50 protein-coding genes and 2 tRNA genes (1 of these 52 running past the window's edge) are annotated in these 57,671 nt (G+C 62.8%); 29 read left to right on the top strand and 23 right to left on the bottom strand.

Features of this window, described 5'->3' with window-relative positions:
- On the bottom strand, positions 1-858 hold the start of the coding sequence (locus AB1792_04925; protein ID MEW5701554.1) for a DUF3857 and transglutaminase domain-containing protein. It extends 999 nt beyond the left edge of the window; the window shows 858 of its 1,857 coding nt (coding positions 1-858); its start codon is at positions 856-858; its stop codon lies beyond the left edge, outside the window.
- A 693-nt stretch (positions 859-1,551) separates the two neighbouring features.
- Between AB1792_04925 and AB1792_04920 the strand changes: the two genes are divergently transcribed.
- Positions 1,552-2,988, top strand: a complete 1,437-nt coding sequence (locus tag AB1792_04920; GenBank protein MEW5701553.1) for an AAA family ATPase — start codon at positions 1,552-1,554, stop codon at positions 2,986-2,988.
- A gap of 51 nt (positions 2,989-3,039) precedes the next feature.
- Here the strand turns inward: AB1792_04920 and AB1792_04915 are convergent, their stop codons facing one another.
- The 5 genes from AB1792_04915 to AB1792_04895 form a co-directional block, all read right to left on the bottom strand.
- A complete protein-coding gene (locus tag AB1792_04915; GenBank protein MEW5701552.1) occupies positions 3,040-4,491 on the bottom strand; it encodes an FtsX-like permease family protein in 1,452 nt (483 codons plus the stop codon).
- Positions 4,488-5,180, bottom strand: coding sequence for an ABC transporter ATP-binding protein (locus AB1792_04910; protein MEW5701551.1), 693 nt, complete (start codon positions 5,178-5,180; stop codon positions 4,488-4,490). Before AB1792_04910 ends, AB1792_04915 begins: the two co-directional genes overlap by 4 nt.
- A gap of 307 nt (positions 5,181-5,487) precedes the next feature.
- Positions 5,488-7,137: a chaperonin GroEL gene (gene groL, locus AB1792_04905; protein ID MEW5701550.1), complete on the bottom strand. Its 1,650-nt coding sequence runs from the start codon at positions 7,135-7,137 to the stop codon at positions 5,488-5,490.
- 298 nt (positions 7,138-7,435) lie between these two features.
- A complete protein-coding gene (locus AB1792_04900) occupies positions 7,436-7,726 on the bottom strand; it encodes a co-chaperone GroES (GenBank protein MEW5701549.1) in 291 nt (96 codons plus the stop codon).
- A gap of 363 nt (positions 7,727-8,089) precedes the next feature.
- Positions 8,090-8,869, bottom strand: coding sequence for a type III pantothenate kinase (locus tag AB1792_04895; GenBank protein ID MEW5701548.1), 780 nt, complete (start codon positions 8,867-8,869; stop codon positions 8,090-8,092).
- 202 nt (positions 8,870-9,071) lie between these two features.
- Here AB1792_04895 and lepA point away from each other — a divergent pair, with 202 nt between their 5' ends.
- Positions 9,072-10,877: a translation elongation factor 4 gene (gene lepA / locus AB1792_04890; protein MEW5701547.1), complete on the top strand. Its 1,806-nt coding sequence runs from the start codon at positions 9,072-9,074 to the stop codon at positions 10,875-10,877.
- A 115-nt stretch (positions 10,878-10,992) separates the two neighbouring features.
- Here lepA and AB1792_04885 read toward each other — a convergent pair whose 3' ends face one another.
- Positions 10,993-12,516: an HD domain-containing phosphohydrolase gene (locus tag AB1792_04885; protein MEW5701546.1), complete on the bottom strand. Its 1,524-nt coding sequence runs from the start codon at positions 12,514-12,516 to the stop codon at positions 10,993-10,995.
- Positions 12,513-14,315: a HEAT repeat domain-containing protein gene (locus AB1792_04880; protein ID MEW5701545.1), complete on the bottom strand. Its 1,803-nt coding sequence runs from the start codon at positions 14,313-14,315 to the stop codon at positions 12,513-12,515. The genes AB1792_04885 and AB1792_04880 overlap by 4 nt, the downstream gene beginning before the upstream one ends.
- A 214-nt stretch (positions 14,316-14,529) precedes the next feature.
- Here AB1792_04880 and AB1792_04875 point away from each other — a divergent pair, with 214 nt between their 5' ends.
- The 15 genes from AB1792_04875 (at position 14,530) to AB1792_04805 (ending at position 28,908) form a co-directional block, all read left to right on the top strand.
- On the top strand, positions 14,530-14,703 hold the full coding sequence (locus AB1792_04875; GenBank protein ID MEW5701544.1) for a hypothetical protein: 174 nt from the start codon (positions 14,530-14,532) through the stop codon (positions 14,701-14,703).
- 9 nt (positions 14,704-14,712) lie between these two features.
- Positions 14,713-16,278 carry a capsule assembly Wzi family protein gene (locus tag AB1792_04870; GenBank protein ID MEW5701543.1) on the top strand — a complete coding sequence of 522 codons (1,566 nt, stop codon included), beginning with the start codon at positions 14,713-14,715 and terminating at the stop codon, positions 16,276-16,278.
- Between the two features lie 34 nt (positions 16,279-16,312).
- Entirely contained in the window at positions 16,313-17,212 is a 900-nt protein-coding gene (gene ispE / locus AB1792_04865) for a 4-(cytidine 5'-diphospho)-2-C-methyl-D-erythritol kinase (GenBank protein MEW5701542.1), read from the top strand.
- Between the two features lie 35 nt (positions 17,213-17,247).
- Positions 17,248-17,595: a septation regulator SpoVG gene (spoVG, locus tag AB1792_04860; GenBank protein ID MEW5701541.1), complete on the top strand. Its 348-nt coding sequence runs from the start codon at positions 17,248-17,250 to the stop codon at positions 17,593-17,595.
- A gap of 77 nt (positions 17,596-17,672) precedes the next feature.
- Positions 17,673-17,747, top strand: a tRNA-Gln gene (locus AB1792_04855).
- A gap of 86 nt (positions 17,748-17,833) precedes the next feature.
- Positions 17,834-18,874: a ribose-phosphate pyrophosphokinase gene (locus AB1792_04850; GenBank protein MEW5701540.1), complete on the top strand. Its 1,041-nt coding sequence runs from the start codon at positions 17,834-17,836 to the stop codon at positions 18,872-18,874.
- A gap of 28 nt (positions 18,875-18,902) precedes the next feature.
- Complete coding sequence (locus AB1792_04845; protein ID MEW5701539.1) at positions 18,903-19,619, top strand: 50S ribosomal protein L25; 717 nt, start codon at positions 18,903-18,905, stop codon at positions 19,617-19,619.
- Positions 19,620-19,794: 175 nt separating this feature from the next.
- On the top strand, positions 19,795-21,750 hold the full coding sequence (locus AB1792_04840) for a sulfatase (protein ID MEW5701538.1): 1,956 nt from the start codon (positions 19,795-19,797) through the stop codon (positions 21,748-21,750).
- 95 nt (positions 21,751-21,845) lie between these two features.
- Positions 21,846-22,964, top strand: coding sequence for a radical SAM protein (locus AB1792_04835; GenBank protein MEW5701537.1), 1,119 nt, complete (start codon positions 21,846-21,848; stop codon positions 22,962-22,964).
- 315 nt (positions 22,965-23,279) lie between these two features.
- Positions 23,280-24,029, top strand: a complete 750-nt coding sequence (gene lptB / locus AB1792_04830; protein ID MEW5701536.1) for an LPS export ABC transporter ATP-binding protein — start codon at positions 23,280-23,282, stop codon at positions 24,027-24,029.
- Between the two features lie 205 nt (positions 24,030-24,234).
- Complete coding sequence (locus AB1792_04825) at positions 24,235-25,158, top strand: hypothetical protein (protein ID MEW5701535.1); 924 nt, start codon at positions 24,235-24,237, stop codon at positions 25,156-25,158.
- Positions 25,155-26,183 (top strand): tRNA (adenosine(37)-N6)-threonylcarbamoyltransferase complex transferase subunit TsaD, encoded by a 1,029-nt coding sequence (gene tsaD, locus AB1792_04820; GenBank protein MEW5701534.1) that lies wholly within the window; start codon positions 25,155-25,157, stop codon positions 26,181-26,183. The genes AB1792_04825 and tsaD overlap by 4 nt, the downstream gene beginning before the upstream one ends.
- 7 nt (positions 26,184-26,190) lie before the next feature.
- Positions 26,191-27,078 carry a carboxylating nicotinate-nucleotide diphosphorylase gene (nadC, locus tag AB1792_04815; protein ID MEW5701533.1) on the top strand — a complete coding sequence of 296 codons (888 nt, stop codon included), beginning with the start codon at positions 26,191-26,193 and terminating at the stop codon, positions 27,076-27,078.
- 16 nt (positions 27,079-27,094) lie between these two features.
- Positions 27,095-28,072 carry a biotin--[acetyl-CoA-carboxylase] ligase gene (locus AB1792_04810; GenBank protein MEW5701532.1) on the top strand — a complete coding sequence of 326 codons (978 nt, stop codon included), beginning with the start codon at positions 27,095-27,097 and terminating at the stop codon, positions 28,070-28,072.
- Between the two features lie 110 nt (positions 28,073-28,182).
- A complete protein-coding gene (locus AB1792_04805) occupies positions 28,183-28,908 on the top strand; it encodes a sulfite exporter TauE/SafE family protein (protein MEW5701531.1) in 726 nt (241 codons plus the stop codon).
- Positions 28,909-29,163: 255 nt separating this feature from the next.
- On the opposite strand, the gene AB1792_04800 is transcribed toward AB1792_04805, so the two are convergent.
- The gene (locus AB1792_04800; protein MEW5701530.1) at positions 29,164-32,070 is read right to left on the bottom strand and encodes a S8 family serine peptidase; all 2,907 of its coding nucleotides are present in this window, start codon (positions 32,068-32,070) and stop codon (positions 29,164-29,166) included.
- 626 nt (positions 32,071-32,696) lie between these two features.
- Positions 32,697-33,836: a saccharopine dehydrogenase C-terminal domain-containing protein gene (locus tag AB1792_04795; GenBank protein MEW5701529.1), complete on the bottom strand. Its 1,140-nt coding sequence runs from the start codon at positions 33,834-33,836 to the stop codon at positions 32,697-32,699.
- A gap of 392 nt (positions 33,837-34,228) precedes the next feature.
- Between AB1792_04795 and AB1792_04790 the strand changes: the two genes are divergently transcribed.
- Both AB1792_04790 and AB1792_04785 read left to right on the top strand, forming a co-directional pair.
- Positions 34,229-36,265 (top strand): M6 family metalloprotease domain-containing protein, encoded by a 2,037-nt coding sequence (locus AB1792_04790; GenBank protein ID MEW5701528.1) that lies wholly within the window; start codon positions 34,229-34,231, stop codon positions 36,263-36,265.
- A 168-nt stretch (positions 36,266-36,433) separates the two neighbouring features.
- Positions 36,434-37,606: an aminotransferase class V-fold PLP-dependent enzyme gene (locus tag AB1792_04785; GenBank protein ID MEW5701527.1), complete on the top strand. Its 1,173-nt coding sequence runs from the start codon at positions 36,434-36,436 to the stop codon at positions 37,604-37,606.
- A 92-nt stretch (positions 37,607-37,698) separates the two neighbouring features.
- On the opposite strand, the gene AB1792_04780 is transcribed toward AB1792_04785, so the two are convergent.
- The 5 genes from AB1792_04780 to AB1792_04760 all read right to left on the bottom strand — a co-directional run bounded on the left by AB1792_04780 (position 37,699) and on the right by AB1792_04760 (position 42,810).
- A tRNA-Glu gene (locus AB1792_04780) sits at positions 37,699-37,770 on the bottom strand.
- Between the two features lie 287 nt (positions 37,771-38,057).
- The gene (locus AB1792_04775) at positions 38,058-38,927 is read right to left on the bottom strand and encodes an ABC transporter permease (GenBank protein MEW5701526.1); all 870 of its coding nucleotides are present in this window, start codon (positions 38,925-38,927) and stop codon (positions 38,058-38,060) included.
- Between the two features lie 69 nt (positions 38,928-38,996).
- A complete protein-coding gene (locus tag AB1792_04770) occupies positions 38,997-39,815 on the bottom strand; it encodes an ABC transporter permease (GenBank protein MEW5701525.1) in 819 nt (272 codons plus the stop codon).
- Positions 39,816-39,853: 38 nt separating this feature from the next.
- Positions 39,854-40,894: an ABC transporter ATP-binding protein gene (locus tag AB1792_04765; protein ID MEW5701524.1), complete on the bottom strand. Its 1,041-nt coding sequence runs from the start codon at positions 40,892-40,894 to the stop codon at positions 39,854-39,856.
- A 185-nt stretch (positions 40,895-41,079) separates the two neighbouring features.
- On the bottom strand, positions 41,080-42,810 hold the full coding sequence (locus tag AB1792_04760) for a hypothetical protein (GenBank protein ID MEW5701523.1): 1,731 nt from the start codon (positions 42,808-42,810) through the stop codon (positions 41,080-41,082).
- Positions 42,811-43,423: 613 nt separating this feature from the next.
- Between AB1792_04760 and AB1792_04755 the strand changes: the two genes are divergently transcribed.
- The 6 genes from AB1792_04755 to AB1792_04730 all read left to right on the top strand — a co-directional run bounded on the left by AB1792_04755 (position 43,424) and on the right by AB1792_04730 (position 47,008).
- Positions 43,424-44,095 (top strand): hypothetical protein, encoded by a 672-nt coding sequence (locus AB1792_04755; protein MEW5701522.1) that lies wholly within the window; start codon positions 43,424-43,426, stop codon positions 44,093-44,095.
- Positions 44,079-44,282, top strand: coding sequence for a hypothetical protein (locus tag AB1792_04750; protein MEW5701521.1), 204 nt, complete (start codon positions 44,079-44,081; stop codon positions 44,280-44,282). The genes AB1792_04755 and AB1792_04750 overlap by 17 nt, the downstream gene beginning before the upstream one ends.
- Before the next feature lie 43 nt (positions 44,283-44,325).
- On the top strand, positions 44,326-44,541 hold the full coding sequence (locus AB1792_04745; GenBank protein ID MEW5701520.1) for a hypothetical protein: 216 nt from the start codon (positions 44,326-44,328) through the stop codon (positions 44,539-44,541).
- 63 nt (positions 44,542-44,604) lie between these two features.
- Positions 44,605-44,823: a hypothetical protein gene (locus AB1792_04740; GenBank protein ID MEW5701519.1), complete on the top strand. Its 219-nt coding sequence runs from the start codon at positions 44,605-44,607 to the stop codon at positions 44,821-44,823.
- A gap of 327 nt (positions 44,824-45,150) precedes the next feature.
- Complete coding sequence (locus AB1792_04735) at positions 45,151-46,272, top strand: glycosyltransferase (GenBank protein ID MEW5701518.1); 1,122 nt, start codon at positions 45,151-45,153, stop codon at positions 46,270-46,272.
- Between the two features lie 118 nt (positions 46,273-46,390).
- Entirely contained in the window at positions 46,391-47,008 is a 618-nt protein-coding gene (locus AB1792_04730; GenBank protein MEW5701517.1) for a nucleotidyltransferase family protein, read from the top strand.
- A 90-nt stretch (positions 47,009-47,098) separates the two neighbouring features.
- On the opposite strand, the gene AB1792_04725 is transcribed toward AB1792_04730, so the two are convergent.
- From AB1792_04725 to AB1792_04695, 7 genes are all read right to left on the bottom strand, one after another.
- On the bottom strand, positions 47,099-47,941 hold the full coding sequence (locus AB1792_04725) for an SDR family NAD(P)-dependent oxidoreductase (protein ID MEW5701516.1): 843 nt from the start codon (positions 47,939-47,941) through the stop codon (positions 47,099-47,101).
- A 27-nt stretch (positions 47,942-47,968) separates the two neighbouring features.
- Entirely contained in the window at positions 47,969-48,787 is an 819-nt protein-coding gene (locus AB1792_04720; GenBank protein ID MEW5701515.1) for a sugar phosphate nucleotidyltransferase, read from the bottom strand.
- The gene (locus AB1792_04715; GenBank protein MEW5701514.1) at positions 48,768-48,944 is read right to left on the bottom strand and encodes a hypothetical protein; all 177 of its coding nucleotides are present in this window, start codon (positions 48,942-48,944) and stop codon (positions 48,768-48,770) included. Before AB1792_04715 ends, AB1792_04720 begins: the two co-directional genes overlap by 20 nt.
- Before the next feature lie 290 nt (positions 48,945-49,234).
- On the bottom strand, positions 49,235-50,122 hold the full coding sequence (locus AB1792_04710; protein ID MEW5701513.1) for an SDR family oxidoreductase: 888 nt from the start codon (positions 50,120-50,122) through the stop codon (positions 49,235-49,237).
- Between the two features lie 93 nt (positions 50,123-50,215).
- The gene (locus tag AB1792_04705; GenBank protein MEW5701512.1) at positions 50,216-51,217 is read right to left on the bottom strand and encodes a dTDP-glucose 4,6-dehydratase; all 1,002 of its coding nucleotides are present in this window, start codon (positions 51,215-51,217) and stop codon (positions 50,216-50,218) included.
- Positions 51,218-51,439: 222 nt separating this feature from the next.
- Entirely contained in the window at positions 51,440-51,916 is a 477-nt protein-coding gene (locus AB1792_04700) for a dTDP-4-dehydrorhamnose 3,5-epimerase family protein (GenBank protein MEW5701511.1), read from the bottom strand.
- Positions 51,913-52,788, bottom strand: coding sequence for a sugar phosphate nucleotidyltransferase (locus AB1792_04695; GenBank protein MEW5701510.1), 876 nt, complete (start codon positions 52,786-52,788; stop codon positions 51,913-51,915). The genes AB1792_04700 and AB1792_04695 overlap by 4 nt, the downstream gene beginning before the upstream one ends.
- Positions 52,789-52,973: 185 nt before the next feature.
- Between AB1792_04695 and AB1792_04690 the strand changes: the two genes are divergently transcribed.
- The 4 genes from AB1792_04690 (at position 52,974) to AB1792_04675 (ending at position 57,380) form a co-directional block, all read left to right on the top strand.
- A complete protein-coding gene (locus AB1792_04690; GenBank protein ID MEW5701509.1) occupies positions 52,974-53,627 on the top strand; it encodes a thioredoxin family protein in 654 nt (217 codons plus the stop codon).
- Between the two features lie 378 nt (positions 53,628-54,005).
- Positions 54,006-54,506: a TlpA family protein disulfide reductase gene (locus AB1792_04685; GenBank protein MEW5701508.1), complete on the top strand. Its 501-nt coding sequence runs from the start codon at positions 54,006-54,008 to the stop codon at positions 54,504-54,506.
- A 114-nt stretch (positions 54,507-54,620) separates the two neighbouring features.
- Positions 54,621-56,033, top strand: a complete 1,413-nt coding sequence (locus AB1792_04680) for an O-antigen ligase family protein (protein ID MEW5701507.1) — start codon at positions 54,621-54,623, stop codon at positions 56,031-56,033.
- A 27-nt stretch (positions 56,034-56,060) separates the two neighbouring features.
- Positions 56,061-57,380, top strand: coding sequence for a hypothetical protein (locus AB1792_04675; GenBank protein MEW5701506.1), 1,320 nt, complete (start codon positions 56,061-56,063; stop codon positions 57,378-57,380).
- Positions 57,381-57,441: 61 nt separating this feature from the next.
- Here AB1792_04675 and AB1792_04670 read toward each other — a convergent pair.
- Positions 57,442-57,671, bottom strand: a 230-nt coding sequence (locus AB1792_04670) for a hypothetical protein (GenBank protein MEW5701505.1), incomplete at its 5' end; no start/stop codon positions are given.

Raw genomic sequence — 57,671 nt, 5'->3', positions numbered from 1 at the left:
GAGCGCGATCGAATCACGAACAAACTGGTAGATGCGGCGGGCCAGCTGGCGACGCGCCCATGCGGCGCCTTCGCCCCCAATGCTCGGGAGTTTGCCCCACGGTCGCCAACTGGACGCAGGATGGAGCAGGGAGACATAGACGCGTCGCACCTGTCCGGCAAGATCCGACCAACTGTCCACGAATTCCTTCGTGTAGTTCCCTTCCCGGTACCGCACGATTTGGAAGTCCAAGAGAACACGGTGATCGAGCAATGACGCAATGAGCGGCTCCGGCACGAGAGGCGGCAGGTTGCGCGATCGCCAGGTGAACTGCCGCACCGTCTGATTCCGATGCAGAATCGAGGCGAACATCGTCGAATCCGGGCCCTGGACGAATTCGGCGTTGTTCAACACCGCCGCGTACTCGAACCCCTCCGGCAGACGGACCACCAATTCCGAATACTCGGTCGGAACCTCATTCTGAAATACCCACGGGCGGAGATAGTAGAAGTTCCGCGAGAAGATCTTGTACTTGTATTCAACGACACATCCCGGCGTGACCTCCGGAAAAGCGAACACCACCTTCTGCCATTCGCCGGTCTGCGTCCGGTAGAACGCCGACGGGTCGACGGGGACACGCCGCCCATCTTTCGTCAGCGTATGGGCTTCGACCAGCTCCAGCTTCTCGGAGGAATGGAAGGGAATCTCGACGTTGGCGAATCGGTAGGCGTCGGCGCGAAAAATCTGAATCCGTCGGTGGCGTTCAAACGTAAACTTGTAGCCGGGGCCAACGACGATCAGGCCCCCGTCGAAGACCACCGCCGCGCCCGCCGAGGGGTCGTCGGCCAGACGGTCACGTCGCTGCTCTGTGGGGATCATCTGGCCCCACGGTGCACCAGCGGCATTCTGTGCCTGCAACCGAGCGGGCAACAGAAGGACCACCCCGACCGTTAGCACTGCAACGGTCAGCCAGAGACTGCGAATTCGGCCTGACTGGGCTCCCACGGTTACACCGTTAACCGTAAGCCGTCTATTCTGTTGTCTTTCCTCAGCGGGCGGTGAGGTCCCGCTTTCTACCAGGTGAGAGGCGCGAAGCCTATTCTCCCAGAGTAAAATACGCAATCACCCGTCGCGTGCAAGTGAAATCACACAGAGGTCAAGCAAGCCTGACGGCGAGGCGAGGACGACAAAAACCAAGGCAAGCCATTGTCAGGTAATCAGATAACGCTGATTGCCGTCGCCGACTGCCGTGCACAAGCCCTCATGCCAAAGGCCGGAGGGCTTGTGTGTGCGACCCCATCGACCAGGCAGAGCACCTTCGCAACTTGCGGCTGCGATTCAAGGTGGATGTCTGACGCGCCCGTCGCTTGGCCGTGGACCGGTCTGATTTCGAGGCAGGAGTCTTCGAGACAGATCAGGCGGAGCTTTTCGACTTGGCAGCACAGTCGCCGATACCACACTTTTGGTTGCGCATTAGATTGTCGTGTCGCACCGACAAGGAGCAATGTGGACGATCCATTCCTCTTCAGTCAGTTGAAACTCAGTGACGGTCTAGTCCGTGATTTGCGACGGATGAACCCTTGGTGGGAGGGCAATCCATTACCCCCGTTGCCGACCACTCGCCGCCATTTGGTCGAGGCAATCCACCGGCGGGTCAGGATTCAACTGGCTCCCATCGTTGTCGTACGTGGCCCTCGCCAGATTGGAAAAACCGTCGCCCAGCAACAGGTCGTGCAAGACCTGCTGGATCAGGGGGTGCACCCCAGTCGGCTACTACGGATGCAGTGCGATGAATTACCGGAGCTGTCGCGCCTGACAGAACCGATTCCGCGCGTTGTCGACTGGTACGAGAGTGCCATACTCGGAAGAACGCTGAACCGGGCGGCCCGCGACGCGGAGCCGGCATTCCTCTTTTTTGATGAGGTACAGAATATCAAGAGCTGGGCACCACAGTTGAAGGCGTTGGTCGATGCATCGTCAGCACATGTTGTCGTTACGGGGAGTTCGGCATTGCGGATCGAACGGGGGCGCGATAGCCTTGCCGGGCGCATTTCAACAATCGAAGTTGGGGTCTTGTCGCTGACAGAGATAGGGAACTTCCACGGCATCGATTCAGGACCGCCGTTTCTTGCTGACAACGGACTCGAGTCGCTCACGCGGCAAGACTTCTGGAGTGACTTGGCCGGCTACGGAAGACGGCTGCAACCGGATCGTGACCGGTCATTCGCCTGGTTCTCTGAGCGCGGTGGGTACCCCATTGCCCATAAGGAGGCGGGCGTCCCTTGGAACCAGATCGCAGACCAGCTCAATGAAACCGTGATCCAGAAGGTCATTCGACACGACTTGCGGGTCGGAGAACGCGGGCGGAGACGTGACGAGCAATTGCTGGAGGAAGTATACCGTCTCGCCTGCCGGTACGCCGGTCAAGCGCCGGGCCTGACCGTCATGGCCAGAGAGGTGGGCCGCGCTTTGCACACCACTGTGGGGACACAGCGGGTGAATCACTATCTGAAGTTCCTCGCCGAGACACTGCTCCTGTGGCTCATCGATCCACTGGAGATTCGACTGAAGAAGAAGCGTGGCAACTCGAAGATCTGTCTGGCCGACCACGGCTTGCGTGCGAGTTCGCTGCAGGAGTCGATCCCCCTTGATCCGGACAGACTCCTCCAAGAACCGCAGCTTACGGTACTGGCGGGTCACATCGCGGAGAGCGCCACTGGAGCGACACTGCTGGCGATCTCCGGTCTTGACCTCGCCTACCAGCCGGAGCGCGGCGGGGAGCCAGAAGTCGACTTCATACTCACAATCGGCACGAAACGAATTCCCCTCGAGGTCAAGTATCAGAGACGGATTGACCCCATGCGTGACACAGAAGGACTGCGCGCGTTCGTTGAAAAGCGTGAGAACAACGCGCCATTTGGTATCCTAGTCACACAGATCGATGGAGTCTCCGTCACAGATCCACGAATCGTGACGCTGCCCCTTTCTTCGCTGATGCTGCTGAGATAGCTCCGCTCCAGAAGCTCTCCTCGATTCGTCGAATCCGCCGTCTCAGCGGTGTCACTCATTCCGCAGCGCCTCAACCGGGTCGACATGCGCGGCGCGAGCGGCGGGATAGAGTCCGGCGAGCAGACTGGTGACCATGCCGACGGCGAGGGCGGCGAGGATCAGCCATGGCGGCAGGGCGAACAAATCGATCCCTTCGATTCCCTCACGCGCCATGAACGCCTGTCCCACGGCGGAGGCGACGCGGCTGATGACCCATCCCAAGAGGATGCCGAAGACGGCACCCACGAATCCGATGACAACCGATTCGACGAGGAACAGCACGCTGATGTCGCGTTCATCGGCACCCAGCGATTTGAGGATGCCGATCTCTTTGCGGCGTTCCAGAATCGACATGACCAACGTGTTGACGATGCCGAGCGACGCCGTGACCAGCGCGATGATGCCGATGACGCTGAGCGCCAGGTCGAAGTAGAAGAAGAACTTCTGAATCTCCTTGAATTCCTCGGCGAGACTGAAGGGGCGGAATCCCATCGCCCGGATCGAATCGGCCAGCATCTTCTGGTCGGCGGCGGGATCCAGATCGAGCGTCAGGTGCGGGTAGGTCTTGCCGTCGGCTCCATTGTCGCCTCCCAGCAATTGACCCGATTGCAGCGCCCCGACCAGCGCGGCCGGGTCATCCAGTGAAACACCACCGGAGAATCGCCGTGCCGCGGCTGCGGGGATCATGACCGGCGCCATGCCGCCGCCGGCGGCGATCACGCCGCAAATGACCAGCGTGTCACTCACCAAGGCGCGGGCGTTCAACCACCCGTCGACAAACTGCCGCATGGCGTTGTTGACTTCGGCCCGCACCTGCCGGCGCACGTACTCACGGACGAACAGCGAGTCGATCCAGATTTCATGCCAGCGGCGTCTGAGGTACTCCGGCTTCGGCGGGAAGACCCGCGCCAGACCGCTGTCGATGCTGGCCAGACGCACGTTCAACACCAAGGGTTTGCCCAACGCCGAGTCGGGATACTTGATGCCACATTGCCTGAGAAAGTACGCGGCCACGATGGCCTCGCGGGCGCTGTCACCAGCAAACACGGAGCCGGCGCGAAGGTGGGAAAACCACTTCGTGTGCAGCGCCTCCTGCGACAGCGCCTGCACCTTGGCGGTCATCTGCGAATCGCCGAGAATCACATTGGCCGTGAAGGCATCATAGGGGAAGACCAGCCGCACACCCGGCATCCCACCGAGTCTCCTCAATACCGCGTTGTCGAGGACCGCACGCGCCGTGGTGTCGGTCGCAGCCGTCTTTCTCACGGGGAAAACCCGCATGGTGTGGAACAGCCCGAGATTCTCGAACTCCGCGCGCACATACCGCTGGTTCCCGGCGCCGAAGGAGAGCATCGCGACGAACGCCCCGATGGCGATCACCACCCCGGCGATGGTCAGGGTGGCGCGCAGCCGCATGCGCAGCAGATTCCCCGCGGACAAGGCGATCATGTCGCGGAGGATCATGCCGCGCCTCCGGCGTCCGTCACAATCTGCCCATAGCGCATGCGGATCGTCCGCCGGGCACAAGCGGCGATCGAGGGATCATGCGTGACCAGAATGATCGTCTGCCCCCCGCGATTCAACTCCGCCAACAACTCGATCACCTGCCGCGCATTATCCTGATCGAGGTTCCCGGTCGGCTCATCGACACAGAGCACCGACGGGCGTTTGACCAACGCGCGCGCAATCGCCACCCGTTGCTGCTCGCCACCCGACAAATCGGCGGGGCGATGGGTCATCCGTTCGGCCAGGCCGAGCCGTTCCAGAATCGCCGTGGCCTGTTGGCGGCGATCACGGGGTAGAGTTTGATTGAAGTAGAGCGCCAGCTCGACATTCTCCACCGCCGTCCGGTGCGCGATCAGGTTGAACGACTGAAAGACCATCCCCACCTTGTGGGCACGGTAGGCCGAGCGCTGACGGCGCGACAGGGTAGCGAAGGGCACTCCCTCGAAATCGATCCCGCCTGAGGTCGGCGAATCCAGACCCGCCAACAGATTGAGCAGGGTCGACTTTCCCGATCCGGAGGCCCCGACCACAGCCAAGAAATCGCCGCGCGGGATGTCGAGCGTCACCCGGTCGACCGCGCGAATCTCCTGCGGCCCGCGTCTGTAGTAGCGGCAGAGTTCGCGTGTGCGGATGAGGGGATGGCCCATTGAGGGCTGCTTCTCGAAAGAGTACTGTATCTTCAAGTGCTCAACAGAACGAATTGAGATGATCGTGTCCAGAGAAAAGCAGGTTCCTCGCCACGCTCGGAACGACAGAAATTCTCCAGGCTCGTCCGCGCTTCTGTCACCCCGAGCGCAGCGAGGGGTCTGCTGTTCATGGACGGGAGCGCCCGTTGAGGCGATGCCATCCCGCGATCCTCATTCATGTCTACGGAAAACCCCCGCGCCGGTTGCCCGACGCGGGGGTGGTTGTTGCAGGGGGCTGAAAGCCCCCTGTCCTCAAGACTCGGGAGGCTTAGAAGTCGTCGTAGCCGCCGCCACCCATGCCGCCAGGCATGCCGCCGGGACCGCCGGGCATCGGTGATTTCTTCTCCGGCTTGTCGGTGATCATCGCCTCGGTGGTCAGAAGCAATGAGGCGATCGACGCCGCATTCTCCAGCGCGATGCGGGTCACCTTGGTCGGATCGATCACGCCCGCCTTCATCAGGTCTTCATAGACGTCGGTCAGGGCATTGTAGCCGAACGCGGCGCTTTCGTACTTCACCCGGTTGACCACGATGGAACCCTCGGCGCCGGCATTCTCGGCGATCATGCGCATCGGCTCTTCGAGCGCCTTGCGGATGATGTTGACACCGATCATCTCATCGTCATCGGCGCCCTTGACATTGTCGAGCGCCTTGAGGCAACGGATGTAGGCGACACCGCCGCCGGGGACGATCCCCTCTTCGGCCGCCGCACGGGTGGCATGCAGCGCATCCTCGACCCGCGCCTTCTTCTCCTTCATCTCGACTTCGGTGGCCGCGCCGACGTTGATCACCGCCACGCCGCCGGCCAACTTCGCCAGCCGTTCCTGCAGTTTCTCCTTGTCGTAGTCGGAGGTGGTCTCCTCGATCTGCTTTTTGATCTGTGTGATGCGGCCTTTGATCTTGTCGGAAGCACCGGTTCCCTCGACGATCGTCGTGTTGTCCTTGTCGATGGTCACGCGCTTGGCCTTGCCGAGGTGCGACAGCACGGTGTTCTCCAGCTTGAAGCCGAGCTCCTCGGAGACCACCTGCCCGCCGGTGAGAATCGCGATGTCTTCGAGCATGGCCTTGCGACGGTCGCCGAAGCCGGGGGCCTTGACCGCACAGACTTTCAGGGTGCCGCGCAGCTTGTTGACGACCAATGTCGCCAGCGACTCGCCCTCGACGTCCTCGGCGATCACCAGCAGCGGCTTGCCGAGTTGGGCAACCTTCTCCAACAGCGGCAAGAGGTCCTTCATCGTGGAGATCTTCTTGTCGTGGATGAGGATCACCGGATCCTCGAGGACCGCCTCCATCGCCTCCGGATCGGTGACGAAATAGGGGGAGATATATCCCCGGTCGAACTGCATCCCTTCGACCAGTTCCAGCGTCGTGTCGGTCGACTTGGCCTCCTCGACCGTGATCACGCCATCCTTGCCGACCTTGTCCATCGCGTCGGCAATCAACTCGCCGATCGCCTGATCGTTGTTGGCCGAGATCGAGGCGACTTGGGCATATTCCTTCTTCGAGGGCACATCGACTTTCAGCTTCTTCAGCTCCTCGATGACCTGGGCGACCGCCTTCTGGACACCGCGTTGCAGCGACATCGGGTTGGCACCGGCGGTGACGTTCTTCAGCCCTTCGCGGTAGATCGCCTGCGCCAGCACGGTGGCGGTGGTGGTGCCATCACCGGCGACATCCGAGGTCTTGGAGGCGACTTCCTTGACCATCTGCGCCCCCATGTTCTCGAAGTGGTCTTCGAGCTCGATTTCCTTGGCGACGGTGACACCGTCCTTGGTGACGGTCGGGGCGCCGAACTTCTTGTCGATGACGACATTGCGCCCCTTGGGACCGAGCGTGATGCGCACGGCATTGGCCAGTTGGTCGACGCCGCGTCTCATCTTCTCGCGTGCGGTTCCGGAAAACTCCAACATCTTGGGCATGGTTTATGACTCCTTGTCGATTGCTCTTGTTTTGGTCATGTCAGGAGCACGGGGCTTGTCCGCCTCCGGCGGGCTCCTGACCTACAAGATCACCACGGGGCATCCCCGCCTGTCATCCTGAGCGAATTCCGGCCGCGGAAGCGGGCGGTATGAAGCGAAGGATCTGCTGTCCAGCCCCTACGCGTTCCGCCACGACGAGAAGCAGATTCTTCGTCGCATGTCCGCCACCGGCGGACATTGCTCCTCAGAATGACATGTGGTTGCCGAGTTTGCACTGGGACTTGACCCTGTGTGAACGTTAGTTGACAACCGCGAGAATGTCGCTTTCGCGCATGATCAGATACTCGTCGCTGCCGATCGTCACCTCGGTCCCCGAGTATTTGCCGTAGAGGACCTTGTCGCCCTTCTTGACCTCGGGGGGAATGAGTTTGCCCTCATCGGTCTTCCGTCCCGGACCGACTTCCATCACCTCACCCTCTTGGGGCTTTTCCTTGGCGGTGTCGGGGATGATGATCCCGCCCTTCTTCACTTCTTTTTCCGTGTCGAGCGGCTTGATCACCACGCGATCCGCCAGCGGCTTCACGTTCATCGTGCTCCTCCTGTGTGTTGGTTCGCTCCTATACAGTGATGTATTGTCGTCCACAGCCGCTGTTAGCACTCGATGTCAACGAGTGCTAACATCGTGCCCCATTATACGCGCTATCGGGCGATGGGCGCAAATCTTTTCGGTACGGGACGTTGTTCCGGGACGAGGTGGTGTCCATTGCTTATCGCATTGCCATTCAATGCATTAAGGCGATGTCATTAGGCCGGCTGTCCCACGGCTCACGCCGTGGGCTGGGTTCTTTCGCCCCTTCGGGGCTCCCTCGTTCGATTTCCCTTGGCGATGAACGTCCGGTGCCCCACCCGAAGGGTGGGCACGAGGGCCGTGTGATCATGCCAAGCGCGGTTGCTACGACACGGGGCGATTGCCCAGCCAGATGGCCCGGAGGCCCTTGAGGGTCAAGATCGGATCGACCAACTGTATCGTCTTCGACCCTTCGGCTATGAGCGGTGCCAAGCCGCCGGTGGCGATCACCTTGGGAACGCCGCCCATCTCAGCAGCGATGCGGGAGACGATCTCGTCGACCGCACCGATCGTGCCATGGTACAGCCCTGAACGGAGTGCGTCTTCGGTCGTCTTGCCGATGGCAGATGACGGTGAGGTGATGGCGACTTTGAACAACTGCGCCGCCTTATGGGAGAGGCGTTCGGCGGATGTCTCGATCCCCGGAGCAATAGCGCCGCCGAGGTAGGCGCCGTCTTGGGAAATCACATCGAACGTCGTCGCCGTCCCGAAGTCGACCACGATCCCCGCCGAGTGGTGCTCCACCCAGAATCCCTCGGCATTGGCGATCCGATCGGCGCCGACCTGCTCCGGGAATGTCGTCGCAATCCGGATGTTCAGCCGGGAACGGTGGGTTACTTCATGTGGCCTTGAGCCGATGACTGCCTCGACCGCCGCTTCGATGACCGGGGTCAGGACCGGCACGACCGAACAGACGACCGCGCCGGAGATGCCATCGCGCGCGATCCGTGCATCGGCCAGCAGTTGACGGAGCAACATCGCCGCCTCATCGACCGTCCGTGCGTGTGTCGACGCCAGTCGGAACGAGAACACCAGCCGATCACCTTCAAACGCCCCCACGTGGGCGGTGGTGTTGCCGATGTCGATGGTGAGGAGATGGGGCATCACTCCAGTATATGTCATTAAGCGTGCCCATTCCAGTGCGGTGGGTGTTCTGCACCTGCTGCCAATCGTGGCGAATTTCAGCATGAGGCGCGGGTGCTTGTGAAGCACTCGGTGAATCCGTACCATTGGTCGCTTCGACGGCCGACAACTGGCATGGGTGGGCCACCTTGGTGATGGCGCCGCCGGAGCAGACCGAGTGACCATGGACCAACAGCACATCCGCAATTTCTCGATCATTGCGCACATCGACCACGGCAAGTCGACCCTCGCCGACCGTCTGCTGGAGATCACCGGCACGATTGAGGCGCGCAAGATGCGCGAGCAGGTCCTCGACAACATGGACCTCGAACGCGAGCGCGGCATTACGATCAAATCCCATGCCATTCGCATGCGCCATGTCGCCGCCGACGGCGCGGAGTATGTCCTCAATCTGATCGACACCCCCGGACACGTGGATTTCAACTACGAGGTTTCGCGCGCGCTGTCGGCATGTGAAGGGGCGATACTTGTCGTCGACGCGGCCCAAGGAATCCAAGCGCAGACCGTCGCCAATGCCTACCTGGCGATCGAGGCGGGGCTGACGATCATCCCGGTCCTGAACAAGATCGATCTGCCGCAGGCCGACTGCGACCGTCACGCCGCCGAGGTCGCCAACCTCTTGTCCTGCGAGCCGCGCGATGTCCTGCGCGTTTCCGCCAAGACCGGATTGGGCACGCCCGAGCTGTTGGAAGAGATCATCCGTCGTATCCCAGCGCCGTCAGGGAATGTGGCAGCACCGCTGCGTGCGCTCGTGTTCGATGCGGCGCACGATTCGTATCAGGGCGCGGTGGTCTATGTGCGCGTGTTTGACGGTGAGCTTAGGGACGGGGATCCGCTCCGGTTCTTCGCCCAGCCCGAGCACCGGCATGACGCCGACCAGGTCGGCATCCTGCAACTGGGGTACATCCCGACCGGTCATCTGGCTGCCGGAGAGGTCGGCTACATCACGGCACACCTCAAGGACATCCACGAGGCGCGCGTCGGCGACACCGTGTCCAATGCCGATGAACCCGCCGCGGAGGCACTGCCCGGTTTCCGCGCCATCAAGCCGATGGTCTTCTCCGGTCTGTATCCGGCCGACTCCGATCGCTATGGCGACCTGCGCACCGCCTTGGATAAGCTACGACTTAATGACGCCTCGTTGTCATTCGTTCCCGAGCGCTCGCTGGCGTTGGGATTCGGATTCCGTTGCGGGTTTCTCGGGCTCTTGCATCTGGAAATCGTACGCGAGCGGCTGGCGCGTGAGTTCAATCAGCCGATCGTCGCGACTGTTCCGAACGTCGAATACGAGGTCACGATGAACGACGGCACCGTGCGGACGATCGACAATCCGGCGGATGTGCCGCCGCGGGGGCAATACCAGTCGATCGCCGAGCCGTATGTGCGGGCTCACATCGTCTGCCCGACCGACGCCGTTGGGACGGTGATGACCCTGTCCACCGGCAAGCGCGGCTCGTACCTGAACACCGAATACGTCGCCGGCGACCGGGCGCGACTGATCTTCGACTTCCCACTGGCCGAGATCATCTTCGATTTCTACGACCGGCTCAAGTCGGTCACGCGCGGATACGGCTCCCTCGACTATGACTATCTCGAATACCGGGTCAGCGCGCTGGAGCGTTTGGAGATCCGTCTGGCCGGTGAGACAGTCGATGCCTTGTCGGCCGTGGTGCATCGCGATGCCGCCTATCGCATCGGGCGGCGCATGTGCGAAGTCCTCAAGGAGTTGATTCCCCGTCAGCAGTTCGAAGTCGTCATCCAGGCCGCCTTGGGCGGCGGCAAGCCGATTGCCCGCGAGTCGATCAAGCCCTTGCGCAAGGATGTCATCGCCAAGCTCTATGGCGGCGATGTCACCCGCAAGCGCAAGCTCCTGGAAAAACAGAAGGCGGGGAAACGGCGCATGAAGCGTGTCGGCAGAGTCGATGTCCCGCCGGAGGCGTTCCTGGCTGTGCTCAAGATCGGGGAGTAGGGTGGGTGCTCTGCACCCACCATCAGCGGGTTGAAAACCCGCTGTCCTCGAACCTGCATTCCCTTGCTGACACGGGGCTTCGAGCCCCCTGGCGGTGGGTGCAAAGCACCCGCCGCTACAGGGCGACACCGGCGAGAGCTTCGTTCGATGCGTCGGGTTCGGCGGGATTAATCACGCCGATGTAGTCGGCCACGTTGACCCCGACATCCCGCGGGTTGAGGATTTCCATCAGATGTAGACGTTCGTCTGCCGGCGCATCCGGCTGCGGGGCGAGTCGCCTCTCTGTTCGCACCGGCACCCCATGAGCATCGCGGATCACAAGGACCACGGGAGCATATAGATCCGTCGAATCGTTTCGGATCACCACCGCCAGCGATCCATCCGACAGCCGTCCCACCGTTCCCACCGGGAAGACACCGACCGTGTGGACAAACGCCTTCACCACCAAGGGATCATACCGGGTGGCCCCTTGGTGGAGGAGCCGCCGCATCGCCTCATCCGGACTGATCGCCTCTTTCTGGTAGACCCGCCCCGAGGTCATCGCGTCAAAGGCGTCGCAGAGCGCGATGATCCGGGACTCAAGTTGCAGGACCCTCGGTCTTGTCAAGGTCGGGTATCCGGAGAGGTCGACGTTGAGGTGGTGCTCGAAAGCCCCGGCCATCGCCGTACTCACCTGCGCATCGAGCGGTCGCATACTGGCGATGGTGAGAGCGCCGAGCGCCGGGTGCCGTTTGATCTGCGTCCAGTCGTCCTCGTCGAATTCCTTCGGTTTGGTGATGAGGTCGCGCGGAAGTTTGACTTTGCCGATGTCATGCAACATGGCCGCCAGGCCAAGGCGCGTCAACGCCATCCGGTCCAGCCCCAGACGCATGCCGACGGCGATGGAGTAGATGGCGACGTTGACCGAATGGTAGAACGTGTACTCATCGAAATCCTTCAGCGCGGCGAACTCGAAAAGAATGTCCTCCTCGCCGGCAACTTCGTCGATCAATTGATGCACAGTGCGCTGGACCGAGCCGGAATCAAAGGAGTTGCGGTCCCGTACCCGCTCCCAGAAATCCTGCACGACTGCTTCCGAGCGCTGGAACAACGCTAGGGCACGGCGGCGACGGGCTTCCTGGGAGTTGGTTGTGGTCGCCCCGGACGATGGGAGCCGGCTGCCGTGCAACGACAGCGGGCCGATCGTGATGCCCGTGATCGCAAGTCCCGTCCATGTCTCACGCAGCGCGTCGAATGTCCGGTCAGGACGACGGCCCGCCTCGGCAAGCGCGAAGAGCGCCTGGTCGATCTGGTCGGGAGACGCATCGGCGTGGATCGTCAGATCGCCCAGTCCCAATTCACCGAACCGTTCCGCCAATGGCCGTCCGGATGAGAACTCGCGGTCGTAGTTCAGGCGCTCGCCGTTGAAGAAAAGGTAGTCGTTCTGATAGCTGATCCGGCAATCACTGCCGTGGTCGAACAGATCGGCCAGCGCCTCGTCCAGTTCCGAACGGCGACTGCGGTAGCCGGCGTTGTTGTCGTCATAGACAGCCGCCGCGCGCCAGGCCGCGAACAGCGCCTTGAGAACCGTGTGGGCGCGCCGCCGTTGCTCGGCATCGACCGATGGCGCCGTGGTGATCGGGGGCGGATGGCTGCTCATGGCAGGCGATCCTCCTGGGCGTCATCCTCGGCGCGCGCCTGACGGGTCAGAGCCAGTCGAGCTGCCTGGGCGAGTTCACGGTCGCGACCGCGGGAGAGTATCTGTAGCTCGCTTTGCGCCCGGGGATCGGTTGATGCTCCCAGAGCCCAGATCGCCGCCAAACGTACCGGGCGCCAACGGGCCCTGCCCAACATCGGCGACCGATGCGCCAAGCGATTGAGCGATTCGACCGCCTCGCCGCCGCCCAACCGGGCATAGGCGGTCAGCAACTCCCGCAGCTCCGCCGGGTCCTTCCCAGTCAGTGATTCCGTGTCGAGCTTCTCTTTCAACCATTCAGGAGAGCAGCTCCCGGGACGCTGCCCCAGCGCCCTCAAGGCGCGGCACCGCAGACTGTCGTCGCTGTCTTCCAGGAAATCGCGCAGGATCCGCTCTGCCTCCGGAACGTGCATCCGTTGCACGGCCCGTAAGGTCTCCAGCCGGACACGCGGATCGCTGTGCTTGGCCGATTTGCGCAGGAACATCAGACCACGTTCATGGCCGATCTCACCCAGGATCATGGCCACGTTGCGGGCGACATACCAGCGCTTGTCATAGATGAAGCCGCCGATCAGATCGACGGTCTCCCGGCCGTGCTTGCCGAGGAAGTCGCAGACCATCATGCGTGCCGGGCGATGTTCGAGCGTTCCGAGCATCGCCGTGATCGGCGTGATCGCCTGGGGTCCAAACAGCGGCAGAAGCGTGGAAACGGGCTCCAGATCGGCCTGCGGGTTGGTGTTCAGGTAGGCGGCGAGACGCTCGATGTTTTGTCTTTGTGCCGCCACCGGAAGCGCCGCTGTCAGGCGTCGGGCGACCAGCGGTGGCGCCTGGGCGGCGTCGTCGTGCCAGCGTACGAGCAGCCGGCGTGCCAGATCCCAACGGTTGTGCTGCACGGCGTGCTCGAATTGCCGCTCCAGCACGGCGACCGACTCGTTGATCATCCGCCAACTCTCACTCGAACGGATCATCTCCGAAAGCAGATCCATCCCGAGTTCCTCGCCAGGTTGATCGCTGTCGCCGCACGACAATGCGATGACCCTGTCCCGTTCCGCCGTTGTCAGTGAAGAGACATCCCCAAATGCCTTCATGATCTGAATGTAGCGGTGGCTTTGGATCCCGGCGTAAGGATTGGGGAGTGCCGTATCCTCCGGGGCACCCGGCATGTCCGCCCCTGGCTCGGGTGTGTCTGGCGACGGCCGCCCCGTGAAAGAGTGGGCGCGGTCGGACAGGACATCGTCACGCACCGGTTCGATGTACGTCCCATCGACCAGCCGGTCCACCGTGAAGTGCTTGATGTGCTCGAATGCCGCCTCCCAGAGACGGTTGGCGACGTCCGCGCGTGCGCCCGGAGTGCCGTACACCTCCGCGCAGATCGCCAGGAATCGATCCGATTCCTCGCGTGTCAGACCCTGATGGAAGACAAGTTGCCTCACCCCGTCGGCGAAGAACATGTAGGCGAGGTTGTTGTCGCCGAAGGTCTCGTAAATGGTCTGTCCACCGCAGTCGAATCCTTCCGCGAAGATCGTGAGTGTCAAGGTCTCCCGCTCCTCCAGGAGAGGCGCGAGAGCATTCAGAAATTTGGCGCGGAATTCGTCGGGCAGGGGGTTGGTGGCCGGGTAGAGGCAGATGGTCTTGATCGCACGCCCCCATGTGTGACAGAACTCCCGCACCGCCCGGAGGTAACGTTCGCTGAGCACCGACGGCAGCCCGGACTCGGATGCCGCCTCGCCGAAGTCGATGTAGTTGTGCTCGACCATCCCCATATCTTCATATCGACATTGACATATGGACCGATTAGAGACGTGGCAACGATCCGGGCTGAAGGGGGCATGCGGGGGACATCCCGTTCCTGAAGCGTAGCGGCCCGGACGTGCGAAGGCGCACGCAAACGGCTGACGGAAACGTCGAGGGAGCGCCAGCCAGGCGTGTTTGGACCAACCGGGCGGAAAATTCTGCCGGGGACGGCGAAGATGGCCGATGGTGGCGCCAGCATTCCTGCCGCGCCTGATCAAAGGCGGACAGAAACACCCGTTCCACCATGATCTTCGTCCACAGACCCTGACGCGCCGCGTAGAAACGGTTCATTCGAGCCATGAAACCGACGACCGGGCCACGGTCTTTCGGATTGACCCCGCCCATGCCGGTCTCTAATGTGACGGCATGAAGACGCCCCGGCTACGCTTGCTGCTGACCATCCTATTGGTTCTGGGAGCGGGCCGGATCAGAGCCGGCGGCAGCCCGTGGGAAGATGTCCCGCTCGATTCCTGGATCTACGACGCCGTCTTCGAGTTGTCCTCGCAAGGGGAGTTTCGCTCGCTGCTTCTGCACACGCGCCCGTATACGCGCGGCGAGATCGCGGCGGCGGTGGCGGACATGACGACAACGGCATCGTTATCACAGGGCGCGCGATGTCTGTGGGCCCGGCTCCGGCAGGAGTTCGCCGAGGAGTTGGCCACTGGTGCTTCCGGCGGTAACCAGCAACCGGGCGACCGTGTCCGCCTCGCCGTGGGACCGGGTATGCGCCTGGACCAGTTTTGCCATGGGTACGCCAAGAACCGGGTCGGACTCGACCTAGCCGGGTCGTACAGCGCCTCGGACCACCTGACGGCACGGACACGGGTCCGCATCGACTCCGACGGCCGTCATGACACACAGTTCCACGGCGAGTACTGGAAGGAGAAGTTCACCGCGTGGGTCGATCAGGCGGTGATCACCGGCCGTTTCGGTCGTCTGCGGGCGGCGTTCGGACGCGAATTCTGGCGTTGGGGACCATCGCCGATCGACGCCATGCTGATCTCCGATCACTCGCCGTCGTTCGACGGCCTGCGGCTGACCTATCGCGGACGTCGGTGGGCCTTCAGCTTCCATGCCACACGGCTGGAGTCGATGGGCACCGATCCCACCGACCCTGATGAGCCGGCGGGAGTCGCCGATCGCTATCTGGTCGGTCACCGGCTCGACTGGCGCCCGCGGCACAACCTGGAGTTCGCGTTCTCGGAGGTGCTCGTGTTCGGCGGCGTCGACCGTCGCTGGCCTTTCTACTACATGAATCCACTCCTGCCCTACTATTGGGAGCAATTGAACAATGATGTGAATGACAACCCACTGTGGAGCGTGGAGGGATCATGGCGGCCGTACCCGGGGCTGGCGCTCTATGGCGAGTGGCTCATTGACGACTTCCAGATCGATTTTGTCAGCGAACCCCAGCAGATCGGAGTGACTGGCGGAATCGCCTGGACCCCGAATGCCGCCGACAGGCGGCTGTTTCTCAATGTGGAGTACCAGCGCATCAACACGTTTGTCTACGGCCAGGGTCGCTCGTGGAACCGGTTTATGCACGGCCGCGACTACACCGGGAAGGCGATCGGTATCGGCTCTGACCTCGGGACCGACGCGGACCGGATGACGCTCCGTCCGCGGTACCATCTGTCCGCGACGGTCGATTTGACGGCCCTGGCCGAGCACATCCGTCGGGGCAGCAACCGTATCGACACGCCCCAAGAGGGCTCTGTGCCAAAGCACGTCGCCTTTCCCTCCGGCGTGGTGGAGCGACACGCGAGGGTCGGGGCGGGGCTCCGGGTCAACATCAGAGCCCGTCTCGTGGGCGAGTGCCAAGCGGGCTACGATCGGGTCCGCAATGCGGAGAATGTACCGGGTTGTACACACGAGGGTCTGTTCGTGAGACTGCAACTCCAGGGATTCTGGTGGAAGACGTTCGCTATGTGACGGCCACGTTCGCCTTGTCCCTTTTCTGCCACCGATGACCTCGTCATCCGACCACTGCACCGTGCTGGCCCCGGCCAAGATCAATCTGGGTCTGCGCGTTTTGGGCAGGCGCCCCGATGGCTACCACGAGCTGGAAACGACGTTTGTGGCGGTGGATCTCTATGACCGACTCACGTTTCACCGTGGCGACGCGGGGGGGTTCAAGCTCACGTGGGAGAACGCCGACCCTGACGCGGCCTTTGAATTGGAGACCGGGGAGAACAACCTGATCACGCGCGCGGCCCGTCTGGTGGAACGCGAATGCGGTCTGAAGCTGAGTCTGGCCGCCCATTTGCTTAAACGCATTCCGATCGCCGCCGGTCTGGGCGGCGGGTCATCAGACGCGGCAGCGACCCTGGCGGCCCTGAATCGACTGTATACTCTGGGTCGCTCGCGGGAGCAGTTGGCCGATTGGGCGGCGCAATTGGGGTCGGATGTCCCCTTTTTCCTGGGGGAGCCGTGCGCCTTCGCGAGGGGACGCGGTGAGCGGCTCGAACCACGGTCAATCCCGACAGCCTGGTGGGCCGTGTTGGCCTGCCCCGCCGTCCCCTTGACGGCGGGTGAGGTCTATGCCGCTTTGGACTTGACTTCGACCGGGGTGGCTTCACATGTTTCCGGGCGCCTTGATGGGGAGGGCTTCATCGCCGCCCTCGGTCGAATCACCAACGATCTGGAACCTGTTGTGATTCACCGGGTCCCCGAGGTCTCGTATTGGCGCACGCAACTTCTGGCGATGGGTGCAGCGGGGGTGTATGTGTCCGGCAGCGGGCCGACGGTGTTCGGTGTATTCACCGCGCCGCCCGACATGGGACGGTTGGAGCAGGACGGACCGAAACGAGCCCGGCTGTACGTGGTCCGGCCGGTTGAGACTCCCCTGGCGTTGGTGATCGGGTAGTTGTGCAGTCTCGGTTTGCAGCCAAGGAGTAACCCGTGGAAATCACCGAAGTGCGCATCACCCTGCGGGACGAGGACAAGCTCAAAGCATTCGCCAATGTTACGTTCGACGAGGAGTTTGTCATTCGCGGGCTGAAGATCATCAACGGCAACAACGGGTACTTCGTCTCGATGCCGTCGCGCAAGCGCTCCGATGGGACCCATCAGGACATCTGCCATCCGATCAACAACAAGATGCGGCAGAAGATCGAAACCACGGTGCTGGCGGCCTATGAGCAGGAATTGAAAGATGCCGCCGCCGGAAAGCGGACAGCCGCCGACCCGCGCGATGACTATGATGCACAATCTCCCGACACCGGCGCAGGAGGTCCAACCGCCCCTTAGGCGCTCCGGCCGTGGCGATCTGCGGCCGTCGCCGGCCGTCACGGCGTCGGTGTCCAATCGGAGCCGTCCAAGATACATGGGGCGTCGTCAAGCGGTAAGACACGGGCCTTTGGAGCCCGCATTCCCAGGTTCGAATCCTGGCGCCCCAGCCATCCGCGGCCGCGCACTCGACGAACTGGCCGTTTAGGACACTCCCAATCACGACGATGACTCTCACCACTCTGCCCGATTGTCGACCATGGAACCCGAACTGAAGATCATAACCGGAAACGGGAACCGCCCCCTGGCGCAGAAGATCGCCGCCCAACTGGATCGCCGGCTCACCGCCTGCACGGTGACGCGGTTTTCCGACAACGAAGTCTTCGTGCAGATCGACGAGAACATCCGCGGCTCCGACCTGTTCATCGTGCAGTCGACCAACAGCCCCGCCGAAAACCTGATGGAGCTGCTGATGCTGATCGACTGCGCCCGTCGCGCCTCGGCCAAGCGGATCACGGCGGTCATTCCCTACTTCGGCTATGCGCGCGCCGACCGCAAGGACCAGCCCCGTGTCTCGATCACGGCGCGTCTGGTCGCCAACATGATCACCGTCGCCGGGGCCGACCGGGTGCTGACGATGGATCTTCATGCGTCGCAGATTCAGGGCTTCTTCGACATCCCCTCCGACCACCTCTATTCGGCGATTGTCTTCAATGACTATTTCCTCAAGCTCGGCATCAGCGATCCGGTGGTCGTCACTCCCGATGTCGGGTCGATCAAGATGGCGCGTGCCTTTGCCAAGACCCTCTCCTGCGGTCTGGCCATCATCGACAAGCGCCGCCCCGGCCCCAACCAGGCCGAGGTGCTCAACATCATCGGCACCATCGCCGGGAAAACGGTGATCCTCCGGGATGACATGGTCGACACGGCCGGGACATTGACCGAGGCCGCCAAGGCCGTGAAACAGGGGGGTGCGCATTGCATCTATGCCTGTTGCACGCATCCGGTTCTGTCGGGTCGGTCGTTGGAGCGGATCGCGGACTCGCCGATCGAGCGTCTCCTGGTCGCCGACACGATCGACCTGACGCAGCGGTCGCTGCCGCCGAATGTCGAAGTCATCTCCACGGCCCGTCTGTTCGCCGAGGCCATCGCCCGGATCACCCATGAGGAATCGGTATCGGCGCTGTTCCCCTCCGAGCCCAACGGGGCAGACGTTCATCGGGAACGGGGACGGCCGGACGATGCCCCCAAACAACCGGAATCGCCACGCGTAGGTACAAACGCCCCGACCGGGGCCTGACATCTGCAACCTGTGAGGAGCCCATCGTATGAAATCACTGCCGCTTTCCGCCCGTCCCCGTACTGCCGCAGGCAAGGGAGGGGCCCGTCAACTCCGCCTGGGCGGCCTGGTCCCGGCCATTCTCTATGGCGAGCACACAGCACCGGTGGCACTATCGGTCAACGCACGAGAGTTTGCCTCTGTGCTCAAGAAGTCCTCGTCAGAGCACGTGCTCGTTGATTTGAGCGTCCAGGGTTCTGATTCCGGCACGGAGTTGGCTCTGGTCAAGGACGTGCAGCACGATCCGATCACCGGCGGCGTTCTGCACGTCGATTTCCTCCACATTCTCCCCACCAAGAAGATCAGCGTCACGGTGCCCGTGCGCGTGCGCGGTGTCGCCGACGGCGTGAAGAACTTCGGCGGGATCCTGCAACACACGATGCGCGAGCTGGAAGTCGAGGCCCTGCCGGCGGACATCCCCGAGGTCATTGACGTCGACGTCTCGGCCCTCGGGATCGGCGATGCGATTCATGTGCGCGACATCTCGATTGAGCGCGTCGTGGTCGTCACCGGTCCTGAGCACACCATCGCCTCAGTCGTGCCGCCGACGGTGGTCAAGGAGGCCGTCCCGGTTGCCGAGGGTGCGGCCGCCGCTGAGGGTGCCGCCGGGGCGCCCGAAGTGATCGGCGAGAAGAAGGAAGAGGAAGAAGAAGCGGAAGAGGTAAAAGAGAAAGAGAAGGAGAAGGTAAAGGAGAAGAAGAAGTAGACAGACCGTGTCCCGCCGCCTGCTCTCCTAATCACTGCGCCCGAGGCGCCCCGTCGAGTACCGGGGTCTCTCGGGCGCCGCGCTATCGGGATCGATCCTCTTGCAAAGGCAACTCGGACCAGGGTGAGCCAGGCCCAAGCCGTACTGTCCCGTTCCGCCGTTGCTGTTCACCGCCATGACGATGCTGCTCAGCCCGCCCTCGCTGTATCTGGTCATTGACCTGGTCTTGGGACGTCTGTTCGACTTCAGCCGACTCCAAGCACTCTACTACCTTCTTTCTCTGTTGGCGTCGCTGGCCCTTTGGATTCTGGCGGCTGGAATCCTGGCTGGTCTGCGGCGGGGGCGCCCGCGGCTGGCATGGATGGTCACCATCCTGTTGGGCGCACTGTACGGCGTCAACCTGGTGTTGGTGTACGGGTATCGACTGATCGTCGGCGCGCTGCCCAACTACTATACATTCACGTTCCTCTTCGACGAGCCCCGGAATAGCTGGACGCTGTTTCTCGATTCGCTGCGCACGGGGCATGTCGCCGTGATGGTGCTCATGACCGGCCTGTGGATTCTGGCGTTGCGTCACGGGTCGCGTCACGGCGCGCGGGCGCCCGTCCGACGCACGCGTTCGCCATGGGGACTCGGGCTGGCCGCCACGGTGTTCGTGGTCATCCAACTCGTCTTGCACAACAACATCCGATTCGTCGATCAATCATACGTCGCCGACCTGACCACGACGACCGGCCTCTTGCGCAACGTCTCCACGCGTTTGAGTCGGCGACCGGTCGGCTTGGGAGGGCTGGGGGCACGGATTCCGACCCCGGTGCCTGATCTCCCGGAGAACGCTCCCGCCGGTGCGCACACAATCGACGGGCGTCCGGTCAACGTGCTGATCATCCTGACCGAGAGTCTGCGGGCCGACGAGTTGGGTCTCTACGGCCAGAGCCGGAGCACGTCGCCGTTTCTCGATTCTCTCGTGACCGCCGATGCGCAACACGTCGTGCGCTTTGCCCGTGCCTTTTCGCCGGCCTCCTCGACCTTCATCTCCCTGCCTTCGCTGATCACCGGTCTGGCACCGGTCATGCCGGCGCGTCTCTTGCACACACAGCCGGTCTTCTGGGAGTATTTCAAGGCGATGGGGAGACAGACCTTCTTCTTCACGTCGCAGAGCCACGAGTGGCGTCACCTGAAGGTATACTTCACCATCCCCGCCATCGACGATCTCTACAACATGGAGATTGCCGGGTTCAAGCGAATCAACGACATGGGGGTGGATGACCGCCATGTCGTCGACCACTTTCTCGGCTGGCTGGGCCACCGTGACACGGCCGTCGCCTTTGCCGGACTCTTGCAGTTCAATCAGACGCATTATCCCTTCTGGACACCGGAGGATGCGCGTCCCTTCGGAACCGACACTCCCCGTGACCGCTACGACAACGCGGTCCGCTACGACGATCGCCAAGTGGCGCGGATCATCCAGGGACTGACTGAACGCGGACTCCGGGATCGAACGCTGATTGTCCTCACGTCGGACCACGGCGAGGGATTCATGGAGCACGGGTTTCTCGGTCACTTGAGTGGCCTGTACCGGGAATGCCGGCAGATACCCATGCTCGTTTTCCTGCCGGCGCCACTCATCGGGGACACCGCGTGGTCCGGTCGACTCGCCGTTCTGACCGCCAACAGCGTGCGCAATGTCGCCAATCCCGACATCCTGCCGACACTCCTGGATTTTGCTGGTGTCTGGAATGATCCATCGCTCGACGGAGTACGCGACGGATTCTACGGCCAATCGCTGCTGCGACCCGTCGACCCAAACCGCCCGCTGATCGCCTCCAACAGCAATGAAACTTCGTCCGGTCACAGCAACCTGTCGCTCATCACCGGCGACTGGCACTATCTCTTGAATCTCCAGGGCGCAAAGGCCGGCACGGAGGAACTCTATCATTGGGCCGACGACCCGGGGGAAAAAATCAACCGCATCGACATCTTCCCACCGGAACTGCGGACCAGCATCTACGGTGCCTTTGCCCGGTATGAGCTGTGTCGGCGGATATTCCGCGGTTGCGGCATTCCCCTGGACACTGAGCCGACTGATTCTCCCGGGGTTGCGCGCGGGGCACGGGAGAATGCCTCTTGACACGCAAAAAAGGATCATAATACTCTTCGTTGCGGCCCGGCACGGTGCGCGGGGGGCGTGCGAGAATCCTGCCTCTTGATCGGCCGGTGCCGTCGATGCTAATTGGAACCGACCGAAACGGGCGCGCGGGGAACGGTGCGCGCCTCCCCCAAACCGACGACCGGATAGACGTGAAGCCGTCACGGACGACGACCCGCACCCGACCTTACACGGCCCGCGCCCTGGCGCGCGGCGTGCGTGGACTACTGGACCCCCACCGCCCGCTTCTGGCACAGGTCGTTGTGACGCGGCGCTGCAACCTCAGTTGCGGCTACTGCAACGAGTACGACAAGTTCTCGGCGCCGGTCGACACCGACGAATTGCTGCGGCGCATCGACCATCTGGCAGACCTGGGCACGACCGTCGTCACGCTGACCGGGGGAGAACCGCTGTTGCATCCCCAGTTGGATCGGCTGGTCGGCCACACCGTGTCCCGCCACATGTTCTGCACGTCAATCACCAACGGCTTCCTCTTGTCCCGCGAGTGGATCGAACGGCTCAACCGGGCTGGGCTCTATCTGCTGCAGGTCTCGGTCGATAACCTCGAACCGAATGAATCCTCCCAAAAGTCCCTGAACCTCCTCAAGAAGCGGCTGCCGCTTCTGAAGTCGCATGCGCGCTTCAAAGTGAACATCAACGCCGTTCTCGGTTCATCGCCGGTACGGGAGACAAGAGAGCTGGTCCGCCAGGTGCGCGAGCTGGGTTTCTACATGACAGTCGGGCTCCTGCATTCGAGTGATGGGATGCTCGACCGTGGGCTGCTGAAGCACGCCGATCTGCAGACTCTTTATCGTGAGATCAACGCCGACCGGCGCCGCACTGTGACGCATCACCTCGGCGAAGGGTGGGAACGTGAGATGATTCAGACCGGCGCCAGCGACTGGAAGTGTCGCGCCGGGGCCCGGTACCTCTACATCGATGAGGATGGGATTGTCTCGTACTGCAGCCAGCGTCGCGGTGAGCCCGGCATTCCGCTTCTGGCCTATGGTGTGAAACACATCCGTCACTTCTTCCGCGAGCGCAAGGGGTGTGAATCAGCCTGCACGATCGCGTGTGTGCGCCGCGCCTCCGCCATCGATCGCCTGCGTCACCAAGAACAGACCACACGTCCGAAGATGGCCCCGATCCCCGCGCCTGTGACGCCCGGTTGGTTGGCGCCAACCACGGCACCCTGAGTCGCCCCGGCGCGTTGCTTTCGATGTAGTCTGTCCGGCGTTCTGCCCTTGAGACTCCACAGGGTTGGGAGACCTACGGGACTTCCCTCACCCCATTGGGCCTGCGGTCCAAGCGACCTCTCCCGGAGGGAGAGGTAACTGATATGCCGGTCCGCCCGGCGCAATAACCTCTCCCTTTGGGAGAGGTCGCCCGCCGCAGGCGGGCGGGTGAGGGAATCCGCGAGCGGAATCGTCCTGATCACGCCAGGATGGACACCGCTCACGCCCGCCATCGTTCCCCTTGATCACAACCGCCTTCTCCCTGATCTTGCGACTATGGGCGCGACCGCAGAGACGGAAGCACTGCGCCTGCACACGGTCGACCTGGTCAAGTCGTACCGGCGGCGGCGTGTGGTCAATGGCGTGTCCGTGGCGATCGGCCCCGGCGAAGTGGTCGGTCTTTTGGGTCCGAACGGCGCCGGCAAGACCACGACCTTCTATTTGACGATCGGATTCATCAAGCCGGACGCCGGTGACGTGTACTTGGGGAGCCGGCCGATCACGATGCTGCCCATGTACCGTCGGGCGCGTCTGGGGATCGGCTATCTGCCGCAGGAACCATCGGTCTTTCGCAAGATGACGGTCGCCGACAACATCCTGGCGGTGCTGGAGGTGCAGGGCGTGCCGCGCGCCGAACGGCGGGCACGACTCGACGAACTGCTCACCGAGTTGAGCATCGCGCATGTCGCCCGCTCGCGAGGGTATCAACTGTCCGGCGGCGAGCGGCGGCGGGTCGAGATCGCCCGCGCCCTGGCCACGCGGCCGAAGTTCATGCTCCTGGATGAACCCTTCGCCGGCATCGATCCCATCGCGGTGGAGGACATTCAACGGATCGTCGCGCAACTCCGCTCCAAGGGTCTCGGCATCCTCATCACCGATCACAACGTACGGGAAACTCTGGCCATCACCGACCGTGCCTATATCATGTGCGACGGCGACATCCTGAAGGAAGGGACCTCGCAATTCCTGGCCGATGATCCCGAGGCACGCAAGATCTATCTGGGGGAGCGTTTCCGGTTGAACTGATGGGCTGCCCGCTACGACCATTCAACAAGATGGACACCCTCGGTCGATCGGGAGGACGAGGCTCCCGCGGAGCCGCGTACTATGCGGTCGGAGAGGACGGCTCGGCCCTCGCGCTTCGCTCAGGGTAAACAGGAGCCTCGCCCTCCCAAAATACTCGCTGCTCTGCTCATCGCGGATGATCACGAACAACCAATGGGCACACGACATGCGACTCCTCCACCTCATCTTCCGCCACACCGAGCTCAAGCTCATCGCCCTGGTTCTGGCCGGATTGCTCTGGTTGCATGTCGCCACGAACCAGATCTACGATGTCAATCTCGACTATTCGCTGCACTATCTGGATCTTCCCTCGTCGCTGTTACTGGCCGCCCCGCCGCCGGTCCGCGCGGTCGTGCATGTGCGCGGCACCGGCAAGGCGCTGCTGCGGCTCATGTGGCAGGACCGCCGCTGGCCGATCGATCTGTCCTACGCGTCTGCGGGGACCGTAACGGTCCGACTCGATCCCGAATTGGCGCCCAGGTACGGCTTGGCAGGCTTGGCGGTCACGGAACTTGTCGGCCCTGCGGAACTGGGGCTCTCGGTGGACTCAATCGGTCACAGGACCGTACCCATTCGGAGCGCCCTCGAGGTACATGCGGCGCCGGGATTCGTCGCGATGGGGCCGGTCATCCTGGCCCCGGACTCGGTCCGGCTTTCCGGGCCACGCGGGGAACTGACCGCCATCGAGCAGATCCGTACGCGATCCGTCGCCTTGGTGGACGTGAGGGACTCTCAGCGTGCCACGGTCGCCCTTGTCCCTCCTCCTGGGTACAATGTGACCATGGATCGGCAAGAGACGGAGTTCCTGCAGAGGATCGAGCCGTACGTCACACGCAAACTGGAATCTCTGAGCGTGCGGATCGTCGGGTTGCGAGATATGACGGCTCAATCGGACCCGGATCACGTGGCCGTGGAACTCGGTGGACCACAGTCGGCCATGGCCCAAGTGACGAATGACTCAGTGTGGGTCAATCTCATTATCAGCCGGAATGACACCACGGGCACGCGCCTACCGGTGACCGTCCGGGTCCACCCGCCGCTCGTTGTGGTGGCTGTTCACCCTGACACCGTCACCCTGCTCCGCCAATGACCGCCTCCCGTCCCATCCTGGGGATTGAGACCTCCTGTGATGAAACCGCCGCAGCGGTTGCGGCGGGCGACGGGCGCATTATGTCCAGCGTCGTGCATTCACAGACGATTCACGCCGACTACGGCGGCGTGGTGCCGGAGTTGGCCTCACGCGAGCATGCCGGTCGCCTTCCCATGATCGTCGACGCGGCCATGGGGGCCGCCGGAATCGGTTGGGACGATGTCGGCGCGATCGCCGTCACAGCCGGACCAGGATTGGTTGGATGCCTGTTGGTCGGCGTGGCGTATGCGCAGGCGGCCGCCAAGGTGCGCGGCATAGCACTGGTCCCCGTCAACCATCTCGAGGGCCATGCCCATACACCGGCGATGACCGATCCCGATGCTCCCTACCCTCACCTTGTCCTCATCGCCTCGGGTGGGCACTCCGCGCTGGTGATCGTTGAGGGTCCCGGTGTCTTCCGCCGCGTCGGCAGCACGCGCGATGATGCCGCGGGGGAAGCGCTCGACAAGGTCGGCAAGATTCTCGGTTTCGATTATCCCGCCGGTCCGCAGATCGACTGCGCGGCCGAGGGGGCTGATGATTCTGCCGTGGAATTCCCCAAGGCCAAATTCGCAGGTCAGGAATACGACTTCTCGTTCTCCGGCGTGAAGACCGCTGCGGCGCTGGATTGGGAGAAGCGGCTCTCGGGACAGAGGCCGGCGATTCGCCGCGCAGACTGGATCGCGTCGTTCGAACGGGCCGTCATTGAGGCGTTATGCGACAACCTGTTTCGTGCCGCCGACGACCACTCGGTCGGCACAGTAGGGCTGTCCGGAGGCGTGGCCTGCAATCGGCGACTCCGACGCCAAGTCGCGGCATGGGCCGATCGAACCGGTCGACGAGCCGTCGTGCCACCACCCAATCTGTGCGCCGACAACGCCGCGATGATCGCGGCGGTCGGCGCCTATCGGCGGACAGGCAACCGAGCGTCGCCCATCGTCGATGCCGTGCCCAACTGGGAATTGGGTGAACCCTTTTCGCAATGAGCTCAACATGAGACCGAAGACACCGCATCCGTTTGTCGTCCCGCCGGCCGCCTACACGCGGGACGTTCATGATCTCGTGCGCCGCGCCCTGGCAGAGGACATAGGGACCGGTGACATCACGACGAAGGCTCTCAAGCTCCCGCGTGAGCGGGTCGTGTCGCATCTGCAGGCACATGAAGACGGGGTGCTGGCCGGTGTTGATGCTTTTGAGGCCGCCTTTCGCCACTTGGATCCGCGTGTTGAGTTCTTCTGGTACTGGCCCGAGGGGCATGATTTCCAAGCCAGCGACATGGTCGTGAACGTGCGCGGGCAGGCGTCTGCGCTGCTTTCCGCCGAGCGCACGGCGATCAACTTCCTGGCCCATCTCTCCGGCGTGGCCACGGCGGCGCGACGGATGGTGGTACGCATTCCGCCGCGGACGGCGCGGCTTCTGGACACACGCAAGACGACTCCGGGTTGGCGTCTTCTGGAAAAGCATGCCGCCGCCGTCGGGGGGGCACTCAATCATCGCCTCGGGCTCTATGATGCCGCCATGATCAAAGGCAATCATGTCGTGGCTGCTCAGGGCCTGACCGTAGCGCTGAGTCGGGCACGCAAGACCCGCCGTCCGCTGATCTGCGAGGCGCACACTTACAAGCAGATCACAACCGCGCTCGACGCCGGCGTCACCTGGCTTCTCTTGGACAACTACACGCCCGCGCATCTGAAGGAGGCGGTACGGTTCATTCGCCGCTGGGAACGGGAGCACGGCACACGCATCACGTTGGAAGCATCCGGTAACGTGACCATGCGCAATGTCGCCGCCTTTGCCCGCACCGGTGTCGACTATATCTCCTCGGGCAGCATCACGCATTCGGCGCCGGCCATCGATTTCTCATTGACATGGTTCCGCTGATCCCCGCCGGCCGCTGATGGACCCGCTGCTGATCGACATGGTGGAACTGTTCCGCAGCAAACACCGCGGCGGGCTCACGCTGCCGCGTCTGGCGGACTCTCTTGGCATCTCGCGATCCCGGTTTGGTCGGGGCATCGAAGAACTGCGCCAACTGGGCTATGTGTTTCGGGAGATGCCGCAGGGCGAAATCACGCTTGTGTCGTCTCCCGACCGGATGATCGATACCGAGATCTGGTCCGGCCTCAAGACAAAAACCTTTGCCCGCCACCTGCATTGCTACCGGCGCATCGGCTCGACCAACGCGCGTGCCCAGGAACTGGCGGAGGCCGGTGCCCCGGAGGGGACCGTGGTTGTGGCCGAAGAACAGACCAAAGGACGGGGTCGGCTCGGACGCGGTTGGCACTCGGCGTCGGGCTTGGGGATCTGGTCATCCATCATTCTTCGTCCGATGCTCTCGCTGCGGCAGGCATCGGGGATTTCCCTTTTGGCGGCGCTCGCCTTCGCGGAGTCTGTGGAACACGAGCTGGGGCTGGTGGTCGGACTCAAATGGCCCAATGATGGCCTGATCGGCGGCATGAAAGTGTTCGGTGTGCTGACCGAGGTCTCCGCGGAAGTGGATCGGGTATACTATGCGGTCTGTGGCACCGGGATTAATGTCGCGCACCGTCGCGGCGATTTCCCGCCATCGCTGCGCGACACTGCCGGTTCGCTGGCAATGGCCAAGGGGGGACCGGTCGACCGTCTCGCGTTCTACCGCACCTTCCTGCATCGCTTCGAGACAGCATACCGCGGCTTTCGGCGTAATGGGATCGCGCCCTTCATGCCCGGCTATCGCGAGCGCTCGATTCTGCTGGGCCGGGAGGTCGTCGTGAAACAGGGAGACCGAACGATCAACGGCATCGCGTCGGAGGTCGATGATTCCGGCGCGCTGGTCGTCCGCGTCGGACGCCGTCGCGTGACGATCCACGCCGGGGAAGCAACGCTACGAATGTAGGGTGGGTGCTTGGCACCCACCAAGAGCCAATCGCGGACAGCGGGCTTTCAGCCCGCTGATGGGGGGTGCGGAGCACCCACCCTTAATCCACGAGACGACACCACATCCCCATGACCTCCGACATCAACCTGACCCTGCTTCTTGCCGGTGCCTTCCTGTCGGCCGTCATCTCCGCCGTCTGCGGCTTCGGAGGCGGGATTCTCTACCTGCCGCTGATGGTGGCAATCGTCGGTCCGCGCAGCGCCGTGCCGCTGATGGCGTTCGGGCTGATGATCTCGAACTTCACCCGATTCTGGCTGTTGCGTCGACACTGTGTTTGGCCGCTGACGTGGCGATACACGGCGGGAGCGGTTCCGGGCGCGCTGATCGGAGCGTTGGTCTTCGTGCAGATACCCACGCAACTGATCACCACGCTGATCGGCGTCTTCCTCATCGTCTCGGTCGTCATTTCCCGCTGGCAGTCCCACCGGCCGCTATTGACCCGGTGGACAATCTTCTATCCGCTGGGGGCCGTGGTCGGCTTCTTCTCGTCGATCTTCGGCGTCGTGGGACCGGCATCCATCCCGTTCTTCCTGGCCACCGGACTGCACAAGGAAGCCTTCGTGAGCACGGTCGCCTTCGGCGCTTTCGTCATGCACCTCACGGCCGTCGCAGCGTTCAGCCAGTTCCGACTCCTGAACGGACCGCTTCTGCAGACCGGTGTCTTCATCGGCCTCGCCATGATCGGCGGCACCTGGATCGGCAAGCAGATCCTGATGCGCGCGCAGCCCACAACCTTTCTCTTCGCCGTCGATGTGCTGCTGGTCGGGTTGGGAGTGTTCTTCCTGGTGCGGTGAATGACGTCGCAGGTGACATAGGGTCGGCTCCGCCCACCATCTCGCTCTTCCGATTCACGAGGGCCAGGGTCCGTGACACACCGTGGGCACGGCCCGCCGTGCCCCTACCAATCCTCTCATGTCGTTCGAAATTCCGGACTGGGGGCTTTCAGCCCCCTGACGGTGGGTGCAAAGCACCCACCCTACATTCCAAACAAAACGCCCCGCCACAATAGTGCAGCGGGGCGTCCAAGATCGAGCCGGGAAGCGAGACGGCTATTTCAGCAGCACCATCTTCTTGGTGTCGGTGAAGCCCTTCGCGATCAGGCGGTAGAAGTAGATCCCCGAGGCCAGAGATCCGCCGTAGTCATCGGTGCCGTCAAAGGCAACCGTGTGCGTGCCCTCGGGATAGTACGACGCCGCCAGGTGACGCACGGCGCGGCCCAGCAGGTCATACACCATGACCGCCACGTCACTCCCTTCAGCCAGCGTGAAGGAGATGTTGGTGCCGGCATTGAACGGGTTGGGATAGTTCTGCGCCAGCGCGAATCCGCTCGGCACCGGGTTCGATCCCAAAATCGGCTTGATCACGATCGGTCCCTCGGCCAGCGTGCCGCCCGAGCCGACACAGAAGTTGTCGAAGTCGGAGTTGGATTTGGTGAAGCCGCAACCGACGAGGCCACTGACCGCCGAGGAGAACTTGTATGACCCGAGCGTGGAACCGCCCACCGCCAGCGTGCAGTTGCCGTCCGCCGCCAGCGTTACCGTCACGTGGTACCATTGCGCGGTGTTGATCGTGGCATTGAAGGTCGCCCGCACGGTGTTCCTGCCGCGGGACCGTTCGTAGATCCGCCAGCGATTGTTGACATCATCCCCTTCGATGAAACGGTACGCCGTGCTGCTGGTGTAGGCAAAGATGATCCGTGCATTGCGCTGGCTGCGGCCGGTGTTCATCCGGACGTCGGCGTCGAGCGTCGCGGCCGCAAACGAGCCGAACGGCGACGTCGTCTGCGCATTCGTGGTGTTGGAGTTCCCTTTCATGTACCCACTGGTGGCCGTCCAGGTGCCGGTCTTGTTCAGCCAGTTGCTGATGTTGCCGTCGGCGAAATCATCACACTGCTGCGCCGGCGCCGAGACCGTAATGTATCCGGTCTTGGTCTCGCCGTCCGAGCCGCAACTATTGGACGCGGTCAGCGCCACCGTGTAGGTCCCCGCCGAGGTGTACACATGGGACGGATTCTGCGCGGTGGAAGTCCCGCCGTCGCCGAAGGTCCACGACCACGACGTCGGGGAATTCGTCGACAGGTCGGTGAAGTAGACCGTCAACGGCGCCTCCCCGGTCAAGGGCGACCCGACAAAGTCCGCCACCGGCGCGCTGCCCGTCGACACGACGATGTAGTTGGTCTTGATCTCGCTGTCGGAGCCCTGGGCATTGGTCGCGGTGAGCGTCACGGTAAACGAGCCCGAACCCGTGTACGTGTGTGACGGGTTCTGGAGTGTCGAGGTCCCGCCGTCGCCGAAGTCCCACGACCAAGAGGTCGGACCACCCGTTGACTGGTCGGTGAACTGAACAGCCAGAGGCGCGCAACCCGAGGTCGGCGAGCCGACGAACTGGGCCACCGGCGGCACCGGTCCGGCGCCCTGCACTGCGTTGTAGGCATTGATCCGTCCGGAGCCGAGCTTGCCCGCGTATGATGGATTCAGAGCATCAATATTGTCTGTGGTGGCCACGATGCGATCAAACACCTGCTGCCGGGTGTACGACGGGAACGCCGAGCGGATCAGCGCGCAGACGCCCGCTGCATACGGTGTGGCCATCGAGGTCCCATCCATCGCGGCGATGTAGTCGTTGGTGGCGTCGGCATGATAGTGGAAGAGACTGATGATCGCCACGCCGGGGGCCGAGACATCGACCCAGGTCCCGTAGGTGGAGAAGCTCGCCTTCTTGTCGAGCGAGTCGGTCGCGGCGACATTGAGCACGGTCGTCAGCCCGCCCAGGTAGTCCGCGGTCTGGTTGTTGCTGTTCCCGGCGGCGTGGACGACCAGCCCGTCGGCGTTCTGGAAGTAGGTGATCGCCGCGTCAATGCCGCCGCTGTTGGACGATCCCCACGAACAACTGGCAATGCGCGCCCCCTTGTCCGCGGCATAGTAGAAGGCGGAGGCGGCGAAATCCATGCGGACATAGCCGACTTCCTGACCCAGGTAAGACCCCGACCAACCGATCCGGCAGGCCATCACTTTGACACCGTTGCCATAGGTGCCGGCACCGGCGGCATAGCCGCCCGCCATCCCGGCGACGCCGGAGGCGTTGTTGGTGATCGCGGCGGCGATACCGGCGCAGTGCGTGCCGTGGCCGTTGAAGTCACGCGGATCGTTGTCGGTGGTATTGCAGTCCTCGCCCGACCAGCACGGCGTGGCGCCGTTGACGAAGTCGTAGCCGACCCAGTCATCCACGTAGCCGTTGCCGTCGTCATCGACACCGGCCGAACCGTTCTTTTCGGCCCAGTTGATCCAACTGTTGCCGTTAACCGCCCCCGTCGGGTTGGAATACGACCCGTTCGGACCGCCCAGGTCTTTGTGGAAGTAGCGAATCCCGGTGTCGAGTATGGCGAGGATGACCGTCGAATCACCCGTCTCCAAGTCCCAGGCCTCCGGAGCGTCCACATCATGGTCACCGGCGTTGTTCATCCCCCATTGATAGTAGGGAGGAAAGATCGTCGGATCGTCATAGTAGGGATCGCTCGGAGTGGCGTAGACCGGATGGATGCCGATCGCCTCGACGTGGTCGACCAACGGGCTCTGCGCGTACATCTGCATCGCCGCATCCAGCGATTGCCCGGCGCCGACCTTCACCCGATGATAGCCGTTGAGTTCGGTGATTCCCCGCGCTGCGGCCCGCGGAAACAGCGGCTCGACCTTCTGGACGCCAAAGGCCGCGGCGAGATTCGCCAATTCACTGCGCGCGGTGCCCGAGAGTTTTCCCAACGCCCCCGTCGAGAAGCTGGTCAGTTCCCCCAGGTTCGCCGATGGCTTGAACCGGACGATGAACTCGTCCGGAACCAGCTGGACGTTGTTCGGAACGATGACGAGTGGCCTCTGCAGGACATTGTCGGCGACGACAGGTACCGCGACGGCCACGGTGAGGGCGAAGCCCGCCAAAAACAGTACCCAGACCCGTTTCATTCCTCCTCCTTAAGTAGAGGTTTGAGTGTGATACAACGACAGGTATGACACTACGAGCGTCTCTGCCACCAGGTATTCAGACTTGCTTAAGTCGTCCAACGAAACGAACGGAAATGATGGTAGACACCCTCACCCCAGCCCTCTCCCTACAAGGGAGAGGGGATCAGATTTTTCCCCTCTCCCCCTTGGGGAGTGGGAAGGGTGAGGGGTCGCGACCAGTGCATGACACATGCCGAAGCCCCGACGCACTTTGCGCGTCTCATTCTGTTAGAGGCTCCTGGAACTCCCGACCCATTTTCCCAATCGAATGCACGCGGCTCAGTCAGCCCACGAAGTCAATCACCCGCCCATTATCTGGAGATTTTCGGTCGGCTTTCCGAGTGTGAGGAACGTTGCCGAGCCAGCCTGTTGACCTTGACCCAACCACACAGAGAGATTCTACTGACTCTTAACTGGGCCCTGCGAGCCTGGGGGTGGTGTCCGCCCGGATCGGCCGTCCACGGGAGTGGCCCGCGCGGCCCACTACGACGCAAGAATCCGACTGCCCGACCCCGGAAATCAAGCAGTTTTTTTGACAAAGGGGTGTTGACGATCCCGTTTGATGGTCCGACGGTGCCGAATCGGGACTAAATCCCGCGGATGTCTATCCCTCTGCGCGCCAATTCCTGCACGAAGCCGTCGGGGTCGACCGCGACCTCCTGCGGGACAACCCCCCGCCGGGACACCCGCCCGTCGCAGACCATCTGCAGGATGATGGCAGCCGGAAAGGCGGTCATTCGCATCATCGACGTCAGACCCGTTTGGGCGTCCCACTCGTCGACGGTGTCCAGCCGGTGGACCCGCTCTTGGTTACCCTCACGCCCGGTGAATTCCACGCGGACAATGGTCCGGTCGTGTGTCCCCAACGGCACATTGGCAACGATCCGGTCCGCCACCAGACGGCGGGGGACAATCACCTGCCCGTCTATCGGCACGGGTTCGGAGGAGAACAGGCCGAGATGCAGCAGCCACTGCATCGCCCGGGCGTGACCCGGATACCGCAATGTCTTGTAGTCGAGGTTCTTGACCCGACGGCCAAAGGTCTTCGCCAGGGTTGAGAGCCCGCCCGACGTGTTGAAGGCCTCCAGCGTCCCGACCGGCGGCCCGAACTCGACCGTCTCCACGTCCCCCAACGGTTCACCGGTGACAGTTCGTCCGTCGCGCAGCATCAGCGGCGGCTCGACATACTCGTTGATCAGTCCCTCGACCGAGAACAACCGTTGGAATCGGAAGGGTGGCTCCGGCGACAGGGGAAGCCCGCCGACGCGGATCTTCACAGTATCGGCCCAGGCAAACCGGTTGAGTCCCCACGCCACCAGAACCGACACCATTCCCGGTGCCAGCCCGCAGTCGGGAATCACGGTCACCCCCGCCTGTTCGGCCTTGCCGGACAGCGACAACTGCGCCGCCACGACGTCATTGTTTCCCCCCAGGTCCACCATGTGCGTCCGTGTGGCGATCGCAGCTTCGGTGAAGGCCACGTTGAAATCGTAGTGCACGCTGCAAAGAACCCCATCGGCCTTCCGCATCAGCGTCTCAACCTCATCGACGTCATCCGCCTCGAAGACCGTCGTCACCAGCCGCCGATCGGGAAAACGCTCATGTAGGGCGCACAGCGCATCTGAGGAAATGTCGGCAACCGTCAGAGACTCCACCGCCGGATTGCGCAGGAAATCATGCACGGCCCCGCGCGCCATCAACCCCGCTCCCAGAACCAGAATCCGCATACGACCTTGTCCTTCCGCCTATCGCGGATCGCGTCGCTGATCCGCCCGCTCCGCGCCCCTTGCCTGGAGCCGCAGCCCCGATGTATGTAACAGACTTACAGGCGGATATCAATCGCCCTGTCCGGTTCGGTGTCACCAATAACAGGCAAGTCCCGGTGAGGGCGCATGCCATCGCTGCGGCGTGGCTCGACCGGTCGGTGATGCAGGGTCATTGGTCACGGCATCGCCGGACGTCTGGGCGAACGGACATTGGCGACGCTGTCGCCACGGCCGACGCAACTTGTGAATTGACAAGTGACTGACGGGCTCTATATTCATGGTGGCGGTAGCGTTCAACCACCCTGTCGCGTCCCGAGACAGGTCCGCACGCATTGGCCATTGGAGGTTACATCATGTCTGCGTTCCGACGCTTCGGCGGGGTGATTCCGCTCGGCCTCATGGCCATTGGGTCGACCTTCCTGTTGGCTGCGGTCAGTTCTGCCGCCCGTCTCCCCTCACTCCCTCCCAACGCCGTGACCATCACGGCCAAGTACGGCGGCGAACTCACGGTCGATCCCACCCGGTTTCACGTCTACGACATTCCCCGGATGGGATTCGAACGGATCACCGGCTTTTCACCGGATCGACAGGCAACCGAGGCACCGTTGGGGCGGCAGATTCTGGCACCCGCCGCCGCCACCGGTCGGGTGCTCACCATTCTGGTCGAATGGGAGAACCATCCCGCCAACCCCCTGCTGCACCCGGCCGAGGCGTACGACTCTCTCCTATACTCCGACCATCTCTATCCGACCGGCAGCGTGCGCGACTACTATGAAGAGGTCTCTTACGGCAGCTTCGGGGTCACAGGCGCGGTATTCGGGTGGGTCTACCTGAGCTCCTGGTACAACGGTTGGTACAATATCAACGAGATCGTTGCCACCGTCGACCCCTTTGTCAACTTCGCCGACTACGATGGCGACCACGATGGGTATGTCGACGCGCTCTGGATCATCCATGCCGGCCCGGGGCAGGAGGAGACGCATGACCCCAATGACATCTGGTCTCATGCCTATCGCGGCGTGCACGTGCCGACCTCTGACGGCGTCGCCCTCGACCGCTGGTCGGTCCAGCCCGAGCAGCACATGAGCGGCGAGATCATCAGCATCCGCGTCTTCTGCCATGAGTACGGACACATCCTCGGCATGCCCGACCTGTACGACTACGATGGTAAGCTGGACACCGCGACCTACTTCACGCCCAACGATGAGAACGATCATCCTCTGGTCGACTGGGACGTCATGGGCTACGGCGGGTACAACATCATGGCCTATGGCAACCGCTCGTGTCCGTCGCACTTCTGCGGCTGGTCGCGCACCTTCCTGGGATGGGCGACGCCGGTGATTCCCACCTGTCTGGAGGGAACCTACACGCTGTACAACATCGAAGAGCACGCGGCAGAGAACCTCTTCAAGATCCCCATCAATGCGCAGGGAACCGAGTACTTCCTGCTGGAATACCGCAACCCGGGGAACGCCGGGTTGTTCGACCATCTCAATTCCGACTTCTCCGCCTACTGCCCGTGGTTTACGCCGGGACGCGACACGCTGGACGCCGGACTCTTGATCACCCACATCGATGATCTGGTGTCTCCGAATGACGGAACGCCCTCCTACTCCCACTATGCCGTGACGGTGGTCGACGCCGGATACGATCCCGCCCATCCCTGGAACGGGACCGAGTTCACCGAGTGGTGGTATCCCTATGAATTCCGCGTCGGCACGCTCTACTCCCCCAATGATCCGGGCCAGACTCTCTGTTCCCCGACGACGACACCCTCCAGCAACGGTTACTCAGGTTCCTCCGGGATTTCGATCGAGGTCCTGTCCCAGACCAGCGACCAGATGACCATCCGGATCAGCAAACCGCAGGCGCCGGTCCTGATGCCGGTCGCTCCGATCGTAATCGAAGTGTCCGAGACGCGTGAGGTGCTCATCTCGGCGACCGATGCCAATTGCACGGCCCCGGCCCTGTCTGCGCTGGGGCTGCCCAACTATGCCGCGTTCGTCGATTCCGGCAACGGCCACGGAACATTGTCTCTGGCGCCGCTGCCCGGCGATGAGGGTGTTCGCGGTGTCCTGGCCATTGCCGACGATGGCGCTCTGACGGACACATTTCTGGTGCGCATCACGGTGACATCACCGTCCTGCCTCTGTCCCTGTGTCGGTGACCCGCAGTGCGATAGCCTGGCCAATGTGCAGGATGTCGTTCAATGTGTGAATGTGGCCTTCCGTGGGGCAGCACCGACGGTCGATCCCCAATGCCCACAGGAGCGGACCGATGTCGACTGCGACGCCGTAACGACCCTTCAGGACGTCGTGCGCGTGATCAACGTATCCTTCCGCGGCGCGGTGAAGACGACCGAGTTCTGCGATCCCTGCACAACACCCTGAGCCGCCGCGATTCCTCGGATCATGAGGCGGGGATGCCGCGGCGAGTCGGCGGCGTCCCCCTCTCATTTTGACACGCACGGCGCCGACAGCACGGTCAGTCGACGCGCCCAGCTTGATTTCGGGCCCCAGGACGGGTATGGTTCTTGTCGTCTGCGCGTGAGGCCACCTATGGACAAACTCATCTACCTGGACAACGGGGCGACCACCTTTCCCAAGCCGGAATCGGTCTATGAACAAATGGACCGGTTCTACCGCGAATACGGCGTCAATCCCGGCCGCTCCGGCTACGACATGTGCATGGTCGCGGGTAACATGGTCGATGACACGCGCAGACTGCTGACCCGGTTCTTCAACGGCACCGACCCCAACCGCCTGATCTTCGCCGCCAACGCCACTGATGCCCTCAACCTGGCGATCTTCGGATCGCTCAAAGCGGGCGACCACGCCGTGTCCACCACGATCGAGCACAACTCCGTCCTCCGCCCGCTCTACCACCTGAGTCTGGAGGGCGTGGAGGTCGACTATGTCCCCTTCGACGGCCGGGGATTCGTCGATCCCGATGCGATCGTGCGGAAGATCAAGAAGAATACACGGCTGGTCGTCGTCAACCACGGGTCGAACGTGATCGGTACAGTGCAGCCGGTGGGGGAGATCGGCGCCCTGTGTCGCGAGCGGGGAGTCACCTTCCTCATCGACTCCTCGCAGACGGCCGGCAAGATTCCCATCGATATGGAGACAATGAACATCGACATCGTGGCCTTCACCGGCCACAAGTCACTGATGGGACCCATGGGGACCGGCGGACTGTATGTCCGCGAGGGGGTCGAGATCCGTCATACGCGGGCGGGCGGAACCGGCGTCCGCTCCGCCTTGCGCGCCCACCTCGATGAGTATCCCTACCGGCTCGAATACGGCACTCCGAATGTACCCGGAATCGCCGGGCTCCACGCGGGCGTGACCTGGATCGAGGCGAAGGGACTCCACGCGATTCAGGAGCACGAAGACCGGCTGTTGCGGACGCTGCGCGACGGTCTACGAGAGATCGATGGCGTCACGATGTACTGCCAGGATGACTTGACCGACCACATCGCCGTCTTGGCGTTCAACATCGATGGCCTGGAAGCGCTCAATGCCGGCACGATGCTCGATGTCGACTACAACATCGCCTGCCGGACCGGGCTGCACTGCGCCCCACTCGTGCACGAACAACTCGGGACCGACAAGGTCCATGGCACGCTGCGCTTCGGCCTCGGACCGTTCAACACCGAGGCCGAGATCGCTCACGCCATCGGCGCCGTGGGCGAACTCGCCCGCAGCCGCAAGAGCGCCTTGGTCCGCTGATTGTGAACCCCGTAGGTCAGGAGCCCTGCTTACGGTGAGTAGGTCGAACCGCGCTCCTGACAAATGGCGGGGACCTTTCCGGGAATCAATCATAGCGCTACGGGGATTCGAACCCCGGTTTGATGGCTGAGAACCACCCGTCCTCACCCCTAGACGATAGCGCCATGGTCGCGGCGGGATTGCCCCGCCCGCTGCGTGCGAAAATGCGTTTCGGTGCGGCCGGAATCAAGCGGTAATCGACCCGGAACTCATCGCCGGCGGCATTCGGCGGTCCTGCAGAATAAGCAGACAGACTTGCGACTGGCTCCTGAACATCGCGTGCACGACACGGCCGTTATGCCCGACCGACTCAAGGTTCAGAACAACCGGCCGATGAACTGAGAGTAACCAGGAAAGACCGTTCGGGCCATAGAGGGCGGCATCCCTGAACAAGGGAGGGCCGCCATCTTGTTTAGTGATCCGTCCGTTGGTCCAGCTTCCCGGTCGCCACCGCCAGATGCTCCGCCCCGCGCAGGACTACCCAAGCGAGCACCGTGACGACCGCAGTCGACACAATGAGCCACAACAGAACCTGCCCATCACTGAAGTGCCGCAACGATCCGTTGAACGGCTCTCCAAGCCAGACGCGGCGCAGTCCCTCCAACCACCAGGTCCACGGCAGAAGTCGCCCCATCGCCGCCAGCGGACCGGGCAGGATATCGATCGAGAAGACCACGCCACACAGAAGATATAGGACCCCAGTCACGCCCTCCGGCATCGACCAGCCATGATGCGCGAGCACCAGCGTTGTCCCCGCCAGCATGACGCCCAACGCCAGCGTCGCCGCCATCCCCAACAGCAGCATGACGACGAACAATGGAAGCTGCCCCAGCGTCAGGTGACCATGGACGCCGAACCACCACACTCCCACAATGAGGGTCACGAGCATCGAGAGCGCCGTCGCGGCCAGTCGTCCCGATGCCCGCGCCACCAGGTAGGTCCCCAGCCCCAGCGGGGACAAATAGACGTAGCGGATCATCTGGTAGCGCTCACGATCCTCTATGACCACCAGCCCCAGTCCGCCGATCATTTGCACGACGAAGATGAAGAATGCATTCCCCACGTAGATCTGGGCAAATGCCACCTCTCCCACCAGCCGCCCGGCGACGACCTTGAACATGACCACAAGAATGAGCGCTCCGAACAGCGGACGCACAATCTGGTAGGTCAAGAAAACAAACGGATCGGTCCAATTGGATTCAATGGCCCATCCCAACCGCGCCGCCGCCCACCACGGGCGCACGCGCACGGCAAAGGCGTTCGTCGGTGATATCATCTTCATGCCGTCATACCGCCGCCTTTGATTCCGCTACTGTCTGTCGGATTCGTAGGGTGGGCTCCGCCCACCATTCTACTGCGCCTTCAACGTCAACCGTCCGGTCCGTTTGCCCAACTCCTCCATGTACCTGAGTGCTCGCAACGCCCCCCAGTTCAGGACCAACGTCGCAATCAACAGCAACAGCAACTCGGTCCGCACGGAGAACAACGGGTTGACCGGCGCTCCGGAGAACACAAGTTGGCGGATGGCATCCAAGCCCAGTGTCAAGGGCAGCACCGAAGCCGCGAACGCGACTACGCTCCCGAGCGAGCGAACCGGGAAGTAGAATCCGCTGAGGAAGTAGATCGGCTCCTGAAACAGGTTCGCCGTGTGCCATGCCTCGCGCCCGAATAGCATGAATAGTGACGATGATAGCATCCCCAGGCCGTAGATCGCCGCCATCGTCAGCCAGAACACCGCCAACAGCGCGAACCAACTGACGACGGTATAGTGGACTTCGAACACCCATGAACCGATGACGAGGATGGCCGCGGCCCGCACCGCGGTCATGAACAGCCCGCCGATCGCCATCCCCAGCAGAATCGCCACACGCGAGATGGGTGCCATCAGATAGAGCTCGAGATTCCCCATCTCCTTTTCCCAGTAGAACTGCGCCGCCATCGCCCAGAGGATGTTCTGCCAGAAGGCGATCATCGCCCCGGAGACCACGACAAAGCCGATGTACTGCTCCGGCGCCCTCAGGCCGCGATAGATCAGGGCGAAGGCAAAGACCGCCAACAGCGGCAAGGTGACTTCGAAGACGAGCCACGATACCTCGCGGTTGCCGCCGACCACGCGCACATAGGCGCGTCCCCAGATCGCGCGCAGATTGGTCGACAGATCAGTCTTCATAGAATCGCGCCTCACCCCTCCAATCGAGGACAAGGGGCTTAAGCCCCTTGTTGACCATTGACGGTCTCTCCGGCGGCCAAGCCGTGACCCACCAGGTTCAGAAAGGCATCTTCGAGAGTCGGTTCCAGACGCGTCGCCGACAGCGCTGCAGCGCCGCGCTCCCGGAGCCGATCGGTCACCGATCCGACGCCTTCCTCACAATCGAGAATCACGCGCAAATGCGTGCGCCCCCGGTCGCCATGGTGCTCGACGTCCACCGAGCGCACCGCCGGATGTCCCTCCAGCGGATGACCGCCCTTGACCCAGAGAGGAATCTCGATCCGATAGACACATTCCGGCGCCCAGTCGCGTTTGAGGTTCGCCGGCGTGTCGCAGGCGCGCAATCTCCCCTGGTCGATGATGGCCACCCGGTCGCACATCGAGTCGGCCTCGGCCATGTAGTGTGTCGTGAGGATCACGGTGCGCCCCGGATGCTCATCCATCCACGCACGCACGAAGGCCCGAACTTCCCGCGCCACGCCGACATCAAGCCCCAATGTCGGCTCATCGAGAAAGAGAATCTGCGGATCGGTGACGAAGCCGCGGATGATATTCATCTTCTGCCGCGTCCCCGTCGAGAGCTTCGACGTCTTCGTGTTGGCAAACTCCTTCAGACCGAGGATCTCCATCATACGATCGCCCCGCTCGCGCACAATGCGTGTCGGGACGCCGTAGAACTGCGCGAACATCCAGATCGTCTCGCGCACGGTGAGAATGCCGAATCCCGAATGCTCGCCGCCGGAGACCATGTTGATCCGTCTGCGCACGTTCTCGGGATCCTTGGCCACGTCGATCCCATCGACAAACGCCGCACCGCTGGTCGGCAGAAGCAGGGTCGAGAGAATCTTCAGGAGCGTCGTCTTCCCCGCCCCGTTCGGACCCAGAAGCCCGAAGAGCTCTCCCGGCTTCACCGACAGATCGACGTCGTCCAACGCGACAATCTCGCGGCTCCCATTGCCGGTGCGCTTGCGCCACCACCGACGCACCTGCCCACCCCGGAAGACCCGCCGCAGTTGCCTCGTCTCAATCGCCGATTGCATGCCCTCTCCCATCATCCAAAGCCACAGCTACGCCAAGACACGCCCGGCAAACAAGGGGCTTCAGCCCCTTGGAGTTGATCCGTATCGCGGACAGGGAGTGAGTAGGGTGGGTGCTTTGCACCCACCGCGCATTGAGGAACATCAGCCCGCAGACGGTGGGTGCGGAGCACCCACTCTACATGCGATCACCGCCCTGTCCCCATCCCCGTCGTGTCCGGCAATGCCCGCCCGAAAATCCCGCCGACATAGCGCAAGTCCCAAGTCGGTTCCTTTTCCTTCGAAGCCAGATCGAGAATGAACAGCAGTTCGCCATCCGAAAAGCTCGACTCGCACCAATAGCCCGCCGACGTATAGAATTCATTGCGGAATGATGCGACCTTCACTCCGGACTCGCCCAGGATGCCCCGTGTTTCAAAACGGTCAACCGTCCAGCGCCAGTCGTAGCGCCGCATCGCTTGTTGCTCCCGTATTCCCGCCGGATCGAGGAAATCGCTGGTGACGATCCAATCGGTCTCGTTGGTTACGCGAACCGGCGGGAAGAACCATCGGATCGCCGGACCCGTCGCCAGCGCAAACGACGGGAGCATGTAGGTCCCCACCGGGGCGCGGCCGATTTGCTCCCTGTGCGCGACGATGTGTCGCGCCATCTTTTCAATGCCCCCCGGTAGACGATGGCAATCCCCCGCCCGGACACTGCGCCAGGCGAATCCCAGCATGACCAGCGTCAGCCCGACCGCCGTCACGACCTGCCGCGTCCCGCGCCCATCGCAGCGGTCCCACGTTTGCTGTGCCCGCCGTGCGAAGACCAAAATGCCGAAGACGACCGCCGGAGCGAACATGCGCGCGCTACGTGGCCACATGATCCCGCTGAACAGCACGACAATCAGGATGGCCAACACGCGTCCCGGCCACAGCGCATCGGGAGTCCAGGCATCCGTTCGTCTCATGCGTCGGTGCTCGCTCCACCAATGCCACACCGTCCACACGGCCGCCCAAAAGCCGCCCAATACCCAGAGAAAGATCAACAGATTCCATGACACCGCCGGACGGAGAGCATCGATCGTGTTTCCCGAGACGGCGTAACGCAACACCGCTTCCCGATATGCCGGGTTGGCCCACGCTACGATCCCCAGGAGTGCCGGTGTCCAGAAGAGAATCAGGACCACGCGCCTGAGCGTGCGGCCGCGCTCACTGCGCCAGGATTCCCGCACATCCCAATGACGTCGTCGCAACGGGTCGAGAATCTCGACGGCGGCAACGCCGACAACGACAAAGGGGATCCACTTGTAGTCGGTCAGCGCGAGGGCGGCGCACAGCAAACCCGGTACGACTGCCCACCCGATCAACTCCCCCCGCTCGCCACGTCGCCGCGCGTAGAAAAGCACGAGCAAGAGCCACAACGCCGTCGACTGCATCGTCGGATTGGCCATGCCGACGTACTTGTGGACAAACGGCAGGGTGATCACCCCCGCCGCATAGACGGAGTATCCGAACCAACCGAAACGCTCCGAAGTGCGAAAGACCGGCGCGAAGAATGGTGCGATCAACAAGACCAGGAACCACAGCGTCTCGACATAGAGCGGCGCGTCAAACCCCACGAAGCGGTTGGCAACCCATACGAGGGCGCTGTATCCGTACTTCGACAGCGCGTAGTCGCTCAGACCGGGATCGGTCCCCAGAAGGAAACCGGGGCGCTGGACCGACTCCAGAACCGAAGCGCCGTCCCAATAGTAGGGGAAATAGTGTCCCCATGGCAGCGCCGTGAACAGCCGGAAGGTCCCCAGGGCCACCGCCGCTGAAGCGGAAGCCATCAGTGCCGCCCGCCACCAGAACCGGAGCGACGGCATCGCCGGAGCCGAACCGTCCCGCGCGGACGCGAGTGTCAAACCCTGCTGTTGATCACCCGGTTCGGCCATTCCTCATCCTCCAACAGTTCTGGCACAACCGCCGACCGCATGATGGCAAGATACGCGATTTCCGCCCGCGTGCCACCCAGACCTCGGGGATCGGGCGGCGAGCGGCATGTCCCGAGCGAAGCCGAGGGAAGCCCGCCTGCGTCGGTGGCCGACCTCGCTTTCCTAACGGGTTGCTGAAAAGCACATGGGAGTGGTCCTTTGCGCCCATTTGTCATCCCGAGCGAAGCGAGGGATCTGCTGTTTCTCCGATGGGAGGAAAGCAGATTCCTCGCCCCGCCAAAGAGCGGCGGGACTCGGAATGACAAAGGTTGCCCTTTTTCAGCAACCTGCCAGAGCGGGCTTTGTCCGCTGGCGCATTGCTGTATGCCCAAGTTCCAGGGAGCCCCCACGCGGCACAAGACCGGCCGCATCCGGAAGTATGGGATTCGTCCCATAGCGCTCCGGTCCGGCGGGCACGGACGGTGATTCAGCACCGGAAAACGGGGAATCTGCTCCCGAGTGGGAGTGCCGGATTAAAGCCGGGCCGGACGGACGACGATACAGTTGGTGTGCGGTGGGTGCTACCGCCGCGCGGCTTCATTGGCAACCGTCACAATGTGCGACATCTTTTGTCATGATGCTGATTCGACGCATCCAGTACGCCCGTGTTCCGCAGATACGGATGCTCAATCACAATTTTCGCCCCGAGCGGCGGCATCTCGTCGTCACGCTCGACGTGGAGGGGTACGACCCGCCCCGCACCAACGGCTTTCTCACGATCTATCAGGCCTTGGCCGGACTGTTCCCCACGCTCTCCCGTCACTCCTGCTGCGAGCAATGGGAGAACACGCCGCTGTTTCTCCACACGCAACAGGGCGTGGCGCTCAAGTGGGTCGGCGAGGTGGCGGACGTGGCGCACCTGGTCGAGCACGTGATCGTCGACCTGCAATGCGCCGTGTCGGGGATGCGCCTGTGCTCGGGGATCACCTGCGGCCACAGGGTGCCGGAGAATCGCTTCGATCTGTTTGTGGAGTGCGTCGACCCCCGCGTGGGGGGATTTGCAGCCAATTTCGCCGCCTATCTCGTGGGGGCCATGTTCGTCAAACCGCGACTATCGGGGCGTTACCGCGACCTGGTGCAATCGGCGCGTTTGTTGAGCGAGACACGGACCGATCCCCGCGACGGCATCGAGCTGGCACGCTGGATGTCCTGGTCCCCGCCGCGGGGGAAATGGGCCTTCGCGGGGCTGGGGGCTTTCGGGTTTCTGGACAATGGGGAGGGGAATGGTAATGGACACCATCATTGAACCTCTCATCCGCGTGCACACGCGCAAGACCGTGAAGACGACCCGCCGGGCGGTGCGTGTCGAGCAACCGTCCCCCGGCGCGGAGGAGCCATCCATACCGACAACACACTACCGCCTGCTTTTGAACTGCCGGGCCGGACGGCCAAGTCTGACCGTCGAAGGACCGGCCGAGCCGGAGCGGGGGTAATCCGCACCCACTCACGCCAAACGCTGACGAAGGAGGTGACAAAATGACCAAGTTCACGTTTAACGACTTCCGGACGCTGGAGAAGTGCCCGACATCGCCGAAGCAGTTGCAGGGCGGCATTTCCAGTCTGGTGTATTGCTCGGTGAACACCCGGGCGAAGGTCGAGTCGTGCAACCCGGAGACCGGCGAGTACCGCATCGTGTTGCAGGGGACGCTCGACATGGACAACTCGAACTACTGGTACGGCCCCGGCTATTGAGCCGCGCCACAACAGCCGTGTGCCCGACCCCACAAGGTGAAGGACCCGGTAGAGGAGAAAGACATGCCAGTCAACTGGACCATCAACGACATCCACTCCGTGGAGAAGACCCCCACCTCGCCGTCGCGCTTGCAGTGGAAGATCTCCGAGGTGCTGTTCAATTCCTCCACGTGCCGTTGCAAAGTCGATTCGATCAACCCCACCACGGGCGAGTATCGCATCGTGTTGCACGGCACGCTGGATTTCACCAACGACAATCCGACGCCGAACTTCAACGGGTAAGACCGGTCCGACAACCACACGGGGAGGGGTCGCAGCACGATCCCTCCCTCGTAGTTCCGCGATGCGGACGGCACCCGACTCGTCCAGGAACTGAGACATGAAGACGAACTCGACCATCGCCGCCGACCGACGCCGGCCGGCACGAGCCCCCGGGACCAGGCGCCCTCGACAATCACGGAAGCGCGGACCCGGAGCGACCTGTCCAACCGGATACTCGGTGTTCGTCGATCGCATCCGTGAACCAGTCGCGTCCGTCTGGTTCTTCGGCGGCGGAACGGCGCCCTCGGACGAACCCCCGCCGGCCCGGTGCAAGCCACGGACCCGGCCATGAAGCTCGCCGTCCAGAATCCGCACTGGATATACCTGACCGATTCACGTCAGACGCACGACTATGGCGTCGAGTTTCTGCGCCTGTACAAGCCGCTGCTCTTCCTGTCGCGCGCCGAAGACCGACCGTTGCTGTCGCGCTTCCTCGAAGCCAAGCACCTATCCGCTGACGATTTCGAAGTGACTCACTCGGTCTCGGTCCTCAACCGCGAGGCCGATGTCTTGCTGTGCTTCAATGGATTCCCGCACATCCCCCCGCACGAACCGGTGCGCCGATTCGCCGGGCTCAAGATCTATCACATTATGGACGGCATGCGAGACTGCGTGCAAGTCCACGAGGCGCTGGTCGAAGGGCGGGTCGACTTCTTGATGGCGTGTGCCGCCCATGACCGCTACGATCCCGCCTTCCGTGCCGCCTTCCCGGAGTTCACCGGGCGAGTGATCGGCGTCCCCGTCGGCTTTCATCCCCGACACTCAGACATCGTGCCATTCGCCGTTCGCAAGAACAAGTGCGTCGCCATCGGCACCGACGATCCCACGTCCGACCAGAATCAATGGCAACGCGCGCATTCTCTTTCGACCGATGGCCCCGCGGCCGAGACCCGTCGGAGTGACTTCTCCCAGCGACTTGCCGCCCCGACCGCCGAGCTGCGGAACTGGCTGGATGTGCCGTTGCAGGGCAGTCTCCCGACCGACGCCGGCGGCGGCCGCGACGAGTTGGCCAATGGCTACCGCTTGTTTGCCCCGCTGGAATCGGGGCTGCATTATCCCCCTCCCGTCGCGTTCAGCGGTACGGCGACCGGGGGAGTCATGATTTGCCCCGACCATCCCTGCTATCGCGATCTGGGGTTCTTTGGCGGCGTCCATTGCATCACCTATCGGGAATCCGATCTCGCCGACTTCTTGGGGAAGCTGGCATCATACCTGGCCGACCCGGACACCCTCTACCCGATCCATGCCGAAGGGATGCGCTTCGTTCGGGAGCGTTTCAATCATCGGGCTGTGGCACAGGCACTGTACGCCGATATCCAGGCCCTCTGGATTGGCCATCGGGTATCTGGCGCTGAACTCGAAGCCGCCTCCCCCATGCATCCGTCGCTCGCCGCCACTGCCGGACGCTGAAATCCGACCCCGATCCACGCCCGGGGCGTTTTTTGTTCTTGCCTGGCCGCTACCACTCCCCGTAACTGAGCGCATCGCATTGGCGAAGGCCGTCGGCCTTCGTGCGGGGGGATAGAGTATGGTTGCCGGTATGATCCTGGCAGCCGGCCAAGCCAAACACTTGGGCGGCGCCAAACCACTGCTCGTACAGGAGCAGGCGTCCATGTTGGAGACTGTCGTTTCGCGCTGCCGTTCAGCCGCGCTCGACGATCTGATCGTCGTGCTCGGTCACGAGGCCCGTCGCATGGTCCAGCGCCTCAACCTCGGCGGGCTCAAGGTCGTGATCAACGGCCAGTTCCGTCTCGGGTTGGCCTCCTCGATCCAGCGCGGGCTGGCGTATGTGGCTTCGCGATCCCAAGCGGTGATGCTGGCGCTCGGTGACATGCCGCTCGTCACGACCGAGACGATCGATCGGCTCATCCGTGAATACAAACGCGGACGCAAGGGGATTGTGGTGCCTGTACATGATCAACGCCGCGGCCACCCCCTGATCGTCGACATGAAGTACCTCGAGTTCTTTCTCGGGCTGCGCGGCGACATCAGCACCCACGCCGTGGCCGACGCGTTCCCCAAAGATGTGCGCGAGGTTCCGATCGACTCCGATGAGGTCCTCGTCGACGTCGACACGCGTGATGATCTCGATCGGATCAAACCCCGTCTGGCCGCACCCGCCGGTATGATCGTGCGAGCCCTCTGAGATTTCCACAGCCGGGGTGCCATGCGCAAGCCCCGCGAAGCGAAGGCCTCGCGGGGCTTGTGCATGCCCGTATGTCAGATCGTGTGCCGGCTACGCCGACAACCCGCCGTCGATGTGCCATTCCTGCCCGGTGACGTACGCCGCCCGATCGGACGCCAGGAACGCCACCAAATGCGCCACTTCCTCGGGACGCCCCATGCGTCCCATCGGCACGACCGTTTCGAGCCTTTGTCGTTCCCGGCTCGACGCTCGCTGTAGGCGTCGGGTCTCGATGATACCGGGGCAAATGCAGTTGACCGTGATCCCCTGACGCGCGTTTTCCAGAGCCAGGCTGCGCGCCAGCCCGACCAGGGCCGCCTTCCCTGCCAGCAGATTGGCGAAACCCCGGCTCTGGTGCCGCTGGGGCGATTCGGTGACGAAGACGATCCGGCCGTACCCCCGCTGCCGCATCGGATTGATCACGGCACGGGCGAGATTGTAGGCACCACCCAGATGCACCCGCAGCACGTCCTCCCACTGCCGCCGGTGCATGAGATGGAACGGGACATCGTCGCGAATCCCCGCGTTGTGCACAAGGATGTCGATCTGGCCGAATTCATCGAACACCCTGGTCACCATGCCCGCGCAGGCCGCATCGTCCCCCACGTCGGCGGCGATCGCCAGCGCGCGCGATCCGAACGACTCGATGACCTCGCAGACCGTTTCCGCCCCGGCGGGAGAGCGGTGGTAGTTCACGGCGACCGTCGCGCCCTGTTGCGCCAGACCAATGGCGACGCAGCGCCCGATCCCCTGTGACCCGCCGGAGACCAACGCCACGTGTCCCCGCAACGGCAGACCCGTGGGACGCAACGAGGCCACCGCGGACGAGTCCGGATCGGTTGTGAAGGGAGTCAGACGGTTGATGGTGATCGGTGCTGTCTCGATCGTACTCATCGCTGCCCCCTCCCAAACCGTGGCCGGTCAGCGGTGCGGTAACGCCGCCGCGAGGGTGGCCGGCCATCTCGCCGGCCCTTCCCGTGTCCCGGATGATCTGCCGTCGCGCAGCAAGGCAAACTGCTCCGGGTTCTCCGCGGTCATTTGCTGTGCCCGTGCATAATCATCAGGTCGACCGATGTCCAGCCACAGCCCGGTGTGCTCGTGGGTGTACACCGGCTGGCCATCGCAAATCAATGCCGTCACCAACTCCGGGAAGTCGAAGCGTTGCCCCGCCGGGATCCAATCCAGCGCCTCCCGCCGGAAGGCGTAGATTCCCTCGGAGACACAGAGCGGATACGAGGGCTTTTCGAGGTAATCGAGGACACGTCCGTCGGCGCCCGCCTGCAGGACCCCATACTCGGAATCGAGCGTGCGCGGATGCGTCGCTATCGTCAGTACGCGCCGCGGGGTGTTAATTCTATGGTTCAGAAAGAAGGCACCAAAATCGAGATCGCTGAGCACATCGCCGTTGACGACCAGGAAATCCTCCGTCAGACGGTCGGCCAGCGTTTTGAGCGGAGCCGCCGTGCCCAAAGGCCATTCTTCATGGGAATAGGAGATTCGAACACCCCAGCGGGAGCCGTCGCCAAAGTATGCCTCGATCAGCGACGCCAGATGCCCGACCGCAAAAACAAAATGGCCGAACCCATGTCCGGCCAACTGCCCGAGCAGGATTTCCAGGATCGGCCGGTCGCCGACCGGCATCAATGGCTTGGGGAAGGAGGTCGTGTACGGCAGCAGGCGGGTTCCGCGACCACCCGCCAGTACCACCGCGGTGAGTGATTCATCGGGCCGGTCGGCCATCGGGTTGATTCCACGCGCACGGAGTGGCGCGATCGCTCCTGACACCGTCGAGCGTCCGGCAGTACGGACGCTGCATCATCAGACAGTAGAGCACGAAGATGGCGATGATCAGAAACAGCCAGAACCAAAGTCCGGTACTCTCTTCCCTGCGCTCCATGCCCGATCCTTCGTTGTGACCTCTCCCTGCCACTCTTATCGGTGGCCGGGCCGCCTCTCCGCATCCATGCGGACCAAAGCGGCGGATCGAAACGACCACAAACCCGGTGCCAACGCAGCGACCGCCTGGCGCGACAGCCGTAACCATTTGGCAAAGAGGGAGTTCGGATGTCTCCGGCCGACCGGCGTGGACAGATTCGACGCCGCAACAGTTGTGCGAGGGAATGCGGAGTCTAACGGTCAGGAACTTTTTTCCGGGAGATACTGGCGAGACGCCCTAAGCGCGTGTGGTCACGGGAGGTCCGTATGGGCCGCCGTTCTCCACTCGGTGAGCGATTCTGCCAATGTGGGGGTGGTCGTTGAGAGAGCCGCGGCGGCCTTGTCCACACGCAGCCCACCTCTCAGTGGTCGTACAGCGGGACGTCCAAGTTCGAGGTACTCGACACCTTCGACAACATTCACCGGCAAACCCGATAGCACGGCCAACTGTCGCGCCAGTTCATAGCGCGAGATGACTTCACGCCCGGCGATGTGCCAGATGCCTCCCAGTCCACGTTCACAGACTTCCACAATGGCCGCGGCGAGGTAGTCCACCGGCGTGATGTTGGAGAACTGATCGACCGCCGCCCGCAGCGGCGGCGACTGGCGCATCTTCTCGACCATGGCGTCAACAAACGTGCGACGACCATGCCCTCCACTCCCCAGGAAGCTGGCGGAGCGCACGATGACATGCCGATTACTGTCTTCCGCGACTATCATTTCGCCCTGGTACTTGGTCCGGCCGTAGACATTGATCGGAGCAACCGGGTCATCTTCAGCGTACGGCCCATGTTCACCATCGAAAACATAATCCGTCGACAGATAGACCACGCGCGTCGGCGCGGTGCGTACCGCCTCGACGAGGAATCGCGTGCCCGCGACATTGAGAATGATCGCCGCGGCAGGATCCTGCTCGCAGCGGTCGACGTCGGTCATTGCCGCTGTGTGCACGACCCAGTCGGCTTGGGCCTGCTCGATGAATTTCTCTGTGGAACGTGGCAGCGTGAGATCCAAAGGAATCACGTGCACGTCCGTCGGCCATGCCCGTCGCACCCGATGCACGCCGGCAATCACCACATGTCCGCGCGCCATGGCCGTCTCGACCACCGCGCTACCCAATAGCCCGCCGGCACCGGTCACTGCAAGGCGCAATGGTCGCAACGAAGACGTCACAGCAAACGGAACTCTTGTAGGGGCGCACGGCCGTGCGCCCTCTTGTGTATCCAGTCCAACTCACTTCTCCCGCAAGAACGACGGTGTCCAGTCTGTGCGGTGACGACACCATTCCTGGTTATCCCGAATCCAATCAACAGTGCGACGCAACCCCTCGCCAAATGGCACCCGCGGTTCCCAACCAAAGACCCGCTTGGTCTGCGAGAAATCCAACGCGTATCGTTGATCGTGACCGGGACGGTCGGGAACCGGCGTGATCAGAGCCGGGTCCGCGTCGCAGAGACGGCAGATCTCAGATGCAATCTGCCGGTTCTCCATCTCATCAGGCGATCCCAGATGCCATACCGGCCGCGACTTCCGCGCGGCATCGTCGGCCAGAATCGCCATCAGCCCGGCCACGAAATCATCGACATGGAGCCAGCAGCGCCGCTGCCGCCCGTGACCATAGAGCGGCATCGAATCGCCGGCCAGGGCGCGCGTGGCAAACAGAGGAATGAACTTCTCCGGGTACTGTCGCGGTCCGTAGACATTCACCGAACGCACGATCGTCACATCCATCTCAAACGAACGCGCATACGCCAACGCCATCCAGTCCGCCGCCGCCTTGCTCGCCGCATACGGACTCGTCGGGCGCAACGGCTCACCGGTGCCGAAGATCGCCCCCTTGGGCGTCGGCCCATACACTTCATCGGAGGAGATCACGATGACCGGCGGCCGCCCATGCGCCATCGCCACCTCCAGGACTACCTGTGTCCCCAACACGTTCGTGCGCACAAACCGCCCCGCCTCTTCCAGCGAACGGTCCACATGCGTCTCAGCGGCAAAGTGCACAACCAGGTCGACCGCCTGCGGCCACGCCGCTCCCAGGTCCGCCGGATCAGCCACATCTACCGTCACATGTCGATAGCGCGGGTCGGATTGCGCCTCTTCCAGATTGTCTACTGAACCCGCATATGTGAGACAGTCAACATTGGTGACCGAGTCGCCCGGATGACCCACGAGCCACCGCCGCACAAAGTGCGACCCCAGAAACCCACATCCGCCGGTGACGAGGAGGTTCATGCCGACAATCCGGATCTCGCGCCCTTCGCGACCGCCCTCCACCCCCCCTGTCATTCCGGGCGAAGCGAGGAATCTGCTGTTTCTAATCTCGTCTCCCTCACCCCAGCCCTCTCCCGGAGGGAGAGGGAGATCATAACCTCTCCCTCCGGGAGAGGTCGATCCGCCCGGAGAACGGATCGGGTGAGGGAAAGTCCGTTCATACCAATCAGGCCCGTCGGAGCACTACTCCCGCCCCCAATCATACGGAATATCATTATCAAACGGATCCACCCGCTCCTCATCCGGATCGGCGGCATTGTACGGCTCCGTGGGGCAATTCAGGCATACAACCTCGACATCGCCGATGTTCTTGAACCCGTGATAGACCAGAGGCGGGATGACAATCAATTGCGGCCGCTCACCGTCGCACTCGATGACATCAATCTGCCCCCGCGTCGGCGAATCACCGCGCGGATCATACAGCACAAAACGCGCCCGTCCGGCGATCAGACAGAATAAGTCGGTCTGCCGTGTATGACGATGCCACCCTTTGACGATCCCCGGATGCGCGGTCGTAACATAGACCTGCCCGAACCGTTGGAACTCCGCATCATCGCACCGCAGCACCTCGAAGAGCCGCCCCCGCTCATCAGGATGCACGACCAGCGGCCGCACGGCGCTGCCGTGGATGGGGCGACGGTGCTCGGCGTTTGGGATCATCGCCCTGTCACCCGTCCCTTCACCCACCGGTCAAACGGCGGCCAGAACTCTTCTTTCGCCCTCGGCCCGAACCATGTCCGCCCCGCCAGCGTCGCGGCGCGATGCAGTGATTCCACGGTCCCCGCATCGCTCCACCAGCCGGGAAGGATGCCATAGGTCAGATTGCCGCGCGCCAGATAGGTGTTCGTCACGTCCGTGATCTCCAACTCGCCGCGACGCGACGGACGCAGCCCCCGGATGATGTCGAACACGGTGTTATCGTAGAAGTACACGCCGATCACCGCATACGGCGACGGCGCCCGCTTTGGCTTCTCGACAATCCCCACCAGTCGCTTCCCGGAGAAACGCGCGACACCGAAGCGCTGCGGTGTATCGACCTTCTTGAGCAGAATGCGAGCACCGCTTTCCTGCCGGGCATAGCGGCCGACCTCGGGACGTATACTCTTCTGGAGAATGTTGTCCCCGAGGATGACACAGACCGGACCGCCCGATGCGAAATCCTCCGCCAGCGCCAGCGCCGCGGCGATTCCGCCTTCCCCCTTCTGGAAGGTGTAGTACAAGCGGCGGAAGCCGAACTCGCGCCCATCCCCCAGAAGCCGCATGAAATCGCCGGGACGCTGCCCGCCGGTCACGATCAGAACCTCGTTGATCCCCGCCTCGATCAGCGAACGCAGCGGATAGAAGATCATCGGCCGGTCCCAGACCGGAAGGAGGTGTTTGTTGGTGATGGCGGTCAGAGGCCCCAGCCGCCGCCCCAGCCCGCCCGCCAGAACGACACCTCTCAGATGCCCTGCCGCGACCTTCACGCCCATGTCGGATGACCCCATGCGGTGAAAATACAGGGCCGGAAGCAAGAAGGTCGAGCGAAACATCCGACCCCCTGACGGGGTATTACGCTAAGACGAGGTGAGGACCGGACAGACGACGCCAAACTGGACCAAATAAGCCCTGATCCTCACATTTGTCCTTTCGCTCCGGCGCTGTTCTTGCTAAGTGGACTGATGCTCGGCGCAGCGTGCACCGGCTGTGCCCTCATGGACACAAAGGGAGAAGCACCATGATAGGAAGCACTCGACGGATTCTGGCGGCCCCGGCCCTGGCCGTGAGCGCCGCACTGGTGTTTGTCGCCGCCGACAAGACCCCCCCGGGAGTCGAGGAACTGGCAATCGGCAAGGCCGCGCCCGACTTCTCGCTTCCCGCCACCGACGGCAAGACATACTCATTGGCGGACGTCGTCGGCCCGAAGGGGACATTGGTGATCTTCACCTGCAACCATTGCCCCTATGCGATTGCTTATCAGGACCGGATCATCGCGCTGGCCGGGCACTACCGTCCATTGGGAATCGGCGTGGCCGCCATCTCCTGCAATGACGCCAAGGCCTATCCCGACGATTCCTTCGCGAAGATGAAGGAGCGCGCCGCCGAGAAGAAGTTCAACTTCCCCTATCTCTATGATGAATCCCAGGGAATCGCCCTCAAGTACGGCCCCCGGGTCACGCCGCATATCTACCTCTTTGATTCGACCAAGACCCTGGTGTATCGGGGACGGATTGACGATTCCGCCAAAGAGAGTGCCGTGAAGAAGCGCGAATTGACCGACGCCCTCGATGCCCTCTTGGCGGGCAAACCGATCCCCACCGCGACAACAGTGGCGTTCGGCTGTTCGATCAAGTGGCGCCCCGATGTCTTGGAGCCGGGAAAACGGAAGTGATGACCCCCCACTCGGCCCTCCACAGATCAACTCGCGGACAAGGGGCTTCAGCCCCTTGAAGACCATCCGAGCAATGGCCTGCGGACAGGGGGCTTTCAGCCCCCAGACGGTGGGTGCCGAGCACCCACCCGACGGGCACGGCACGCCGTGCCCCCAGAAAGCACTCCGTTTGCTCTCACACGGTAAACAAGGGGCTTCAGCCCCTTGACGATCTCTGCGACCGAAGTACGCGGACAGGGGGCTTTCAGCCCCCTAACGGTGGGTGCAGAGCACCCACCCGACGGGCACGGCACGCCGTGCCCCAAAGCGCTCCGTTTGGTCTCACACGGTAAACAAGGGGCTTCAGCCCCTTGCCGTGCATCGCGCGCAGTGGTTGCCTTGATTCTAGTCGGAGTTCTCTTCGGATCGTGTACCCGCAAGTCCGAGCCGACGCCACCGGCCGCACACGGGACCGCCATTCAGACCGGCGACATCCCACAGATCGAGTCGCTCTTGACCGCCCATCGCGGCCGTTGGGTGTTGATGAACCTCTGGGCAACGTGGTGCCGACCGTGTGTGGCGGAGACGCCGGCGCTGGTGGGGTTGGCAGGCAAGCTCACGGACCGGCCGTTCACCATGATCGGCATTTCGCTCGACCTGCTGGTCGCCAATGATGAGCCGGCGGCCGTGCGCAAGGTCACCGATTTTGCCGCCAAGTATCAGATGTCCTATCCCACTGTCGTCTTCTCCGGTTCCACCGATGACCTGATTCAACACTTCTCCCTGACCGGCGTCATCCCCACGACGATCCTGTACGATCCCGACGGACGCGAGCAGAACCGCTGGATCGGTGCTCTGACCGACAGCGATCTCGATCAGATCCGTCGTCTGGTTTCCTGAACCGGACTCTTCCGCACGGCGACCGTCGGGCGGGGTGCTACTCTCTGCTGCGCGCCCGGTCCCGGATCCACTATCTTGCCCCATCGGCCACCTTCGTTTGGCCGGAACCAAGCGATGCGACTCATGGAACCGGCGATTGTGCATGACCGACCGTGGAGCTGGGACACCGTATGGCCGTGGCTGGCCGCGCTGGGACTCATCCAGATGGTGGCGGCAATTGCGGCGATCCAGCTCGGGGCGCTGTGGATGTGGGCTCCGGCAGCGGTGTTGGTCGCATCCATAGCGTTTCTCTCTCCACGCTTGGGAGTCTACTTCTTGGTGGTCCTAGTCTATGTACGAGTGCCGCTGTCCGGTGCAGTCGGCGTCTACCCTGCGGACATCGTGGCCATCCTGATATTGGCAGGAGCTGCCGTTGGCCACCTGGCAGCCAACAGGCAACCGTCAGAGGTGAATCCGTTGACCAAACCCACCATTGCGGTTCTCGGCGTCTTCGCACTCTCGCTGGTCAGCAGCAAGTTCCTGAACGCGGGCGTCGTCAACTGGATGAGGCATGCCCAGATTCTTGGGCTGAGTCTCGCCGTGACGGCATCTCTGGACAGACGGGATGTTCATCGGCTGTTGCGCGGCATGTTCATCATCACGACCGCGATGGCCGCCTACAATGCCGTTCGATTCATTCTCATCGGCGGCACCGCCCGGCTGTTCGGCCCACTGGGAGCATTCTTCCCGCTGTTTCTATCCGTAGCGATCGGCTATGGCACGGTGTTCTTCCTGATCGTCGACGATACCCGGACGCGCGTCACGTGGGGCGCAGCCCTGCTGATCCTGTTCATGGGCCAATTGTCCTCCCAAGCCCGCGCCGCATGGCTGCAGACGGCCCTGAGCATCGGCTTGCTCGCATGGGTGTTCTGGAAGTGGGCGGGGAACAATGGCTTTCCGGCCATTCGCCGTCGACTGCGGACATTGGGAATCGTGGCGTTCGTAGTGGCATTGGTCCTGCTGTCGGGCGCCATCCCGTTGTTTGATCAGCCGACATCACGTGTGTACGAGAGCCTCGCCGGAGAGTCATTGTCGCTCAACATGCGGTTCTTTCTCTGGAAGATGGGAATGGACGCCTTCCTCGCCTCGCCGCTTCTGGGCACCGGACTCGCCGCCGTCCGACATCTGGACGAGCTTCTCCCCCAGTGGAGGCTCGAAACGATGGGGCTCTACACGCACGGTCTCGGAGCCCACAACGACATGATCACGTACCTGTCGGAAACCGGGTTGATCGGCGTCACAGTCATTCTGTGGTTGTTCCTGCGCGTCTTGCGGGTTGGGTATCAGGCGTTCCGCGCCCGCTCCTCCGTGGAGGATGCGGCAGCAATCCTGTCACTGTGGATTCCGGTTAGCGGGATTGTCATGGCGTTCTTCTTCGGAGCACACACTTTCTATTCCATCGCCGGCCTGATGACCTCGTTGTGCTTCGGAATGCTGGTCCGCCTATGTCTGCCACAGTCACCGACTGGCGCCCAACGCGGCTCTTGAGACTCGTACGTCCACCGGTAGATCAGGATGTGTCCGCACCCGTCCACTGACTCGACATCGCCCCTTCTGGGACCGCCGGGCACCAAACAGAGACGGCTGCGGATCCTCGCCGTCTTGCTGCTGCTGATTATCCACCTTGTCCTCGGGGCCGTACGCTGGGATTTCATCATCACGTTCGATGGCTCCGAGTACTTGCAGATGGCGCGGAACCTCCTATCAACAGGGAGCTTCACCTACGACGGCACCAACCCGGTCGTCGGCAAGCCGCCGGGTTTCCCCTTCCTGCTCGCCTGTTACCTGCGCGTAGTCGGCTCCCCGACAGGGTTCCAGCATCTGCAGATGCTCTTTCTGTTCGCGACCTTCCTGCTGGTCGCTGCCATGGCCTCTCGGGTCGTCGGAGCGGGCTGGGCCCTGGCGCTGCTTGCGGTGCTCGTGATCGGCAATCCAATGCCGCTGCTCGTGTACAACCTCATGTCGGAACCGCTCTTCTACCTTCTGACTGCGGTGGGGATCTCCGCGACGTGTCGGCTCTGGGAATCGCGGCGGACGCGCTGGGCGTTGATCGCCGGCTTGGCATACGGCCTGTCGGCATATGTTCGTGCCTCCAACCTGTTCTGGCCGCTGGCGCTTCTGCTGATGATCGTGGTTGCCTTTCGCCGGTTCCTGCGTCCAACCGCGATGATCCTGGTCATCCACGTTGTCGTTGTCACGCCGTGGCTGGTCCGGAACGCCGTCCTCTTTCATCGCTTCGTCCCCATGGTGTCCAACTGGGGGCTGCTGTACTACATGAGCGATGCCGAGCTCTATGGCATCCTCCATTTGGGCGGCGTAGCCGATGTTATGGCTACAGCGACTTACAAGTCGATCGTCAGGGACGAGTGTCAGTTCAATTGGGATCCCAGTGAACGGTTCCGCCAGGCGGCAATGGCGCGCATCAGATCCGACCTAGGCGGCTATTTGCGACGATGCCTGCACCAAGCCGGCTTTGCCTGGGCATTCATCCCGGGGACTCGTGGTGCCGCACGGGATGCCCCCGTCCTGTTTCAGATCGGTCGATTGGTGATGCTGACTTTCTATGCCATGATAATCGTAGGCGTCTTCACTCTCAGACGGGGATCGCTGTTCCTGCCCGCACTTTTGATCGGCTATGCCGTCTATAGCGCTGCGGTTCTCTTTCCCGTCAGGACGGAGTCGCGATACCTGATTCTTCCCTACATGTTTCTCTTACCGACGGCACTCGTGGGAATCCGCCGGGTGTTGGTGTCACGGGGACGTTTGTCCTTTCTCGCGACAGAATCGGAATGGAAGTCGTCGGGCTCTTCCTCCGGCGCGATGGGACCTTCGTGAGCGAGCTGTAACCCCCTCGCGGAGATCATCTGCCACTGGAGTACGGGCGCCCATAACCCAATCACATCGACCGACTTCCATTCATGGGACAACAGCACAACGCCGGCCCGGTGGGCCGGCGTTCCGCTGCGGGGAAAATGTCACGACCGTGGATACATCTATTGAGTCTCGCATAATACAGTGACATGAGGTTCAAAAGAAAGAGGCCGGAGTGTTTGAGGAAGGCACGGGGCAAGTCGGGATGACGGCGGATGCAACGGGCGCCCTTGCGGATTTGGCGGGCCAGGATAT

This window comes from Candidatus Zixiibacteriota bacterium (assembly GCA_040752595.1).
In the GTDB taxonomy this organism is placed as follows: Bacteria; Zixibacteria; MSB-5A5; order WJJR01; family WJJR01; genus JACQFV01.
The sequence above is the reverse complement of the archived record's forward strand: the minus strand, read 5'-3'. Positions and strand labels throughout refer to the sequence as shown.

Bases quoted from the DNA above. Each gene is read 5' to 3' on its own strand.
- AB1792_04740 (MEW5701519.1), top strand. From the start codon at position 44,605: ATGCCAGTCAACTGGACCATCAACGACATCCACTCCGTGGAGAAGACC.
- AB1792_04795 (MEW5701529.1), bottom strand. From the start codon at position 33,836: ATGCGGATTCTGGTTCTGGGAGCGGGGTTGATGGCGCGCGGGGCCGTG.
- AB1792_04805 (MEW5701531.1), top strand. From the start codon at position 28,183: ATGACCTCCGACATCAACCTGACCCTGCTTCTTGCCGGTGCCTTCCTG.
- AB1792_04880 (MEW5701545.1), bottom strand. From the start codon at position 14,315: ATGGGGATGGTCGAGCACAACTACATCGACTTCGGCGAGGCGGCATCC.
- AB1792_04705 (MEW5701512.1), bottom strand. From the start codon at position 51,217: ATGAACCTCCTCGTCACCGGCGGATGTGGGTTTCTGGGGTCGCACTTT.
- AB1792_04785 (MEW5701527.1), top strand. From the start codon at position 36,434: ATGGACAAACTCATCTACCTGGACAACGGGGCGACCACCTTTCCCAAG.
- AB1792_04690 (MEW5701509.1), top strand. From the start codon at position 52,974: ATGATAGGAAGCACTCGACGGATTCTGGCGGCCCCGGCCCTGGCCGTG.
- AB1792_04810 (MEW5701532.1), top strand. From the start codon at position 27,095: ATGGACCCGCTGCTGATCGACATGGTGGAACTGTTCCGCAGCAAACAC.
- groL (MEW5701550.1), bottom strand. From the start codon at position 7,137: ATGCCCAAGATGTTGGAGTTTTCCGGAACCGCACGCGAGAAGATGAGA.
- AB1792_04695 (MEW5701510.1), bottom strand. From the start codon at position 52,788: ATGTTTCGCTCGACCTTCTTGCTTCCGGCCCTGTATTTTCACCGCATG.
- AB1792_04845 (MEW5701539.1), top strand. From the start codon at position 18,903: ATGAAATCACTGCCGCTTTCCGCCCGTCCCCGTACTGCCGCAGGCAAG.
- AB1792_04800 (MEW5701530.1), bottom strand. From the start codon at position 32,070: ATGAAACGGGTCTGGGTACTGTTTTTGGCGGGCTTCGCCCTCACCGTG.
- AB1792_04715 (MEW5701514.1), bottom strand. From the start codon at position 48,944: ATGGAGCGCAGGGAAGAGAGTACCGGACTTTGGTTCTGGCTGTTTCTG.
- AB1792_04825 (MEW5701535.1), top strand. From the start codon at position 24,235: ATGCGACTCCTCCACCTCATCTTCCGCCACACCGAGCTCAAGCTCATC.
- lptB (MEW5701536.1), top strand. From the start codon at position 23,280: ATGGGCGCGACCGCAGAGACGGAAGCACTGCGCCTGCACACGGTCGAC.
- AB1792_04675 (MEW5701506.1), top strand. From the start codon at position 56,061: ATGTGTCCGCACCCGTCCACTGACTCGACATCGCCCCTTCTGGGACCG.
- AB1792_04920 (MEW5701553.1), top strand. From the start codon at position 1,552: ATGAACCCTTGGTGGGAGGGCAATCCATTACCCCCGTTGCCGACCACT.
- AB1792_04720 (MEW5701515.1), bottom strand. From the start codon at position 48,787: ATGGCCGACCGGCCCGATGAATCACTCACCGCGGTGGTACTGGCGGGT.
- ispE (MEW5701542.1), top strand. From the start codon at position 16,313: ATGACCTCGTCATCCGACCACTGCACCGTGCTGGCCCCGGCCAAGATC.
- AB1792_04770 (MEW5701525.1), bottom strand. From the start codon at position 39,815: ATGAAGACTGATCTGTCGACCAATCTGCGCGCGATCTGGGGACGCGCC.
- AB1792_04840 (MEW5701538.1), top strand. From the start codon at position 19,795: ATGACGATGCTGCTCAGCCCGCCCTCGCTGTATCTGGTCATTGACCTG.
- AB1792_04895 (MEW5701548.1), bottom strand. From the start codon at position 8,869: ATGCCCCATCTCCTCACCATCGACATCGGCAACACCACCGCCCACGTG.
- nadC (MEW5701533.1), top strand. From the start codon at position 26,191: ATGAGACCGAAGACACCGCATCCGTTTGTCGTCCCGCCGGCCGCCTAC.
- AB1792_04725 (MEW5701516.1), bottom strand. From the start codon at position 47,941: ATGAGTACGATCGAGACAGCACCGATCACCATCAACCGTCTGACTCCC.
- lepA (MEW5701547.1), top strand. From the start codon at position 9,072: ATGGACCAACAGCACATCCGCAATTTCTCGATCATTGCGCACATCGAC.
- AB1792_04910 (MEW5701551.1), bottom strand. From the start codon at position 5,180: ATGGGCCATCCCCTCATCCGCACACGCGAACTCTGCCGCTACTACAGA.
- AB1792_04915 (MEW5701552.1), bottom strand. From the start codon at position 4,491: ATGATCCTCCGCGACATGATCGCCTTGTCCGCGGGGAATCTGCTGCGC.
- AB1792_04735 (MEW5701518.1), top strand. From the start codon at position 45,151: ATGAAGCTCGCCGTCCAGAATCCGCACTGGATATACCTGACCGATTCA.
- AB1792_04750 (MEW5701521.1), top strand. From the start codon at position 44,079: ATGGACACCATCATTGAACCTCTCATCCGCGTGCACACGCGCAAGACC.
- AB1792_04745 (MEW5701520.1), top strand. From the start codon at position 44,326: ATGACCAAGTTCACGTTTAACGACTTCCGGACGCTGGAGAAGTGCCCG.
- AB1792_04875 (MEW5701544.1), top strand. From the start codon at position 14,530: ATGGTGGCGCCAGCATTCCTGCCGCGCCTGATCAAAGGCGGACAGAAA.
- AB1792_04870 (MEW5701543.1), top strand. From the start codon at position 14,713: ATGAAGACGCCCCGGCTACGCTTGCTGCTGACCATCCTATTGGTTCTG.
- tsaD (MEW5701534.1), top strand. From the start codon at position 25,155: ATGACCGCCTCCCGTCCCATCCTGGGGATTGAGACCTCCTGTGATGAA.
- AB1792_04680 (MEW5701507.1), top strand. From the start codon at position 54,621: ATGCGACTCATGGAACCGGCGATTGTGCATGACCGACCGTGGAGCTGG.
- AB1792_04790 (MEW5701528.1), top strand. From the start codon at position 34,229: ATGTCTGCGTTCCGACGCTTCGGCGGGGTGATTCCGCTCGGCCTCATG.
- AB1792_04775 (MEW5701526.1), bottom strand. From the start codon at position 38,927: ATGAAGATGATATCACCGACGAACGCCTTTGCCGTGCGCGTGCGCCCG.
- AB1792_04850 (MEW5701540.1), top strand. From the start codon at position 17,834: ATGGAACCCGAACTGAAGATCATAACCGGAAACGGGAACCGCCCCCTG.
- AB1792_04765 (MEW5701524.1), bottom strand. From the start codon at position 40,894: ATGCAATCGGCGATTGAGACGAGGCAACTGCGGCGGGTCTTCCGGGGT.
- AB1792_04885 (MEW5701546.1), bottom strand. From the start codon at position 12,516: ATGAGCAGCCATCCGCCCCCGATCACCACGGCGCCATCGGTCGATGCC.
- AB1792_04755 (MEW5701522.1), top strand. From the start codon at position 43,424: ATGATGCTGATTCGACGCATCCAGTACGCCCGTGTTCCGCAGATACGG.
- AB1792_04900 (MEW5701549.1), bottom strand. From the start codon at position 7,726: ATGAACGTGAAGCCGCTGGCGGATCGCGTGGTGATCAAGCCGCTCGAC.
- AB1792_04700 (MEW5701511.1), bottom strand. From the start codon at position 51,916: ATGATCCCAAACGCCGAGCACCGTCGCCCCATCCACGGCAGCGCCGTG.
- AB1792_04730 (MEW5701517.1), top strand. From the start codon at position 46,391: ATGGTTGCCGGTATGATCCTGGCAGCCGGCCAAGCCAAACACTTGGGC.
- AB1792_04760 (MEW5701523.1), bottom strand. From the start codon at position 42,810: ATGGCCGAACCGGGTGATCAACAGCAGGGTTTGACACTCGCGTCCGCG.
- AB1792_04835 (MEW5701537.1), top strand. From the start codon at position 21,846: ATGCTAATTGGAACCGACCGAAACGGGCGCGCGGGGAACGGTGCGCGC.